Source organism: Streptomyces sp. NPDC050856 (assembly GCF_040653855.1).
Classification (GTDB): Bacteria; Actinomycetota; Actinomycetes; order Streptomycetales; family Streptomycetaceae; genus Streptomyces.
Genome location: NZ_JBFAGV010000037.1, coordinates 1 through 56791 on the forward strand (window position 1 = coordinate 1; position 56791 = coordinate 56791).

General features: G+C 74.1%; 48 protein-coding genes and 1 tRNA gene (1 of these 49 cut by a window edge). 26 read left to right on the top strand and 23 right to left on the bottom strand.

Going from position 1 to position 56791, the window contains the following annotated elements; all coding sequences use genetic code 11:
- The 5 genes from AB0H53_RS25585 to AB0H53_RS25605 form a co-directional block, all read right to left on the bottom strand.
- Window positions 1-203, bottom strand: a 203-nt coding sequence (locus tag AB0H53_RS25585) for a hypothetical protein (protein ID WP_362117795.1), incomplete at its 3' end; no start/stop codon positions are given.
- 219 nt (window positions 204-422) lie between these two features.
- Window positions 423-851, bottom strand: a complete 429-nt coding sequence (gene panD / locus AB0H53_RS25590; protein ID WP_362117798.1) for an aspartate 1-decarboxylase — start codon at window positions 849-851, stop codon at window positions 423-425.
- Window positions 852-1111: 260 nt separating this feature from the next.
- The gene (locus tag AB0H53_RS25595; RefSeq protein ID WP_362117801.1) at window positions 1112-1780 is read right to left on the bottom strand and encodes a class I SAM-dependent methyltransferase; all 669 of its coding nucleotides are present in this window, start codon (window positions 1778-1780) and stop codon (window positions 1112-1114) included.
- A gap of 142 nt (window positions 1781-1922) precedes the next feature.
- Window positions 1923-2579, bottom strand: a complete 657-nt coding sequence (locus tag AB0H53_RS25600; protein ID WP_362117804.1) for a hypothetical protein — start codon at window positions 2577-2579, stop codon at window positions 1923-1925.
- Between the two features lie 403 nt (window positions 2580-2982).
- The gene (locus tag AB0H53_RS25605; RefSeq protein ID WP_362117807.1) at window positions 2983-3975 is read right to left on the bottom strand and encodes a magnesium and cobalt transport protein CorA; all 993 of its coding nucleotides are present in this window, start codon (window positions 3973-3975) and stop codon (window positions 2983-2985) included.
- Between the two features lie 901 nt (window positions 3976-4876).
- Here AB0H53_RS25605 and AB0H53_RS25610 point away from each other — a divergent pair.
- The 8 genes from AB0H53_RS25610 (at window position 4877) to AB0H53_RS25645 (ending at window position 13052) form a co-directional block, all read left to right on the top strand.
- Window positions 4877-5419: a MarR family transcriptional regulator gene (locus tag AB0H53_RS25610; RefSeq protein WP_362117932.1), complete on the top strand. Its 543-nt coding sequence runs from the start codon at window positions 4877-4879 to the stop codon at window positions 5417-5419.
- A gap of 710 nt (window positions 5420-6129) precedes the next feature.
- The gene (locus AB0H53_RS25615) at window positions 6130-7008 is read left to right on the top strand and encodes an STAS domain-containing protein (RefSeq protein ID WP_362117809.1); all 879 of its coding nucleotides are present in this window, start codon (window positions 6130-6132) and stop codon (window positions 7006-7008) included.
- Window positions 7005-7439, top strand: coding sequence for an STAS domain-containing protein (locus AB0H53_RS25620; RefSeq protein WP_362117812.1), 435 nt, complete (start codon window positions 7005-7007; stop codon window positions 7437-7439). The genes AB0H53_RS25615 and AB0H53_RS25620 overlap by 4 nt, the downstream gene beginning before the upstream one ends.
- Complete coding sequence (locus tag AB0H53_RS25625) at window positions 7423-7941, top strand: ATP-binding protein (RefSeq protein WP_362117815.1); 519 nt, start codon at window positions 7423-7425, stop codon at window positions 7939-7941. The genes AB0H53_RS25620 and AB0H53_RS25625 overlap by 17 nt, the downstream gene beginning before the upstream one ends.
- A gap of 392 nt (window positions 7942-8333) precedes the next feature.
- Window positions 8334-9647 carry a SpoIIE family protein phosphatase gene (locus AB0H53_RS25630; RefSeq protein WP_362117818.1) on the top strand — a complete coding sequence of 438 codons (1314 nt, stop codon included), beginning with the start codon at window positions 8334-8336 and terminating at the stop codon, window positions 9645-9647.
- 226 nt (window positions 9648-9873) lie between these two features.
- A complete protein-coding gene (locus AB0H53_RS25635; protein ID WP_362117821.1) occupies window positions 9874-10845 on the top strand; it encodes an ABC transporter ATP-binding protein in 972 nt (323 codons plus the stop codon).
- Complete coding sequence (locus AB0H53_RS25640) at window positions 10842-11693, top strand: ABC transporter permease (protein WP_362117824.1); 852 nt, start codon at window positions 10842-10844, stop codon at window positions 11691-11693. The genes AB0H53_RS25635 and AB0H53_RS25640 overlap by 4 nt, the downstream gene beginning before the upstream one ends.
- Window positions 11694-12173: 480 nt before the next feature.
- A complete protein-coding gene (locus AB0H53_RS25645) occupies window positions 12174-13052 on the top strand; it encodes a serine hydrolase (protein ID WP_362117827.1) in 879 nt (292 codons plus the stop codon).
- A 77-nt stretch (window positions 13053-13129) separates the two neighbouring features.
- On the opposite strand, the gene AB0H53_RS25650 is transcribed toward AB0H53_RS25645, so the two are convergent.
- Together AB0H53_RS25650 and AB0H53_RS25655 are read right to left on the bottom strand one after the other, a co-directional pair.
- Window positions 13130-14164 (bottom strand): hypothetical protein, encoded by a 1035-nt coding sequence (locus AB0H53_RS25650; protein WP_362117830.1) that lies wholly within the window; start codon window positions 14162-14164, stop codon window positions 13130-13132.
- Window positions 14161-15456 (bottom strand): FAD-dependent monooxygenase, encoded by a 1296-nt coding sequence (locus AB0H53_RS25655; protein ID WP_362117832.1) that lies wholly within the window; start codon window positions 15454-15456, stop codon window positions 14161-14163. The genes AB0H53_RS25650 and AB0H53_RS25655 overlap by 4 nt, the downstream gene beginning before the upstream one ends.
- Window positions 15457-15646: 190 nt before the next feature.
- Between AB0H53_RS25655 and AB0H53_RS25660 the strand changes: the two genes are divergently transcribed.
- Complete coding sequence (locus AB0H53_RS25660; RefSeq protein WP_362117835.1) at window positions 15647-16390, top strand: hypothetical protein; 744 nt, start codon at window positions 15647-15649, stop codon at window positions 16388-16390.
- Here the strand turns inward: AB0H53_RS25660 and AB0H53_RS25665 are convergent.
- Window positions 16336-17088 carry an ATP-binding protein gene (locus AB0H53_RS25665; protein ID WP_362117837.1) on the bottom strand — a complete coding sequence of 251 codons (753 nt, stop codon included), beginning with the start codon at window positions 17086-17088 and terminating at the stop codon, window positions 16336-16338. The genes AB0H53_RS25660 and AB0H53_RS25665 overlap by 55 nt on opposite strands.
- 241 nt (window positions 17089-17329) lie before the next feature.
- Here AB0H53_RS25665 and nadE point away from each other — a divergent pair, with 241 nt between their 5' ends.
- The 3 genes from nadE (at window position 17330) to AB0H53_RS25680 (ending at window position 20006) form a co-directional block, all read left to right on the top strand.
- Window positions 17330-18157 (top strand): ammonia-dependent NAD(+) synthetase, encoded by an 828-nt coding sequence (gene nadE, locus AB0H53_RS25670; protein ID WP_362117840.1) that lies wholly within the window; start codon window positions 17330-17332, stop codon window positions 18155-18157.
- Window positions 18158-18289: 132 nt separating this feature from the next.
- Window positions 18290-19369 (top strand): YihY/virulence factor BrkB family protein, encoded by a 1080-nt coding sequence (locus AB0H53_RS25675; protein WP_362117843.1) that lies wholly within the window; start codon window positions 18290-18292, stop codon window positions 19367-19369.
- Window positions 19370-19577: 208 nt separating this feature from the next.
- Complete coding sequence (locus AB0H53_RS25680; protein WP_362117846.1) at window positions 19578-20006, top strand: DUF3618 domain-containing protein; 429 nt, start codon at window positions 19578-19580, stop codon at window positions 20004-20006.
- Between the two features lie 169 nt (window positions 20007-20175).
- Here AB0H53_RS25680 and AB0H53_RS25685 read toward each other — a convergent pair whose 3' ends face one another.
- The gene (locus tag AB0H53_RS25685) at window positions 20176-20559 is read right to left on the bottom strand and encodes an STAS domain-containing protein (RefSeq protein WP_362117849.1); all 384 of its coding nucleotides are present in this window, start codon (window positions 20557-20559) and stop codon (window positions 20176-20178) included.
- Between the two features lie 320 nt (window positions 20560-20879).
- Here AB0H53_RS25685 and AB0H53_RS25690 point away from each other — a divergent pair, with 320 nt between their 5' ends.
- Window positions 20880-21191, top strand: coding sequence for a hypothetical protein (locus tag AB0H53_RS25690; RefSeq protein ID WP_362117852.1), 312 nt, complete (start codon window positions 20880-20882; stop codon window positions 21189-21191).
- Window positions 21192-21323: 132 nt separating this feature from the next.
- Here the strand turns inward: AB0H53_RS25690 and AB0H53_RS25695 are convergent, their stop codons facing one another.
- Entirely contained in the window at window positions 21324-21767 is a 444-nt protein-coding gene (locus AB0H53_RS25695; protein WP_362117855.1) for an ATP-binding protein, read from the bottom strand.
- Between the two features lie 266 nt (window positions 21768-22033).
- Between AB0H53_RS25695 and AB0H53_RS25700 the strand changes: the two genes are divergently transcribed.
- Window positions 22034-22426, top strand: coding sequence for an ATP-binding protein (locus AB0H53_RS25700; RefSeq protein ID WP_362117858.1), 393 nt, complete (start codon window positions 22034-22036; stop codon window positions 22424-22426).
- A gap of 106 nt (window positions 22427-22532) precedes the next feature.
- Here the strand turns inward: AB0H53_RS25700 and AB0H53_RS25705 are convergent, their stop codons facing one another.
- A complete protein-coding gene (locus tag AB0H53_RS25705) occupies window positions 22533-24887 on the bottom strand; it encodes an Orn/Lys/Arg decarboxylase N-terminal domain-containing protein (protein WP_362117935.1) in 2355 nt (784 codons plus the stop codon).
- 176 nt (window positions 24888-25063) lie between these two features.
- On the bottom strand, window positions 25064-25609 hold the full coding sequence (locus AB0H53_RS25710) for a DoxX family membrane protein (protein ID WP_362117861.1): 546 nt from the start codon (window positions 25607-25609) through the stop codon (window positions 25064-25066).
- 185 nt (window positions 25610-25794) lie between these two features.
- Here AB0H53_RS25710 and AB0H53_RS25715 point away from each other — a divergent pair, with 185 nt between their 5' ends.
- Window positions 25795-26217, top strand: a complete 423-nt coding sequence (locus tag AB0H53_RS25715) for a DUF350 domain-containing protein (protein ID WP_362117864.1) — start codon at window positions 25795-25797, stop codon at window positions 26215-26217.
- Between the two features lie 57 nt (window positions 26218-26274).
- Here the strand turns inward: AB0H53_RS25715 and AB0H53_RS25720 are convergent, their stop codons facing one another.
- Together AB0H53_RS25720 and AB0H53_RS25725 are read right to left on the bottom strand one after the other, a co-directional pair.
- Window positions 26275-26745, bottom strand: a complete 471-nt coding sequence (locus tag AB0H53_RS25720) for a hypothetical protein (RefSeq protein WP_362117867.1) — start codon at window positions 26743-26745, stop codon at window positions 26275-26277.
- Window positions 26742-28175 (bottom strand): WGR domain-containing protein, encoded by a 1434-nt coding sequence (locus AB0H53_RS25725; RefSeq protein ID WP_362117870.1) that lies wholly within the window; start codon window positions 28173-28175, stop codon window positions 26742-26744. Before AB0H53_RS25725 ends, AB0H53_RS25720 begins: the two co-directional genes overlap by 4 nt.
- 219 nt (window positions 28176-28394) lie before the next feature.
- Here AB0H53_RS25725 and AB0H53_RS25730 point away from each other — a divergent pair, with 219 nt between their 5' ends.
- The 4 genes from AB0H53_RS25730 (at window position 28395) to AB0H53_RS25745 (ending at window position 36152) form a co-directional block, all read left to right on the top strand.
- The gene (locus AB0H53_RS25730) at window positions 28395-29090 is read left to right on the top strand and encodes a type 1 glutamine amidotransferase domain-containing protein (RefSeq protein WP_362117873.1); all 696 of its coding nucleotides are present in this window, start codon (window positions 28395-28397) and stop codon (window positions 29088-29090) included.
- Window positions 29091-29650: 560 nt separating this feature from the next.
- Window positions 29651-29980 carry an acyl carrier protein gene (locus AB0H53_RS25735; RefSeq protein ID WP_362117876.1) on the top strand — a complete coding sequence of 110 codons (330 nt, stop codon included), beginning with the start codon at window positions 29651-29653 and terminating at the stop codon, window positions 29978-29980.
- The gene (locus AB0H53_RS25740; protein WP_362117879.1) at window positions 29977-31590 is read left to right on the top strand and encodes an amino acid adenylation domain-containing protein; all 1614 of its coding nucleotides are present in this window, start codon (window positions 29977-29979) and stop codon (window positions 31588-31590) included. The genes AB0H53_RS25735 and AB0H53_RS25740 overlap by 4 nt, the downstream gene beginning before the upstream one ends.
- Entirely contained in the window at window positions 31587-36152 is a 4566-nt protein-coding gene (locus AB0H53_RS25745; RefSeq protein ID WP_362117882.1) for an amino acid adenylation domain-containing protein, read from the top strand. The genes AB0H53_RS25740 and AB0H53_RS25745 overlap by 4 nt, the downstream gene beginning before the upstream one ends.
- 18 nt (window positions 36153-36170) lie before the next feature.
- Here the strand turns inward: AB0H53_RS25745 and tgmB are convergent, their stop codons facing one another.
- The 4 genes from tgmB to AB0H53_RS25765 form a co-directional block, all read right to left on the bottom strand.
- Entirely contained in the window at window positions 36171-37091 is a 921-nt protein-coding gene (gene tgmB, locus AB0H53_RS25750) for an ATP-grasp ribosomal peptide maturase (protein ID WP_362117885.1), read from the bottom strand.
- 17 nt (window positions 37092-37108) lie between these two features.
- On the bottom strand, window positions 37109-37300 hold the full coding sequence (gene tgmA, locus AB0H53_RS25755; protein ID WP_362117888.1) for a putative ATP-grasp-modified RiPP: 192 nt from the start codon (window positions 37298-37300) through the stop codon (window positions 37109-37111).
- A 71-nt stretch (window positions 37301-37371) separates the two neighbouring features.
- Window positions 37372-39354: a protein-arginine deiminase domain-containing protein gene (locus AB0H53_RS25760; RefSeq protein WP_362117891.1), complete on the bottom strand. Its 1983-nt coding sequence runs from the start codon at window positions 39352-39354 to the stop codon at window positions 37372-37374.
- Window positions 39355-39734: 380 nt separating this feature from the next.
- Entirely contained in the window at window positions 39735-41636 is a 1902-nt protein-coding gene (locus AB0H53_RS25765; RefSeq protein ID WP_362117894.1) for a transglycosylase domain-containing protein, read from the bottom strand.
- Window positions 41637-41979: 343 nt separating this feature from the next.
- Between AB0H53_RS25765 and AB0H53_RS25770 the strand changes: the two genes are divergently transcribed.
- Window positions 41980-44061, top strand: a complete 2082-nt coding sequence (locus AB0H53_RS25770; RefSeq protein WP_362117897.1) for a SpoIIE family protein phosphatase — start codon at window positions 41980-41982, stop codon at window positions 44059-44061.
- Between the two features lie 15 nt (window positions 44062-44076).
- Here AB0H53_RS25770 and AB0H53_RS25775 read toward each other — a convergent pair whose 3' ends face one another.
- Together AB0H53_RS25775 and AB0H53_RS25780 are read right to left on the bottom strand one after the other, a co-directional pair.
- Window positions 44077-45678, bottom strand: a complete 1602-nt coding sequence (locus AB0H53_RS25775) for an RICIN domain-containing protein (protein WP_362117900.1) — start codon at window positions 45676-45678, stop codon at window positions 44077-44079.
- 491 nt (window positions 45679-46169) lie between these two features.
- Window positions 46170-46805 carry a hypothetical protein gene (locus AB0H53_RS25780; RefSeq protein ID WP_362117903.1) on the bottom strand — a complete coding sequence of 212 codons (636 nt, stop codon included), beginning with the start codon at window positions 46803-46805 and terminating at the stop codon, window positions 46170-46172.
- A gap of 219 nt (window positions 46806-47024) precedes the next feature.
- On the opposite strand from AB0H53_RS25780, the gene AB0H53_RS25785 reads away from it, so the two are divergent.
- The gene (locus AB0H53_RS25785; RefSeq protein WP_362117906.1) at window positions 47025-47951 is read left to right on the top strand and encodes a CHRD domain-containing protein; all 927 of its coding nucleotides are present in this window, start codon (window positions 47025-47027) and stop codon (window positions 47949-47951) included.
- 342 nt (window positions 47952-48293) lie between these two features.
- On the opposite strand, the gene AB0H53_RS25790 is transcribed toward AB0H53_RS25785, so the two are convergent.
- Window positions 48294-48367, bottom strand: a tRNA-Pro gene (locus AB0H53_RS25790).
- A 136-nt stretch (window positions 48368-48503) separates the two neighbouring features.
- Between AB0H53_RS25790 and AB0H53_RS25795 the strand changes: the two genes are divergently transcribed.
- Complete coding sequence (locus AB0H53_RS25795; RefSeq protein WP_362117908.1) at window positions 48504-48974, top strand: DUF309 domain-containing protein; 471 nt, start codon at window positions 48504-48506, stop codon at window positions 48972-48974.
- Window positions 48975-49141: 167 nt separating this feature from the next.
- Here AB0H53_RS25795 and AB0H53_RS25800 read toward each other — a convergent pair whose 3' ends face one another.
- Window positions 49142-49795, bottom strand: coding sequence for a TetR/AcrR family transcriptional regulator (locus tag AB0H53_RS25800; RefSeq protein ID WP_362117911.1), 654 nt, complete (start codon window positions 49793-49795; stop codon window positions 49142-49144).
- 164 nt (window positions 49796-49959) lie between these two features.
- Between AB0H53_RS25800 and AB0H53_RS25805 the strand changes: the two genes are divergently transcribed.
- Together AB0H53_RS25805 and AB0H53_RS25810 are read left to right on the top strand one after the other, a co-directional pair.
- Entirely contained in the window at window positions 49960-50793 is an 834-nt protein-coding gene (locus AB0H53_RS25805; RefSeq protein WP_362117914.1) for a phosphatase PAP2 family protein, read from the top strand.
- Window positions 50790-51788, top strand: a complete 999-nt coding sequence (locus tag AB0H53_RS25810; RefSeq protein ID WP_362117917.1) for a DMT family transporter — start codon at window positions 50790-50792, stop codon at window positions 51786-51788. The genes AB0H53_RS25805 and AB0H53_RS25810 overlap by 4 nt, the downstream gene beginning before the upstream one ends.
- A gap of 437 nt (window positions 51789-52225) precedes the next feature.
- Here the strand turns inward: AB0H53_RS25810 and AB0H53_RS25815 are convergent, their stop codons facing one another.
- Window positions 52226-52582: a bifunctional 3-phenylpropionate/cinnamic acid dioxygenase ferredoxin subunit gene (locus AB0H53_RS25815; RefSeq protein WP_362117920.1), complete on the bottom strand. Its 357-nt coding sequence runs from the start codon at window positions 52580-52582 to the stop codon at window positions 52226-52228.
- 664 nt (window positions 52583-53246) lie between these two features.
- On the opposite strand from AB0H53_RS25815, the gene AB0H53_RS25820 reads away from it, so the two are divergent.
- The gene (locus tag AB0H53_RS25820) at window positions 53247-55736 is read left to right on the top strand and encodes an FAD-dependent oxidoreductase (RefSeq protein WP_362117923.1); all 2490 of its coding nucleotides are present in this window, start codon (window positions 53247-53249) and stop codon (window positions 55734-55736) included.
- A gap of 12 nt (window positions 55737-55748) precedes the next feature.
- Window positions 55749-56791, top strand: partial view of an N-methyl-L-tryptophan oxidase gene (solA, locus tag AB0H53_RS25825; protein ID WP_362117926.1) — the 5' portion only. Its footprint extends 121 nt past the window's final position; 1043 of the gene's 1164 nt are visible here — the first part of the coding sequence; it begins with the start codon at window positions 55749-55751; its stop codon lies off the right edge, out of view.

The following is a 56791-nucleotide window of genomic DNA, read 5'->3' on the forward strand; positions in this document are numbered from 1 at the left end:
TGGACCTCCAGCTCGGCGCGGGCATCGACGGCGTGGAGGCCACCCGGCGCATCGCCGCACCCGATGTGCGCGGGGCCGGGCGCGGGACCCGGCTCCGGGCCGGGCGGGCCGGGCTGCGGCCCCGGCGTCGGCGGCACCGGGTCCGGCGGACCGGGCGGCGGTGTCGGCGCGGGCGGTACGGGGTCCGGGTACGGACTGGTCACGACTCCCCCTCAGCAGGTCGGTCGTACGTGTCGGGCTTCTCCCGCTGCGCGTTCCCACCCGTGGCGGGATCACTCATCCCGTGGCGGGATCACTCATGCGGCGGCCCGGCGGTGCGACGAGCACCGCCTCGACCGTTTGGCGACGCCAGGACCGGGCCGCCCGGCGAGCGGCCCGGTCAGCGGGGTGGCCCGGACGGTCGGCGGGGCGCGGCGGGACGGTCAGCCACGCGTCGCCGCGACGGCGTGCGGGCCACGCCGGGTGTCACTGCCAGGCACCGGCTCCGACGCGTCCGAGCCCAGCTCCACGATCTTGTTCGCCGCGTCGACATGGACGACGCGAGGCACCAGCGCACGCGCCTCGGCGTCCTCCACCTGGGCGTAGCTGATGAGGATCACCAGGTCGCCGGGGTGCACGAGGTGCGCGGCCGCGCCGTTGACACCGATCACACCCGAACCGCGCTCACCTTCGATGACGTACGTCTCGAGCCGGGCACCGTTGTCGATGTCGACGATGTGCACCAGCTCACCGGGCAGCAGGTCGGCGGCCTCCATGAGGTCGGCGTCGACGGTGACCGATCCCACGTAGTGCAGGTCGGCATGAGTGACGGTGGCGCGGTGGATCTTGGATTTGAACATGGTACGCATCATCGAGGTACTCCTGGACATAGGCTCCCTGCCTGCGTTTTTGCAGGTCAAGTGCTGTTTCCCTACCCTACAACGAGTCGCATCTTCGGGCAGTATTCCCCAGGTTTCGGCTCCTACCACCACCCGCGGCCCTGCGGAAGCCGGGCCACCGACTGGCCCAGGGCAACCGACACAGGACGTTCCACCTCTCCAGCATCCGGCCCCGGGGCCGCCGGCGCTCGCCCGGGAGCCCCCGCAGAGGCTGCACGGGGCGGAAACGGGAGCTACTCCGGGATGCGGGCCGTGGCCATGAGGGTGCCTACGTCGTCGGGGTCGGGAGCGGCCAGTACGTGGACGTCGATATCGGTGAAGCCCTGGCGCTTGAGGAGGTCGGCCCACCACTGCGGACTGTAGGACCAGCGCAGAACGGTCAGCTTCCGGCCGGCCAAGCCGTTCCCGTACATCGGCTGCGGTCCGTAGTAGCCCTCGATCGGCTCCGCCTGGGAGAAGGCGAAGATCCCGCCGGGGCGGAGCCTCTTGGCGATGAGCGGCACCAGCTCGTCGGGATCGGTGAACCACACCGCCCCCCAGATGGAGAACACCGCGTCGTAGGCAGTCTCCGTCTGCCCCAGGTAGTCGCAGGCTTCGGCTTGGACGAACGTCAGCCCGGGTGTGCCCTGCCACCATCCACGGGCCCGTGCGACTTGGGCGGCGGAGAAGTCCAGCGCTGTGACGTTCACGCCCTGGCGGGCGAGGTGGACCGCTTCCTTGCCCTCCGCGCAGCCCAGTTCCAGCGCCGTGTCCGGGCGGCCCAGGACCTCCACGCCGGGGCCGTGGCCGTCGTACTGAGTCCAGCCGAACACGTCGGCCGCGGGGGCCGGCTGCTCGCCGTCTCCGCGGTGCGGTTTGTAGGTGTCCCAGTATTCGGGCAGGTTGGTTGAGGCTCGGGGCATGCATCCTCCCGGGGTGTCCGCTGTGGGCTCGTCACCGTACCCATGCGCCCGGTGCGCCACGGCAGGATCCCGCCTGTTCATACCGTCGTCTCATGCGCCGGCCCCGGGCGGCGCCGAAGCGCCGCCCGGGGCCGGGGGTGGGTCAGTGGCAGTTCTCGCCGGGACGGCAGGGGCCGCACTTGGCGTAGTCCCGCTCCCACAGCTTCCAGTCCACCTCGAAGCCGTTGTCGGCGATGATCTGGGCTGTCCGTTCCACCGAGCCGTCGTACTTGAACTCGATCTCGGGGATGTGTTCGAGGAACTTGCCGTCGAAGTGCTCGGCGCACCACTCGCGGTAGTTCCTGGTGTCCAGGATGAAGGTGTGGACCGCGATGTCGACCAGCCGGCCACAGCACATCTCCAGGCCCTGGCCCCACTTGTCGATGGCGGTGACCAGGTAGGTGATGGCCGCGCCGAAGAGCCGGGTGGCCATCACCTCATCGAAGGGGTGGTCGCGCATCAGGAGCTGAATCTCCCGGTCCCTGACCTCGGGCTTGACGTAGTCCCGCGGGTGGGCCGCGTTGGCCATGCTGCGGCCGCGCCGCTCCCTGTTCTGCAGCAGCTTGACCTCCAGGCCGTCCAGCGCGGTACGGGCGGCGGTGGCATCGTCCTTGGACACCTCCACGCCGCGGCGGCGCGGTCCGACGATGACGGCGTTGAGGTGGGCCCTGGCGGAGACGGGGGCGTAGTCGCGGGGCGTGGGGTCGGTGCGGCGGGGCCGCTGGCCCTCGCGCAGCATCCAGGTGACGAAGGTGACCAAGGCCCTGCGGCTGCCCTCCAGCTCCGGCAGGCGGGCCGCGGCCCTGAACCTCTACCACACCTGTCAGGACCCCGTGTGGGTGTCGTCGGTGCTCTCGGGAGTGATGAGCTGTTGGATCGCGTCGGCCAGGTCCTCGGCCTGGGCCAGGCGCTGTGCGGTGTCGACGCCGTGCCGCGCTGCCCCATGTTCGGTCAGCTGTCCGGCTCCGGACTCGCAGACGCCTGGCGGTCGCCCACCCAGCGGCTGCCGAGATCCGTCACTCGCAGCGGATGTGTACACGCTGGGTGCGGTCCCGGATCCCCGTCCGGCCAGGGCCACCCTGCCGATGTCGGCACGACGGCCGCGGGCGACCCCCCGCCGGTGACCGGTTCCCTGGGACCTGCCCGGGTGTCCGCGGACCGGATCACAGCCAGCCGTTGCGGCGAAAGGCGCGGTACAGCAGAGCGGCAGCGGTCGCCATGAGGCCCATCGCCATGGCGTATCCGTACTTCCAGCCCAGCTCGGGCATGTGCTGGAAGTTCATTCCGTAGACACCGGCGACCATGGTGGGGACCGCGAAGATGGCCGCCCATGCCGAGATGCGGCGCATGTCGTCGTTCTGCCAGGTGCCCACCCGGGCCAGGTGGGCGTCGAGTACCGAGTTCAGCAGCTCGTCGAGGGACCGCACCTCGGTGTCCGTGCGATGCAGGTGGTCGGACACGTCACGGAAGTACGGCAGGGCGCCCTCGGGCCACTCGGCATGCGGCCCGGTGAATTCCTGCAGCACCGGGACCAGGGGCTGCACCGCGTCGCGGAACTCCAGCACCTCCCGCTTGAGGGAGTACACCTTCTCGGTGTGGTCGTCGTGCGAGGCCGAGAAGACCCGGCGTTCCAGATCGGTCAGGTCGGCGCGCACCTGGGCGGCCGCCGCACCGTAGGCGTCCACCACCACGTCGAGGACGGCGTGCAGGACGGCGACCGGGCCGAACCGGAGCGTCGCCGGGTCGGCCCGCAGCCGGCGGGCAGCCTCCACGGTCGGGTCGTGGGCACCGTGCCGGACGGTCAGGGCGATGCGGGGACCGAGGAAGACCATGCACTCGCCCGTCTCCACGTCGCAGCCCTCCTCCAGATACCACAGCGTCTTGAGCGCGACGGCCAGCACGTCCCCGTACCGCTCGCGTTTCGGCCGCTGGTGGGCCTGGACGGCATCCTCCATCGCCAGCGGATGCAGGCCCACGTACCGGCCGACCTCCTGCAGCGTCTCCTCTACGGGGTCATCCAGGTGCACCCAGGCGAACTCGCCGTCCGCGAGTTCCGCCAGCTGCTTCAGCACCGGCCGGCAAGCGCCGTCCGTGGGGTCGCAGTCCACCTGCTCGGGCTCGACGGTCGTATCCGTCCGGTAGATCACACACCTCATCCCCTACGCATGCGCCGTCCGCGCGCTTCCACACATCCCCCGGGTGCCGGGCGCGGCCGGGTGGCGCCGCGGGCCGTGGGCGCGGCCCGGTGACGAGCCGGTCCCCTCCGGCGCGGCCGGCCCCGGTTCCGCCCGGTGGCCGTCCCCGCGCCAGGGCGAGCCCGACCGGTGACCGGACCCGGTGGGAAGCGGCACCCGGTGGGAAGCCGCGTCGGCCCGGACGGGTGGACGGGTGGCCGGCCCGGTACCGCGAACCGAGATCCACTTCGGTAGGACGCCGCGCGTGAGGTGACCTGCTTCCGCTCAGCGAACGCCCTTGCCCGGACGGAGCGACCCCGCGGATCGGCGCCGCGCACACCGAAGCGGTCCGGGACCGGCGGTTTCCGCCGGGCCTCGCCCCAGCACCCCGGGTGCTTCCCGCCCGCCTCCGGTGACGCGGTGGGGCCCGGTCTCCACACGCTCGCCGTGGGCCGGGCTCGGGCATGCCGGCCGGCGGCGCTGTCACACGTGCGTGACCAGCGGCAGCCGTTGCCCGGTTCCGGTGACGACACCGCCCCACCGAGCGCCGTTGCCGTCCGCGCCCGACACCCGGGTGCGGCTCCCGCCCTCGCGTGAAGCACCTCGCAGACGGGCGCCGAGTGCCGTGGCCGGAAGCTCCGGGGTGCACCGGGACGTTCGACGGCGCAGGGGCGCGTGGAACGGTTGCAGTATGGTCATCGCGTAGTTCGCCATGAGCAAGCAGGTCGACCGCGAGATCGCCGCGAAAGCCACGGTGATCGTCTCTCGTCGCGATTCCGGAAGAGTGCGGCTCTGCTCCGCCCTGTGCGCGCTCGCCCCTGGACTCCGCCCACCGCGGTATCGCCTTTTCGGGAAGAAAGAAGCAAAGGAGGAGACGGACTCCATGCCGCAGCGTCTGACCGGCCTGCCGAGTGTCCCTGCGGAAGGCTCATGTACCGAAGACTCCCCCGGTACCGGCCAGGATGGTGCCGCGCGGGCGGTCCGGGAGGTGACTGATCTGCTCGAGGTGCTCTGGAGTGACAGCCGGGACAAGGTGCCGACGGCTCCTGTCTCCTCGTCGCAACTGAAGGCTCTGTACGTTCTGGACCACCACGAGGGCATCAACCTGAGGTCGCTGGGCGAAGTACTCGGATCCGCCCCTTCCTCCGTCAGCCGGATGTGCGACCGACTCCAGGCCCTGGGGTTCATCGAGCGTTCGCCCAGTTCAGCCAGCCGCCGCGAGCTGGAGCTGCGCCTGACGAACCGAGGTGCGAAGTACCTTGCCGGCTTGCGGGCCCGGCGCGAGGCGGTGCTGTGGGAAGTCGTCTCCGCCATGACGCCCTCCGCCAGGAGGGCTCTCGTACAGGGTCTGAGCGGCTTCCGACGCGCCGCCGACCGGCTCGCCCCCGGCGCCGGGGAAGCGGACGGAGCCACGGAGACCGCGTGACCGGTATCGGCAGCGCGGGACGGTTCCTCGGCGTTCACCTGCATCCACGTGCGTCCACGTGCGTCCACGTGCGTTCCGATGCGTTCCGATGGGGCCGGGTACCTCCGCTCGGCCGAGTCGCGCGACCGCGACCGGGCGGCGGTGACCGCGCCGCCGGAGGGCGGGAAATCCACATCACGGCCCTGTGCGGGATCCACCCCCCGTGACGATATGACAAAAGTGTTGTGCACGTCGGGTGCACATGTCGGGCACGTTCTTCCGGTGCGGGAAGTGGGGATTCTTCGGCGGCCGTCCGCTGCCCCGGCTCTTCTCATCGGCGCACCGGCGGCTGCCGGCCGCCGACGGCCGCGCCGGCTCACGCCGGGGCGATGTCCCGTGCCCGGCCGAGCCGGCCGAGGGACAGTCACAACCCCTCTTGTGGCGTGCCGGGGGCGCGTATCGTCGAACGGGCAGGTGGACACGTGGAGTGCGGCCCGGTTCCCGCCGGCTGCCGGCCTCACGGCCAGGTCGACGCGCGGGGCTCGGCCGCCGTGGCGCTGGGGCGGATCACCGGGGTTCGGCTTCGCCGCGTCGCCGGTGCCCGTGCCCCGTCGCGTGACCGGGTGCCCTCCCCCGGGTGCCTCGCGGGGGTGGCCGTACCGGCCACGCCCTCCCGGAGGTTCTTTTCCTTCCGCTAACGTTTGTCGTACGACAACTGTTGTGGAGGATGGATGGACACGTCCGAGGCCGAGGCCCGGCAGCGGCTGAGCACCGCGCTGCGCGAGCACCCGGAGGACGTCGCGGACCGCTGGGTGCGGTTGCAGCGGGAACAGGCGCCCTGGGGCTCGGAGATGGCGGAGGCCGAGCTGCGCGAGGAGGCCGATGCCCTGGTCGACCAGCTCAGTTCCGCGCTGCGGAGCGACATGGCGGCCGAGCGGATCGTCACCGCCCACGCGGGTCTGCGCCAGTCGGTCGTCGAGCTCTCGTTGCGCCGGGCCCGGGGCGGCGCCGCCCCCACGGCCATCGCCCTGGCGGTACTGGCGCTGAAGGAAGCCCTGCTGGAGACGGTGCAGCGGGAAACCCACGATGCCGCCTCCCTGTACTCAGCGGCTCTGCTGATCAATCGGGTGCTGGACGCCGCCGGCGCGTTGTCCTTCGAGACGTACGTGGAGGGGCGCGAGGAGATCATCCGGCGCCAGAGCCGACAGCTGCTGGAGGTGTCGACCCCGGTGGTGCGGCTCTGGGACCGGGTGCTCGCCGTCCCCCTGGTCGGAACGCTCGACACCTCCCGTACCCAGGTCGTGATGGAGAACCTGCTCGGTGCCATCGGAGCCGACGAGGCCCAGGTCGTGATCATCGACATCACCGGTGTGCCCACCGTGGACGCCGCCGTGGCCCACCACCTGATGCAGACGGTCGACGCCGTCCGGCTGATGGGAGCGGACTGCTTCATCAGCGGTATCCGCCCCTCCATCGCCCGGACCATCGCCCAGTTGGGCATCGACCTGTCCGCCATCGTGACCCGAGCCACCCTCTCCGACGCCCTGGAAGCCGCCATCGCGCTGATCGCCGCCCCCGCTCACCGGACCGTTTCACCGGCCGGCCGATGACCGGGCCGGCCGGCAGCGGGGTACCGATCCTGCGCCTGGGCGATGTCCTGCTCACCGGGCTGCTCGACGAGCTCGGCGACAAGGCCGCCACGGTCTTCACCGAAGAGCTCACCGACCGGGTCCTCGCCGACCGGGCCCGGGGCGTGATCATCGACATCTCCCGGCTCGAATTCGTCGACTCCTTCGTCGCCCGTGTCCTGCTGGAGCTGGGCACGGCCGCCCGGCTCCTGGGCACCCGCGTCATCGTGGCCGGCATGCGCCCCGCCGTCGCCATCACCCTGGTGGAACTCGGCCTCGGGCTCCCCGGTGTGGAGACCGCCCTCAACGCCGAGCAGGGCATGGCCGCCCTCGGCTGGCAGCAGGGCCCGCGTGACCGAACCCCACGCGACCGGGCGGCCGGGCAGGAGGCCGCACATGCGCCCCATCGATGACCCCGCCCCCGCACTCGCCACCACGGAAGAACCCGGCCGGCGACCCGCGTCCGGCGGACACACCGCCCCCGGACAGGCGGGCACCCCGGCCGACGGCGTGTCACGGACCACTCATCCGGTCAACAGCGAGGAAGACCTCCTCGCCGCACGCCACGCCGTACGGGCCGCCACCCTGGAGACCGGTCTCGGCCTGGTCGACCAGACCCGCGTCGTCACCGCCGCCAGCGAGCTCGTCCGCAACGCCTACATCCACGGCGGTGGGGGCACCCTCACCCTCGAACTGATCCAGCAGGCCGACAGGCGAGGACTCCGGCTGACCGTCACCGACCACGGACCGGGCATCAACGATCTCGACGCCGCCTTCACCGACGGGTACACCACCGGTGCCGGCCTCGGCCACGGGCTGGGCGGCGCCCGGCGCCTCATGGACGAATTCCACGTCGATACCGCCGAGGGGCAAGGGACGACCATCATCGCGACACGCTGGAAGCGGCAGGTATGACGGCCTCCGATCACGCGACGTACCGTGGCGTCGGCGACCTCCGGTCCGTCCCCCGCTCGGTCCACGGCGTACACCGTGGGCACACCGCCCGGCCGGGCACCTGCGGCCACGGCGCCGACACTTCCCGCGCCCACTGCCCCGGCCCGCACAAGGCCACCGCGTGCACCCCGTGTACCAGGTGCACCGACCGCACCGCCCGCACCGCCCGCACCGCCCGCACCGCCCGCACCGGGCACAGTCGCCGGCGACCAGCCGACGGCATCGGCCACCGCTCCGACCGCCGCCCGACCGCGCCTGTCCCGCCCGCTCGTGACCGCCCGTCCGGCCCGTACCCACCCGCGACACGGCGACGGCGCCACCACACCCGCCCCCGGCTCCCCGCGGGGGTCGGCGTGACCCACGACACCTTCCGCACCCCGCACGCGCTGCGCCGCACGGTGCGCCGTATCGCGCTCGCCCACCGCCTGCCGGCCGAACTGCGGGCACGCCTCGTGCTCTCCCTCAGCGACGTGTGCGCGACCGCCCTCAGCGGCGGACGCCTGGTCACCCTCACCTCCTCCCACGAGACGCGCCGGGCCGGTCCCGGCCTCCTGACGATCAGCCTGCGCTTCCTGCCCTCGGGCCACTTCACCGACCAGGCCGCGCTGCGCCGGTTGCCGCTGCCCTGCGAAACCGGTGCGGACGGCGACCTCGTGTGGCGCCTGGCCACACCGCCGGGGCCTGCGTCGCCCGACCCGGCCGCTCCGGCCGCTCCCGCGCCGCCCGCCGCCGGACCCGGGGCCACGGCCGGGGACCCCCGCCCCCTGTCCCCCGCCATGCGTCACGGCGAGGACATGCCGCTCGCCGAGGAGGAACTCCGTGCGGCGCTGCGGCGCGCCGACTTCCTCGCCGGCGAGCTCCGCCGGCTGGAACACGAGCTGGCCGAGACCAACAGCGGCGTCATGGCGCTGTACGTGCAGTTGGAGGAACGCGACCAGGCGCTGCGCCAGGCCCACGGTCAGATGCTGCGTGCCCTGGAAGACGCCCTGCGTCCCCGGCCGCTCCACGTCGACGGCCTGGAACTGGCCGTCCACTACGCGCCCGCCAGCGACGACGCTCCCACCGGCGGAGATCTGTACGACTGGTTCGTCCTCCCCGACGGCACCGTGCACATCACCCTCGTGGACGCCCTCGGCCACGGTGTCACCAGCACCCGTACCGCCCTGACGGTCACTCACGCGGTGCGCACCCTCGCCCTGGAGGGCCACCCGCTGGACAGCATCGTGGCCCGTACCGACACCATCCTCAGGCCCTTCGACCACCACGTCATGGCCACCCTGCTGCTGGCCCGCCTCAACCCCACGACCGGCCACCTCGCCGTGGCCAACGGCAGCCACCCCCCGGCCCTCGTGGTGCGCGACGACCACACGGCCGGCTACCTCGAGGCGCGCGGCCGGGGCGTCGGCTTCCCCTCCCCGGGCAGTGACGGCGTCGTGACCACCACCCTGCGTCCCGGCGATCTGATGCTGCTCTACACCGACGGCCTCACCGAGAGCCGCCGGGACCCCCTGGAGGGGGAGGCACGGCTGATCGAAGCGACCCGCCGCCACCACCCGCACCCCACCGCGATCATCCCCAGCGCCATCGCCTCGGACATGCTCACCGGCAGCCTCCACCAGGACGACACGCTCGCCGTCGCGGCCCGCCTGCTGCCGCCACGCGACTGAGCCACCAGGGCGTCTCCCCCGCCTCCGGCGTCCGCGCCCCCACTGGTGGACCGCGTGCGACTCCGGAACCGTTCGGTAATGTGTTCGCCGGGGAGGGCCCGTGCGCCGTGCTGACGGGGCGGTGACGGCGGCCACGGCCAGTGACACGTCCGACGACCACGGACGCCGACACGGCCCTGGGCCCCGGTCCCCAAGGACACACCACACGACTGACGGGGGAACATTCATGACGACCGCTCACACCCTGTCCGGGGTCGGGAGCAGCCCACCGCCGCACAGCGACACGGTCATCGACGTACGCGATCTGAGGATGCGCTACCGGGACCAGGACGTACTGCGCGGGGTGGGCTTCACCGCCCGGAGGGGTGAAGTCGTCGTCCTGCTCGGCCCGAACGGCGCCGGCAAGACGACCACGATCGAGGTCCTGGAAGGTTTCCGGATGCGCTCGGCCGGTGAGGTGACCGTCCTCGGGGCCGATCCGGCTCGCGGGGACGAGCGGTGGCGCGCGCGCCTGGGCATCGTGTTGCAGTCCTGGCGGGACCACGGCAAGTGGCGGGTGCGGGAACTGCTGGCCCATCTCGGCTCGTACTACGCGCCGTACTCCACCGCCCTCGTCCAGCGGCCGTGGGACGTCGACGAGCTCATCGCCGCCGTGGGGCTGACCGAGCAGGCGCACAAGCGGGTGGGAACGCTGTCGGGCGGGCAGCGCAGGCGCTTCGACGTGGCCGTCGGCATCGTGGGCCGGCCCGAGCTGCTGTTCCTGGACGAGCCGACGGCCGGTCTGGACCCGGAGGCCAGGAGCGAGTTCCACGGCCTGGTACGGGGGCTCGCGGACGAGAACACCACCGTTCTGCTGACGACGCACGACCTCGCCGAGGCGGAGAAGCTCGCCGACCGGATCCTCATCCTGGCCGGTGGCCGGATCGTGGCCGACGGGGCGGCCGAGGAGCTGTCCCGGCAGGCGTCGGCCGAGGCCACCGTGCGCTGGACGCGCGACGGGCGGCCGTTCGAGGAGAAGACGGCCGAGCCCACCCGGTTCGTCCGCCGGCTGTTCGAGGAGCACGGTGAGGCCATCGACGGGCTGGAGGTGCGCCGGGCGAGCCTGGAGGACACCTACCTGACGATGGTGCGGGAGCTGGAAACGGGGAGCGTCCCCGGGGAGCGGGCGGCGAACGTCTTCGGGGAGGGATCGCGATGAGTCCGGTGTGGTACGCGGCGGGAGTCGGGCTGCGGCGGGGCTGGACGGAACTCCGGCAGACCTTCACCTCCGGCCAGGACGTGTTCGGGTACGTGCTCTGGACGGTCCTGCTCATGGTGCCGCTGTTCCTGGCCGGGGACGATCCGCTGACGGGGGCGGGGATCTCGGCCGGCGCGTTCATGCTGCCGAGCATGGTGGGGATGACGCTGGCGTTCACCGGGGTGATGACCACCGCGCAGTTGCTCGCGACCGAGCGCGAGGACGGCACGCTGCTGCGTGCCAAGGCGGTGCCCCACGGCATGGTCGGCCACCTGGTCGGCAAAGTCGTCATGGTGTCGGGCACGGCACTCGTCTCCATGGCGCTTCCCTTCGTCGCCGGGGTGTTCCTGGTCGACGGCGTCGCCCGGCAGGGCGGCGGAGCGTTGCTGACACTGGTGTGGGTGGTGCCCCTGGGTCTCCTGGCCACCCTGCCGATGGGTGCCGTCATCGGCTCGCTCGTCACCAGCCCGCGCACCGTCGGGTTGCTGATGCTCCCGGTGATGGGGCTCGTCGTGATCTCCGGGATCTACTTCCCCCTGTCGAAGCTGCCCGAGTGGGTGCAGATCGTCGGGCAGGTCTTCCCGGTGTACTGGCTGGGCCTCGGTCTGCGGGCCGCGTTGCTGCCGGCCGAGGCGGTCGCCGCCGAGATCGGCGAATCCTGGCGGTACCTGGAGACCGCGGGCGTCCTGGGCGCCTGGGCGCTCGCCGGGCTGCTCCTGGCCCCGTCCGTGCTGCGCAGGATGGCCCGCCGCGAGTCGGGGGCCGCGATGGCGGAACGGCACCGGAAGGCGATGCAGCGGGTCGTCTGACGCCGGGCCGGGGCCACCCCCGGTCCGGGGCCCCCGCCGGACCGCCAGGGCCACCCGGTTCTCCCCGGGTGGCCCTCGGACGCGGCGAGACGTCACGACGGGTCGGGGGCCGGTGGACTGCCGGGGCCGCGTCGCGCCGCCCCCCTCCAGCACCGCCACACCGCGCGACGCGGCCCGGTGGAACAGCGGGTCGGGGACTCGGGCGCATCCGTTGGTGGAGGTGTTCGTTGGACCAGCCGTGAGCGAAGCAGCCGGGTACGCCGCCCTTCCCGCCAGCCCTTGCCGCCCTGTTGCCGCGGCGACGGCCGGCGGTCGGGAGCCCGAGTCCCGGAACGCCCCCCACGGGGTGCTCACAGCGGGGTGGACCCGTGCCGGCGCCGGTCGGCACGCGCCGTCGGCCACGACCGTGACGACTGGAAAAGACCCTTCCCGAGCAGCGATGCCGCAGCCGCACACATTGGACTGGTGATGTTGAACGCCATGAAGAACATGAGCCTCCTGACCGCGGTCTGGGCCACCACGGGTGCCCTGCTCACGGGCGGGGCGTTCGTCTCTCCGGCCCGGGCCGCGACCGCGCAGGCGCCGACGATCGTCGCCAAGGGCGGCTTCGTGATGAATGACGGCACAGGGGCGGCCCTGTACGCCAAGGCCGCTGACACCCGCCGTCCCACCGGGTCCACCGCCAAGATCATGACGGCGCATGTGGTCCTCACGCGGAAGAACCTCGATCTGGACGCCAAGGTCACCGTCCAGAAGGCGTACAGCGACTACATCGTCTCCAGGACCGCCTCCTCCGCGCGGCTGATCGTGGGCGACAAGGTGACCGTGCGCCAGTTGCTGTACGGGGTGATGCTCCCGTCCGGCTGCGACGCGGCCTTCGCGCTGGCCGACACCTATGGCACCGGCTCCACCCGGCAGGAGCGGGTCAAGTCGTTCATCGGCAGGATGAACGCCACCGCCACCCGCCTCGGCCTGAAGAACACGCACTTCGACTCGTTCGACGGCATCGGCAACGGCAGGAACTTCTCCACGCCGCGCGACCTGACCAGGCTCGCGAGCCAGGCCATGAAGAATCCCACGTTCCGCGCCATCGTGAAGACCAGGTCGACAACCCAGAGGGTCACGATGAAGAACGGCGGCCACCGCGACATGTCGTGGACCAACACCAACAAGTTGCTCGGCACCTACCAGGGCGCCATCGGGGTCAAGACGGGTTCGGGTCCCGAGGCGATGTACTGCCTGGTGTTCGCCGCCACCCGGGGCGGCAGGACGCTGATCGGCACGGTGCTGGCCTCCTCCTCGGAGGCGAACCGCAACGCGGACGCGGCGAAGCTGCTGAACCACGGGTTCAAGAGGTAACCGCCGCCTCACTGCCGTTGCAGCGGGCGGCCCCGGCGTCGGCGGACCCCCGCGGTCGTAAGCCGGGTCCGCTCCGATCAGCGTGCCACGCCCCCGCCGGTGGTGGGGGCGGCCCCGTTCCAGGGGAACGCCCCGGTGCTGCCCGGGGCGGCGCGTGGTCCCGGCCCGGCGGGCGTGGTGAAACCCGTCAGGGTGATGGTGAAGTCGTCGTGGCGCGGGCGGTGGGCCACGCAGTAGCGGGTGGGGTACGGGCCCGGTGTCCGCCACGCCGGGGGCTGGGCGACCGGGGCGCAGACGCGGCGCGGGGAGCCGGTGCGCCGGGCCAGCAGGAAGTCCCGGGTGAGCATCGGCTCCAGGAAGATGATCCGCCCCTGGTGGGCTCCGTAGATGAGGGTGTGGCCGGACAGCGGGCCGACGTCCGGGGGCCTGCTGTCCAGGTGCATGCCCATGGCGCCTTCCGCGGTCTCCGGAGTGCTGGCGGGGTAGCCCCGCGGCAGGTGGGCCGCGGGCACGGGCGCCGAGGCGGCCGGCAGTTGCCGGCAGTCGATCAGCAGGGCGCAGCTGCCGAGCCGGATGCCCTCGCGGACCCGGCGGGGGGCCAGGTAGAAGTGCGCGTCGAAGTGGGGGACGTCATAGCGTCCGTGCGGGCTGTGCCCCTGGGGGTTCCAGTTGAACAGCACCCACTGGAAGGGCAGGCGGGTGTCGGCCGGACCGGCGGGCGGGAGAGCGAGTTCGAGGCCGTGCCCGCCCACGCACTCGCGCCAGGGGTGGCGTCGGCCGTCGCCGTTCGAGTCGTGGCAGTGCTCGCCGTCGGTCGGGGTGGTGGGGAGGCCGGTGACGGCACCGCGCGTGAGCACGACTCCCAGGGTGCGGGGCGCCGTGCCGGTGTACTCGGTGTACGTCAGCACCCGCCCACGGCCGAGTACGCTCGCCGTCCCGTGCCTCACGCACAGGCCGCCGGGGCGACCGGCCGGGCACCCCGTCGCGGGCAGGTACCGTGCCGCGGCGCCCCGGGGGGCGGCGGGCACGGACGCGACGGGCAGCAGAGCGGCGAGCACCAGCGTGGCCGGCAGGGCCAGGGCGGTCAGGCCGCGGGGGCGGAGCAGTCTCATCGGGAGGCCGTTCGTGCCGGCGCGTTCCAGGAGGAGCGCGCGTTGAGTCCTGCGGCGTCGGTGCCGGTGACCCGGCGGGTGCAGGAGCTGATGTCGGCCAGCTTGTCCTCCGGCAGGACCCGCCGGATGTCGCTGAACCCGTGCGGAGCGAGGATCTCCACCTGACGGAGCAGCGCGTCCGGTTCCAGCCGCCGGTGGGCGGCCAGCAGCCGGCCGGTCTCGGGCCTGCGGATGCCGTCGAACCGCGACAGCGCCTCGTCGAGCGGGTGGAGGGCCAGCTGGTGGGCGAGGACCCGGGCGTCGACCACCGCCTGGGAGGCTCCGTTGGAGCCCGTCGGGTACATGGGGTGCGCGGCGTCCCCCAGGAGGACGACCCGGCCGTCCACCCAGGTCGGCCGGGGATCACGGTCGATCATCGGGTAGCACAGGACACGCGGCGCGGCGCGGACGAGCCGGTGGAGGTCGAGGCAGGGGTTGTGCCAGCCCGCCAGGTGGTCGAGGACGGTCTCGGGGCGGGCGGCCGCGTCCCAGTCGCCGGACGGCTCCACGGGGCGGGGGTCATGGGCCTCGACCACCCAGTTGAGCGCGCACATGCCGGACGCGTCCGGTGGTGTGACCGGGTACACGACGGCCTTCACCCGGGAGTTGCAGCCGATGATGAGCATGGTGCGTCCGTCGAGGAAAGCCGGCTGCCGGCTGACCCCCCGCCACATGTGGATGCCGTTGGCGAGCGGAGGCCCTTCACCCGGGAACATGGTGGCGCGGACCGCCGAGTTGACGCCGTCGGCGCCGACGAGCAGGTCGCACACCAGGGAGCCCGCGTCGCCGGTCCCGTGGGCCAGCACCTCGGTCCGGCCGCCCCGGCGCCGCTGTTCGTAGTGGTGCAGCCGCCAGCCGGTGACCAGTGACCGGCGGCCCAGACGCCGGCACACCTCGCGCAGCAGTATCGACTGCAGACGCCCCCGGTGCACCGAGTACTGCGGCCAGTGGTAGCCGGCGGCCCGGCCGCGGGGTTCGGACCAGATCACCCCGCCGAAGCGGTGGTGGTACTCCAGGCGGCGGGTGGCCACCGCCTCGGCCGCCAGTGCCGGGCCCAGTCCCAGCTCGGTCAGTTCCCGCACCGCCGACGGCTGGAGGTTGATGCCCGCGCCCACCGGTCTCAGCCGGGGACACGACTCGACGACCGTGACGTCGGTGAACCCGGCGGCTTCCAGACTCAGCGCGGTCGACAGACCGCCGATACCCGCACCGACCACCACGATTTTCGGGGCATCACGGCGCTCTACCGACATGCCGCCACCTCCAGTGCAAAATCCCCGCCCTCAAAAATGCGGCATCGGGAGGAACGCCACAACCGCACGGCGAACGATCTGCTGTTCCCGCGGTACAGAACCGGAGCGTTCACCCGTTCGGCGTACGCCCGGATGCCTCCCAACGGGTGAGGCGCCTTTAATGGGGAGTCGGCCAGAGAAAGGCGGCGTCATGAAACACGTGGTATTCGACGCGTGCGACCTGCAGCGCCTGAGGCATGCCGTTGACTACGCGCACCACGCGTCCCGGGTTCCTCTCGGCAGCCTCCTGCCACCATGGATACCCGGGGATCTCAAGCGTGCGATCATCTCGGATTTCGCTGTTTCGCATTGCGCGACGCTGCTTTTCCCGCAGTCCCAAGAAGGCGCTCTGGAGTATTTTCGAAGAAAGGGCTGGCAAGCCTCGGAGCCCATTCCGAGTGTCCTGGTGAAACGTCGGCTCATCGAGCGTTACGGACTTCCCGAAGAGGTCCGCATTTCGGTGACGCGCGTGCGCCCGGCTCCTGCCTGCTCATCGGAGGTGGAAATATTCCTCTTCGCGAAGGACTGCCCGGAGTACCGGAGGGAGATAGGCGCGGAAGAGCGCACACACGGATTCGAGAACCATGTGGGTCTCTTCACCGACCGCCCGGACGGCACCGCCCTCGGCCTGCTCGTGGACCGTCTGGAGACCCTGGGCCACATGGTCTTCGAGGGGTCGGCGCACAACCCCCACGAGAACACCACCATGTTCTACTTCGCCCCCGGGGCGGCCGTCGCGGGGGCCCGCCGGCGCTTCCCGCGCTGGGAACTGCAGTGCTCGGGCGACCTCACAGCCATCGCGCGGACACGTCCGGTGGACGCCAGAGCGCTCGACGAGAGTTACACCGCCATGAAGAACAGCGCCGGCCACCGGGTGCTGACCGTTCCCGGCTGATCACCGGCCGACGCGGTGCATGCACCGGCCGGCGCGGTGAACGTGCCCGCCGGCGCGGTGGACGTGCTGGGCCGAGCGCCCGGGTCGCCCCGGTCCTGGGGGGTGTATCGCCGAGTCCCGGGTCCGCGCCGGCCGTGCGGCGGGCGTCCATGCCCCCAGCCCGCCGCGCCCTCGGCCCGGGCAGGCCGGGGCCGACCGGAGGCCGACCGGGTGGGTCGGGGCTCAGAACCGGCCGGGCGCGGACCCGGCGGCCGGCAGGGCGGGACGCGGGCGGTGATCCGTTTGCCGATCGGCTGGCGCTGCATGGTGAGCCCCTCGCACAGGGCGGTGACTATCTCCAGACCGTGCTGTCCCACCCGGCCCGGTTCGGCGGCGCGGGCGAGCGGGAGGGCCGGGCTGGTGTCCCAGACGGTGATCTCCAGATCGCTCCCGGCGAGTTCCAGGTGCAGTGCGCTGGGACCGGGGGCGTACTTGCAGGCGTTGGTGACCAGTTCACTGACGACGAGCTGGACGGTGCCGGTCACCGCCGGGCTGACCGGCAGGTCGCGCTCGCCGTACAGGCGGGTGACGAAGTCGGTGGCGAAGCGGCGCGCGTCCGGGATGGAGGCCGGCGCGCCGTCGAGAGCCATGCCCGCCCAGGAGACCGGGTCCGCCGGGACGGCTTGGCGCACGGGTCGTTCAGTGGTCGCGTCCGTCATGTTCCTCACCCTTGTCACCGCTGCGCCATCCGCGTCCCACGCGGCCCGTCCGCGCGTCTGCCCCCGTTCCGCCGGCGCACACCTGCACCCGACGGTTCCCGCGCCGGACGGTTGAGGCCGGGCGCGCTCCGGCGGTCGCCGCTCCGGCCGCGCCGTCACCGGTCCGCCCGGGGCCGTTCCGCCGGCCGTTCCTGGGTAGGGTGGCCGGACAGCAGACCGAGAAGTCGAACAGGGAGCAGATGTGAGCGAGCCGGCGTCCGTCGTCCAGCAGGAGATCGCCCGGGAACTCCAGGTCGTCGGGGTCTTCGAGGCCGCGCGGGAGATCGAACGCCGGGTGGCCTTCCTCGCCGAGCGGCTGATTTCCACCGGTCTGCGCTCCCTCGTGCTCGGCATCAGCGGCGGCGTCGACTCCACCACCACCGGCCGGCTGTGCCAGCTCGCCGTCGAGCGGGCCCGGGCCGAAGGGCACGACGCGCGGTTCCACGCGATGCGGCTGCCCTACGGGGTCCAGACCGACGAGCACGACGCCCAGCTCGCGCTCTCCTTCATCCGGGCCGACCAGGTGCTGACCGTCGACATCAAGCCCGCCAGCGACGCCGCGCTCCAGGCCTCGCTGGCCGCCGGGGTGAGCTTCCGCGACGCCCACCACCAGGACTTCGTGCTCGGCAACATCAAGGCGCGGCAGCGGATGATCGCCCAGTACGCGGTGGCCGGCGCGCACGACGGCCTCGTCGTCGGCACCGACCACGCCGCCGAGGCGGTCTCCGGCTTCTTCACCAAGTTCGGCGACGGCGCCGCCGACCTGGTCCCGCTGACCGGACTGACCAAGCGCCGGGTGCGTGCCGTCGCGGACGCGCTGGGCGCGCCCGCCGAGCTGGTGTGGAAGACCCCGACGGCCGACCTGGAGACGCTCGACCCGGGCAAGGCCGACGAGGACGCGCTCGGGGTCACCTACGACGACATCGACGACTTCCTGGAGGGCAAGCCGGTGGACGAGCGCGTCTTCGAGACGATCGTCAACCGCTACCGCCTCACCGACCACAAGCGCCGGCTGCCCATCGCCCCCTGAGGCGCGTCTCCCGGCGGCCGCCCCCGCCCGGCTCCGGCCCCGTGCGGGCGCCCGCCGGGCCGCCGGCCCGCCTCGCGGAGCCGGCCCGGTTTTCCATGTGCAGGAGGCGGCGTTTGCGGTTACTGGTAGGGCATGGCACCGATCTGGCGAAAGCACGACGACAGCAGGCAGCGGGACGACGACCGGCGCGGTCCGGGTGATCCGGCGGCGGACGGGACGTCCGGCGGCGGCCCGGGGCCGGATCCGCAGGTGGAACGCGACGCACCGGACCAGCCCACGCAGATGCGCAAGAAGTCGTGGTGGGCGGTGCTCAAGCGGACCGCGGGCGAGTTCAAGGACGACGAGCTGGCCGATCGGGCGGCGGCCCTGACGTACTACGGGGTCCTGGCGCTCTTCCCCGCGCTGCTGGTGCTGGTCTCCCTGCTGGGGATCGCCGGCGAGTCGGCCACCAAGAGCATTCTGGACAACCTCCAGAAGATGACCCCCGGCGCCGCGCGCGATGTGATCGCCGGGGCGGTGGAGCAGCTTCAGGGCAACGGCGGCACCGGCTCCGTCCTGGCGGTGGTGGGTCTGCTGGGCGCCGTCTGGTCCGCCTCGGGCTATGTCGCGGCGTTCATCCGCACCTCCAACGCCGTCTACGACATGCCGGAGGGCCGTCCGGTGTGGAAGGTCATGCCGCTGCGGCTGGTGCTCACGGTGGTGCTGATGGTGCTGGCCTGTGTCAGTGCGCTGATCGTGGTCTTCACCGGCGGCCTGGCCCGGCAGCTCGGCACGGCGCTGGGGATCGGGGACGCCGCGCTGACGGCGTGGTCCATCGCCAAGTGGCCGGTCCTGGTCATCCTCGTCACGATCATGATCGCGATCCTGTACTGGGCGTCGCCCAACGCCAGGGGCCGCGGTTTCAAGTGGGTCACCCCCGGCAGTTTCCTGGCCCTGCTGATCTGGATGATCGCCTCCGCCGGTTTCGCGCTGTACGTGGCGAACTTCGGCTCCTACAACAAGACCTACGGCACCCTCGCCGGTGTGATCATTTTCCTCGTCTGGCTGTGGATCACGAATCTGGCCATCCTGCTCGGCCTGGAGTTCGACGCCGAGATGGCCCGGGAACGGGCGATCATCGGTGGTCACCCCGAGCACGAGGAGCCCTACGTCCAGCCGCGCGACACCCGTAAGTGGACGGAGGAGGACCGCCGCCGGATGGACACCGACTGACCCGGCCCCCACTTTGGTGGCCCGGGCGGGCGTGTTCCCGCTCCGATGAGGGGCAGCAGGTGCTCATGCGCCTGCTCGACGGCTCCGCCCGGACCGGGAGCGTGCCGGCCGTACCGCCCCGCGGGATCCGTCCCGGAACCGGCAGGGCGCCGAACCGGCCGTCGACAGTGCCGCGACGACATGGCCGTGATCCAGGAGAGGGACACCGATGAGCATCAACCCCCAGGACAACGACCCCGCACCCACCCCGGAGGAGCTGCGCGAGCAGATCGACGGCACCCGGGAGAAGCTGGGGCAGACGGTCGAGGAGCTAGCCGGCAAGGCCGACGTCAGGGCCCAGGCGCAGCAGCGGGCGGCGGAGGTCCTGAGCCAGGTGCAGGACAAGGCCGCCCAGGCGCTTCAGCTGGCGCAGGACAGGACTCCGGAGTCGATGCGGGTCAAGGCCGCCCACGCCATGGAGCAGCTGACCGGGACCGCCCACACCCTGGGCGAGAAGGTCCAGGACAGGACGCCCGAACCGGTGCGCGAGAAGGCGTACCGGGCGGTCGACACCGTGCGCGGCAACGGTGGTCTGCTGGTGGCGGGCGCGGTGGCGCTCGCCGTCGTCCTCTTCGCCCGGCGCGGCCGGAACCGCTGACGGGCCTCCCCTGTCCGGCCGTACCGGCGGCCGCACCGCTGAGTACCGTCAGCGGTGCGGCCGCCGGACGCGGCCACCGGAGAGGTCCGGAGCTCCGGCCCGGCGCCCGGAGGCGAGGGCCGTGCCCGTACCGGCCGGCCTCGGCGGGGCCCCGGCCGCCGGCCGGCGTCTACGCCGGTTCGGTCTCGCTGCTGACGGCGCGTCGGCCCAGCAGCAGCCGGGCCTCTTCGACGGTGGTGGCGAGGGTGAAGATCTCCTGGGCGCCGACGAGGGTCAGCAGGGACTGGAGCCGTTCGGACGCGGCGGCCAGCGTCAGCGCTCCACCGGTGTCCTGGACCGCCTGGCGGGCCAGCAGCAAGGCGTTGAACCCGCGTGAGTCACAGAACTCCACCCCCGCGCAGTCCAGCACCACCCGGCGGTGACCCGCTCGGATCAGCTCGTCGACCGCTTCCGCCAGCACCGCCTCGCCGTCCATGTCCAGCTCACCCGCCAGCGCCAGCACCGCGTCACGTTCCACCACCGCCGGTGTGATCACCAGTCTCTCCACCGGCATACCGCTCTCCCTCGCTCGACGCGGACCGACGGCAACCATACGCAGCCGTCGCCCGGATCATCCCCGGCGCGCACCACTTCATGTCTCGACGCCGAGTGACGCGCTCCCGTTCGCACGGCAGTGCCGCGACCGGGCCCGACCGCGGGGCGGGAAGCGCCACGTCGGCGCGGTGCGGCGGGGTGGACGCGCCATCGCGTGCGCCGGGGCGGCTACCGCTGGGCGAGTGAGCGCCCGGTGCCCGGGGTGTAGTGCGGGAGGGCGCGGCTAGGCATACAAGTATGACGACACACTCGACACACACCGCTGAGGACAGGGTCGGCGTGCGATCCTTCGCCGAGGCCGAGGAGGCGTTCCGGCGCCTGGAGGCCGAGGCCGCCGGCCCCGACCAGCAGACGCAGTTCTCCCGCGGGGCGCTGGCCGGGTACCTGTGGGCACTCGGTCGTGGCGGGCCGGCGCCCATCACGGCCCAGCCCCTGGACGAGGCGCCCACGCTCAGTCATCTGAGCGCGGAAGTGGACGCCGCGACCGCGCAGATGGAGGATTCCACCCAGCGCACCGTCCCCCGCGACTACATCCACGGGGTGCGGGACGCGTTGGCCTGGGTCTGCGGACACAGCGACCAGCATCCCTGACCGGCCTCGTCGGCCACGGTCCGCCGGGCGCGCCCCGCCCATGACGGAACTGCCGCCCGCCCCGCCCGGCCGGGGCCCGCGCGGAAGGGCGGTTTCGGCGGCAGCGGCCACAGGCCCGGCGCCGGCGGCCCGTCAGCCCTCCGCCGGCTCGGCCCCTCGCTCACCCGCCGGTCCGAGCGACGGGGTGAAGCACGCGGTGATCGTCTTGCCGTCCGACTGGGTGTGGGTGTGCCAGTCGTCGGCGAGAGCGTCGATGAGAGCCAGTCCACGTCCGCCGGGCGATGTGGTGTCGGGGGTACGGGGCGCGGGCAGGCCCGCGCCCGAGTCGTGCACGCTGACGTGCAGGCACCGGCTGTCCCAGGTCAGGATCAGCTGCGCGTCGCTGTGGGCGTGCACATGGGCGTTGGTGATCAGCTCCGACACGGTCAGCAGTACGTCGTCCACGGTATCGGGGGTCTCCCGGGTCCAGCCGAGGGCCTCCAGGTGCTCACGAGCCCAGCGCCGGCCCTCTCGTACACCGCCGGACACGGGGAAGGACCGGGCCCAGCCCATGGCCTTCATGGACATGTCGGTCATCGCACGTCTCCTTCTTCCGGGAGAAATACCGTCTACCCGCCCACGCGGGAATCACCGGGCGGGACACCGAACCCGGAGCCGATCGTGTCGACCGGCGTGGCCTCACACCACCGGGCGCGGCCTCGTACGACCATCGGACGGCCCCGTTTTCGAAGCCCGAGGGCCGGCTGCCTCGTATGCGGGCTTTTGCCGGGCAGGCGTATCACTGACACCACACCCGGCCCGCCGGCCGCCCGATCGCAAGAGGGGGACCATCGTCGATGACCGTGCGACACCGTATTGACCTGGCCGACACCACCGATGCTCCCGCCCGGGCCCGCAGGACCGCGGCCGACTTCCTGGCCGAGGCCGGGCGCGTCCGCGGGCAGCCGGGAAGTCCGGCGGCGGTGGACGCGGTGCTGCTGGTGGCCAGTGAACTGGTCACCAACGCCGTCCGCCACGCCCCCGGCCCGTGCACGCTCTGTCTGGCCCTCCACGTCGAGGGCGTGCTGATCGAGGTCAGCGACACCAGCCCCACACCGCCGAGGCCGCGCCCGCCGGACATCAGCGGAGTCGGCGGCGGATGGGGGTGGACACTGATCGACCGCTTGGCCGACGAGGTACGCGTCCTGCCCGGGCCCGGCGGCGGGAAGACCGTGCGCATCCGTCTGCCCTGGTGACCGACCTCCTGCCGGGGCCACTCCAGCGCGTTGCCCCGCGGCCGCTCCTCGGTCCGGCGGAGTCGCGTGCGGGTCCACCGCGTCCCCACCGCCGGTCAGGTCGCGGTCAGGTGGCGGTCACGCGGTCCCGGCGGACGCACTCGATCAGGTAGTCGCCGTTGTCGGGATCCGTGGTGACTCCGTGCGCCTCGCTGTGGAAGCCGGGGAATGCCCGGTCGAACGCCTCCAGGGCACGCAGGTAGCGCAGCAGGGGGCCTTGCGGCTCGCCCAGGGACTCACCGGGCATGAGTACGGGGATCCCCGGCGGCGTGACGGTCACCATGGCGGCGGCGACGCGCCCCGCGGCCTCGGCCAGGCGGACCCGTTCCGTGCCGCCCCGGACGAGCCGCTGGTAGCAGTGCCGCGGGGCGAAGACCGGCTCGGGGAGCTGCTGGAAGGCGGCGTCCAGGGCGCTGATCAGTTCCGCGCCGGTGAGGTGGTCGTGCATCTCCTGACAGAGACCGCGCAGGGTGGCCCCGGAGTAGCGCTGGGGATGGCGCTCGACGAGGCCCGGCAGGACCTGGTCGAGCGGGGCGTCCGCGTCGAACAGCGACTTGAAGTCCATCAGGGCGTCCAGCAGGGTCCCCCACTTGCCCTTGGTGATGCCCATGGAGAAGAGGATCAGCGTGGTGTAGCTGTCGGTCTTCTCCACGACGATGTCGCGGGTCGCCAGGTAGGAGGTGAGGACGCGCGCGGGGATGCCCCAGTCGCCGGTGCCGCCATCCGCGCTCACGCCCGGGCAGGTGAGGGTCACCTTGACGGGGTCGAGCATGCAGTAGCCCTCGGCCAGTGAGGCGAAGCCGTGCCACTGGGCGCCGGGTTCGAGGTGCCAGCAGGCCGGGTCCTCACCGAGCAGGGCGGCCGGCGCGTCGGCGAAGGGGATGCGGTCGCCGGTGGCCGGGTCGGTCACCGTGTCGGGCTGCCAGACGCCGAAGAACCACTCCGGACGGTCACCCGCCTGCGCGATACGGCGCCCGGTGTGCACGACGGCCTGGCGGAAGCGGATCGCCTCGGTCACCGCCTCCTCGATGAGCCAGCGTCCCTGCGGGCCGTCCATCATCCCGGTGGCCACGTCGAGGGAGGCGATCGCCGGGTAGAGCGGCGAGGTGGTCCCGTGCATCATGAACGCCTCGTTGAACCGGTCGTGTTCCACGGGCGCGCGCGGCGCGGACCTCACGTGCACCATGGCGGACTGGGAGAGCGCGGCCAGCAGCTTGTGCGTGGACTGGGTGGAGAAGACCGTCGGCCGGCTCTCCTCGTCCAGGTGCTCCGGGCCGACCGCCATGCCGTACCGCCGGGCGTAGAGCGGGTGGAAGCGCGCGTAGGCGAACCACGCCTCGTCGAAGTGCAGCCGGGGGCTGCTGGGCGCCAGCGCGCGGGCCACCTCGACGGTGTCGTAGGACAGCCCGTCGTACGTGGAGTTGGTGACCACGGCGTACTGCGCCCGGTGCGACACCGCCCCCGCGCTCAGCGGGTTGCCGGCGATCCGCCCGGCCACCGTCTCCGCGGAGATCTCCTGGGGCGGCAACGGGCCGGCCAGTCCGTAGCCGTTGCGGGTCGGTACGAGGTAGACGGGGCGGGCGCCCGAGATGACGAGCCCGTGGAGGACCGACTTGTGGCAGTTGCGGTCCACCAGGGCGATCTCGTCTGCGGTGACGCAGTAGTGGCCGACCATGCGGTCGGCCGTGGAATTGCCGTGCAGGACGAAGTAGGTGCGGTCGGCGCCGAAGACCCGGGCGGCGTTGCGTTCGGCCTCCCCGATGGGGCCGGTGTGCTCGAAGAGGGAGCCGAGCTCCTCCACCGAGATGGACAGGTCGCTGCGGAAGAGGCGCTCGCCGTAGTAGGCGAAGAAGGCGCGGCCCACGGGCGACTTGAGGAAGGCGACACCACCGGAGTGCGCCGGGGTGTGCCAGGAGTACTCGTGGGCGTCGTCGAAGCGCCGCAGCGCCGCGAAGAAGGGGGGCAGGATGTCTCTGCGGTAGGCGCGCGCGGCGCCGGCGACCCGGCCGGCGATGAACGCGGGTGTGTCCTCCCACGGCCAGATGTAACCCACCACGGTCTCCGAGACCCACAACGGCAGCCGCGTCAGGTCCTGGTCGTCCTCGTCGGCCATGACGAGGAAGGTCGGCAGCTTCAGGAAGCGGTGCCCGATCCGGCGCAGAACCGCCGCCCCGCTGCCGTCGCCGGCCGCCTCCCGCGTTCCGCCCGGGCCGTGGCCGTCCGGGAGGTCCCAGGCCACTACCGCGGCGGACAGCCCGGCCTCGGTCTGGAGCGCCGCCCGTGCCTCGCGCACGGTTCTCGCCCAGCGCACGTCGAGGCCATGGGCCTCCAGCTCCTTCCCGACGCGGTGGAGCTGTTCGGTCCCCCCGGCGTCTCCCAGGGCGTCCTCCCGCACCGCGAAGAGGACCGTACCGGTGTCCATGACGTCCCCAATCTCCAGACACATGCCCTCGCGCATGCCGTTACCTCGGAGTATGGGAAACATGATCCGCTCATAGGCCTTTCCGGGCCGGAACCACTCTCAAGGGGACGGACAGGCGGCCACCCGAGCGACCGCGCCGGTGGAACAGGCGCGGGGGCGCGGGCGGGAGCGGCGGTTCAGGCTGCGGTGCCTTCGGTGTCGGCGCCGGCGCTCGCCGTCGCCTGCGCCCTGGCGCGCCTGCCGACCACGGCGGCCGCGGCGAGGCCCGCACCGACGAAGGCCGCCGCCAGGGTCCAGGGCTGGTCGAACCGGTGGCCGGTGGCGTGGTCGAGCGAGAGCCGGCCGGAGCCGGTGAGGCCGATGGCCGCCGCCGTGAACCCGAGGAACGCCGGGTACTCGAAGCCGCCCGACTGGTTGAAGAAGCCGGCCGGGGCGTGCACCGAGACGGCTCCGGCCATGGCCCCGGCCGCGGCGGCCCCGGCGGCGGGGGTGGCCAGCCCCAGCGCGAGCAGCGCGCCGCCGCCCGCCTCGCCCAGCCCGGCGGCCATGGCGCTCGGCCTGCCGGGCCGGAAGCCCATTGCCTCCATGGCCTTGGCCGTGGCGTCGAGGCCGCCGCCGCCGAACCAGCCGAACAGTTTCTGCGTCCCGTGCGCGGCCAGTACCGCTCCGGTGCCGACCCGCAGCACGAGCAGGCCCAGGTCACGTCGGTCGAGGTAGGTCATGGCGGTCTCCTGTGGCGTCGGGGCTGCGGCCTTCGCAGTCCACTCTGGGCGCGGCAGGGCCCGGGGCCGCGCTGTTGCTCGGCCATCCGGGTCACGACGGCCCGCCATGAGCCGTGCGCTAGATTTTGCCTCTGTTTGACCGCGATCACCCACGACCACCTCTCTGATACGGAGCCGGCACCTCAATGAGCGACATCGTCAACGGACTCGGCCGGGCAACCGCCTACGGCGCCCTCGGTGTGGTCCTGCTGATCCTCGGCATAGTCCTGGTCGACGTACTGACGCCGGGCAAGCTGGGCCGGCAGATCTGGGAACAGCGCAACCGCAACGCCGCCGTGCTGCTCAGCTCGGCTCTGCTGGGCATCGGCGGGATCGTGTTCACCTCCATCTGGACGACGTACGAGGACTTCGGCAAGGGCCTGGTGTCGACGGCGGCGTTCGGGGTGCTGGGGCTGGTGATGATGGCCGTGGCGTTCCTGGTGGTGGACCTGATCACGCCGGGCAAGCTGGGCGCGACGCTCGTCGAGACCGAGCCGCACCCGGCGGTGTGGGTGACGGCCTCCTGCAACATCGCGGTGTCGGCCGTCGTGGCCGCGTCCATCGCCTGACCGGACGCCGTCGGAACCTCCGCGTGAAACCGCCCGCCGCCCCGTGATCCGCCGCGTTCACCGGGGGGCGGGCAGGGGCTCCACCTCCAGGAAGCGCCGTTTGCGCGGGCCGCGGTACAGCAGCGCCTCCCAGCCCAGCCGGTCCAGTTCCCGGGCACAGGCCGACAGGGCGCCCTCCTCCTCCTGGGCGGCCCCCGAGCCGGGCGGGCCGAGCCACTCCACCCGGACCGTCCCGGGCCGTTCGCCCGGCGCCACCCGGTAGCCGGTCGCGACCCGGTGGCCCGCGGCGTCCAGCGCGGAGGGCGGGAACCCGGCGGCCTCCAGGGCCAGCGCCACCGCCCGGACCGGCCTGTTGCGCTCCCAGACGGCCGGCACGGCACGGGGGTCGCCGCCCGCGGTGACGGTCAGCCGCCGTATCTGCAACAGCCCTTCGAACGCCACCCCCACCTCGGCGGCGCGGCGCTCGGCCGCACCGGCCGGGGACGCGGGGCCGTCCCCGGTGGCCGCCTCGAACCGGTCCGCCGTCACAGCAGCCGCCTGATGTCGCCCCTGACGCGGTAGAAGCCGCCCGCCGCGGGATGCAGCGCGTCGACGACGTACCGCGCGCCCGGCTCCCGTATCGCCCTGGGGAACTGCACGTTCCACGCCGGGTCGTAGCCCTCGGACACCACATGGACGCGCACCCGGCCGTTGTCCCGTACGCACTCCACGACCACCGCCCCGCTGGGCGCCGCCGTCACCGACGTCACGGAGGCCGCCGCCGTGGCCGGGGCGTACGTGGGGAGGGCGGCGGCCAGCTTGACGTCCCTGGCCACCGGCACCGTGCCCCGCTGGGCGGCGGTGACGGCCGCCTCGCTCGCGTCCACGCACACCAGGGAGCCCTCCGTGGTGACCAGGTACAGCCGCTCGTCGCGGTACTGCATCGACAGGGCCGAACCGCCGCCGGTACCGAGCTTCCACAGCCGGGTCCCGTCCCGGTCGAAGCAGTACACCGACGAGGCGGCGTCGCCCGCGAAGACGTACCGCCCGCCGGGCGAGGTGGCGCACGAGTACACCGCGCTGTCACAGGCGTACGTGGCCTCCACGGCACCGTCCGTCTTCGACAGCCGCTGGACGGCCCGGTGCGCGGTGCCCGCGTAGACCGCGTCGTCCTCCTGCCAGCCGAACAGCACTCCGCCCCGGGTGGAGGTGTGCCACAACTCCTGGCCGCCGTCCGGCGCGTAGGCCGTCACGCCCCGGTGGTGCCCGTGGTAGACGCCGCGGTCGTCGGCGCGGACCATCCAGGCGTGTTCCCCCCGGCCACCGCGCTGCCACTGGTGCTCGTCCTCATGGTCGATCACGGTCAGCCGCCCGGCCCGGTCCGCCACGTTCAGCACGCCCTCGTGGATGTCCAGCCAGAAGATGTCCACGTCCGCCGCGATGTCGTACGCGGCGAACGGCAGCTTGGAGGACAGGTCGTACACCCGGCCGTCGTCGCACCCGGCGTAGATCCAGAAGTCGTCGGCGACCAGGCACTTGACGCCGTCCGGGAGGCTGAAGCGGGCGAGCACCTCCCCGGAGTGGTCGAGCGTGTAGACGTCGCCCGCCTGGTTGCCCACCCAGCAGCGCTCGTCGTCGACGTGGATGCCGAAGGCGGCGGAGCCGGTGCGGAAGCGCCACAGCACCGGCGCCACCGCCCGGGCGGTGGACGGCGCGGAGGAGACCTGGCGCCGGGTGACCGCCCGGGCGGCGCGCCGGCCCGGCACGGCGGGCTCGTACCCCTTGCGCACCTTCTCGCCGATCTTCCGCGCCGCCGCGGCGCGCGCCTTCTCCGCGGTGGGGAAGGACGACGTCTGGGTCTGCCCGGCGGCGCCGATCCGCCCGTAGCGCACCGAGACCACCTCGTCCCGGACCGTCACCTCGTAGAACTTGTGCGCTCCGCCGCCGTCCTGTGACAGCTCCAGATACGTCGTCGACATGGCAGACCCCTCCCCGGCCCGGACCGCGCGGCCTGTTCCGCGCGTCCCACTGCTCGAACATTAGGGGGACCCACTGACAACGGCCCCGCGTCCGGCGGCCGATGGCTCGACCCATCGGATTTTCCATGGCTGGCCACGACCCTGCCTATTGGCTACCTATGGCCGGATCGTCCTACCGTCGAGATCACGAACACCATCCACACATCGGAGACAGGCGACATGGCAAAGATCCTTTTCGTGATGAGCGGCGCCGACCACTGGACGCTGGCGGACGGCACGAAGCACCCCACCGGCTTCTGGGCCGAGGAGGCGGTGGCGCCGTACCGGGCGTTCACCGGGGCGGGCCACGAGGTCGTGGTGGCCACGCCCGGCGGCGCCGTCCCGGCCGTCGACAGCGCCAGCCTGGCCGCCGAGGCCAACGGCGGCCAGGAGGGGGCCGACGCGGTGGCCGAGGCCCTCGCCGCCATGCCCGAGCTGCGGCGGCCCCTCCGGCTGGCGGACGTGGACCTCGCGGACTACGCCGCCGTCTTCTACCCCGGCGGTCACGGACCGATGGAGGACCTGGCCGTCGACGCCACCTCCGGCCGGCTGCTGACCCGGGCGCTGGAGTCCGGCAAGCCGCTGGGCGTGGTCTGCCACGCCCCGGCGGCGCTGCTGGCCGCGCGGGCCGCTGACGGGTCCTCCCCGTTCGCCGGCTACCGGCTGACCGGTTTCACCAACGCCGAGGAGGCCCAGGCGGGGTTCGCCGACAAGGCGAAGTGGCTGCTCCAGGACCGGCTCGTGGAGCTCGGGGCCGACTTCCAGGAGGCCGAGCCCTGGGCGCCGCACGTCGTGGTCGACCGGAACCTGGTCACCGGCCAGAACCCGGCCTCCTCCGCCCCGCTCGCGGCCGAACTACTCAAGGCGCTCGGCTGACGGACCGGGCCGGAGACGCCCGCCGGACCGGAGACACCCGCCGGCCCAGCGCCGGACCGCCCCCCGGGGCCGGGCGGCCCGGCGGGAGTCCGGCGCCCGATGCTCGGTGCCGTGCCGTGCCGGCGCCCGGTGCCGGTGCCCGGTGCCGGGCTGAACCTGTGCCCGAGGCCATGCCGGTACCCGGCGCGCGCAGGCGTCGCGGGGCCGGCCCGGCGGGGCGCCCCCCGGCCCGGGAGGGACCAGGCCGTGCCGCCGGTGGTGGCGGTACGCGGACGGCCGTGCGGTGCCCGGGCCTCGCGTGCCGAGCCCGGCGGCCCGGCAGCGGCGCGGGGACGGCCCCTTCCGCGCGCCCCGGGCTCGCCGGACCGGCGGGCGGGACCCGGCCGCGCGCCGCTCCCCGCGGCCTCCCGCCCGGCCTCCCGCCCGGCCTCGGCCACGGGAGCAACGCCCCCGCGCCCGAGGGAATCTGACGGACATACGGCAGGATGGGCGGGAATTCGCCGTACGCCCTGGACTCACCGGGCGGCGGAGCGAGCCGGGCAGACAGGAAGGACGTCCAGGTGACAGCGCCGCACAGGAACAGCCGGAGCGCCGCGTCCGTCGAGGGGGCCGTACTGTCGGCCGTGGCCGAAGTGATGGGTTCCGGCCCGCACCAGCCGTCGGACAACTTCTACGACTTCGGCGGCACGTCCCTGGACGCGATACGCATATGTCTGCGCGTCGGCCGGGAGGTGGGCGTGGACATCGCTCCCGAGACGCTGCTCGACAGTGAGGACTTCGCCGAGTTCGTCGCCGCGGTCACCGGGGCCGTGGCCGAAGCGGTGCCGGTGCCGGGCAACGGCCCTTCGACGGACGTCACGGACGGCGGGCGCCCCGAGGACGTCCGGTGACCGTCCGTCCGGAGCTCATCCACGCCGCCGTGGCCCGGCAGGCCGCCCGCACCCCCGACGCCGTCGCGCTCGTCCAGGGCGGTGAGCGGGTGAGCTACGCCGAGCTCGACGCGGCGGCCGACGTCTGGGCGGCTGAGCTGCGGGACCTGGGCGCGGGCCCCGGCGGCTTCGTGCCGGTGGTGCTGCCGCGGTCGACGGCCCTGGTGGCGGTCCTTCTCGCCGTGCTGAGGACCGGGGCGGCGTACGCCGCGCTGGATCCCCGGTGGCCCGTCGGGCGGCTGCGCGCGGTGACCCGACTGCTCGCCCCCCGGGTGGCCGTGGGCGCGGGGGCCCGGAACTGCTGGACCGGCCCGGTGTGGTCGCCGCCCGCCGACGGCGTCCGGGGCGCGGCCCGGCTGGCGGCGGGCCGGCGCCCGGTGCCGCACGGCACGGAGCTCCGGCCGGGGGCCGTGGACGGGGCGAGCCCCGCCGCCGTCTTCTTCACCTCCGGGACCACCGGCCGTCCCAAGGCCGTGGTGTCCGGGCACCGCGCCACCACCGGCCTGTTCGGGGCGGGCGCCGGGCCCCTCTCCCCCGGCTGTGTGATGCCGCAGGCGGCCCCGGTGTCGTGGGACGGGTTCACGCTGGAGAGCTGGGGACCGCTGCTGGCCGGCGGCACCAGCGTCCTGATCGACGGCGGCTACCTGCTGCCAGCCACCCTGCGCGGTCTGGTCGCGCGGGAGGGCGTCGACACGGTGTGGCTGACCGCGTCGCTGTTCCACCTGTTCGTCGAGGAGGACCCCGGCTGCTTCGAGGGGCTGCGCCATGTGCTGACGGGCGGTGAGCGGCTCTCGGTGCCCCGCGTGCGGGCGTTCCTCGACCGGCACCCCCGCATCGCCCTGACCAATGGCTACGGGCCGGTCGAGGCCTGCGTGTTCACCACCGCCCGCCGGGTCCGGCCGGCGGACTGCGACGCCGCCGCCGGCATCCCCGTCGGCGCCCCGGTGCCCGGGCGCCGGGTCCATGTGCTGGCGGCGGACGGACGCCCGGTCCCGCCCGGCGGCACGGGGGAGATCTGTGTGTCCGGGGACGGACTGGCCCTGGGTTACCTGGGTGACGAGGAGCTGACAGCCCGCGCGTTCCCGACGGTCGGCGTCGGCGGCGTGCCCACCCGGGTGTACCGGACCGGTGACCTCGGGTTCCAGGACGCCGACGGGGTCCTGCACTTCGCGGGGCGCGCCGACCGGCAGGTGAAGGTCCGGGGGCACCGGGTCGAGCCCGAGGAGGTGGAGGCGGTGGCCCGTGCCGTGCCCGGGGTGACCGACTGCGCGGTACTGCCCCTCCCCGGGCCCGACGGGGCCTTCGAGCGGCTGGCGCTCCTCTACACCGGCAGGGGCGGCCCGGAACCCGGGCCCCGGGCGGTGCGCCGGGCCCTGGCCGCCGCGCTGCCCCGCCACTTGCTGCCGGACCTGATACGCAGGCGGGACGCGCTGCCGCTCACCGCCAGCGGGAAGCTGGACCGGGCGGCGCTGGTCCGCGCTCTGTGCCCGGACACCGGTGACCGCACCGACCACCGCACCGGCGTCGGTACCGGCACCGGCACCACCACCGGCGCGGAGGACGAGGCGTGACGACGTACGACATGACCGACCGCCCCGGTGCGTCCGCCGGCCCGCGCGGGTCCGTCACCGCGGCCGATGTCCACCCCATGTCGTTCGAGCAGGAGTCGATCTGGCTGAACGACCAGTTCCAGGCCGGGTCCGGACGCTATGTGGAGTCCTGGGTCCACCGGCTGCGCGGCGCGGTCGACGTGTCAGCCGTGGAGGCGGCGCTGACGGCGGTCGTCGCCCGCCACGAGCCCCTGCGCACCGCCCTGGTCCTGGACGGGGGCCGTACCGTGCAGCGGGTCCACCCGGCCGGCCCGGTGCCGCTCAGCATCCGGGAGGTCGGTTCCGGCGGGGTGGCGGAGGCCGTCAGGGACGCCGTGTCGGGGCCGCTGCCGGTCGACCGGCCGCCGCTGCTGCGGGCCACCCTCCTGCGGGTCGGTGAGCGGGACGCCGTGCTCGCCCTCGCCCTGCACCACGCGGCCATCGACGGCTGGAGCCTGCGGCTGCTCGACGGGGAGTTCAGCGAGCTGTACCGGGCCGCCGCGGCGGGTCGGCCACCCCGGCTGCCGGCTCCTCCCGTGCCCTTCGGCGCGTACGCACGCGCCCAGCGCGCCACGGCGGGCGGGCGCGGCACCGCCCTGGAGTACTGGCGGCGGACGATGGACGGCGCCCCCGCCGAGTCCACCTTCCCGCTGGACCGTCCCCGCCCGGCGGTCCCGGACCACCGGGGCGGACTGGTCGAGTTCGCCATCGGCCCGGACCTCGGCCAGGCGGTGCGCGCCACCTGCCGGGAGCTGCGCACCACGCCGTTCGTGCTGCTCACCGCCGCCATGACGGCGTTGGTCGCCCGGCTCGGCGGCCAGGACGACCTGGTGCTGGGGACACCGGTCAGCCGGCGCGACCGGCTGGAACTGGAACCGCTCATCGCCTGCCTGACCGATGTGATGCCGCTGCGCCAGCGGGTCCGGCCGGGGCAGACGTTCCGGGAGCTCGTCCGGGTCACCACGGCCACGGTGCGCGGTGCCACGGCCCACCGTGACGTCCCGCACAGCCTGCTGGTCCGGGAGCTGGCCGGAGAGCGCTCCCCCGCCCGGTTCCCGCTCTTCCAGGTGGTGTTCACGGTGGACGACGCCGACGCGCCGGGGCTGTCCCTGCCGGGCGTCACCGCCGAGCGGCTGTACGGCCACAACGGCACGGCGAAGTTCGACGTGTTCCTGGAGCTGGTGCCCCGCGACGGCGGTTACCTGGGGCTGCTGGAGTACGCCACCGGTCTCTTCGACGCCTCGACCGCACGGCGCCTGACCGAACGGTTCACCACCCTGCTCGCCGACGCCACCGCCGACCCCGGCAAGGCCGTGGACGACCTGGCCGTCATGGCCGGGGACGAGCTGCGGCTGGTGACCGGTACGGCGGTCCGGGGCGCCGGCCCCGGCAGGGCCGCGGCCGCCGGTGGTCCCGGCTCCCCCGGTGCCGGGACCGGCGGCGTGGCCCGGGAGCCGGCCCATGAACGGGTGCTCCGGGCGGCCCGGTTGTGGCCGGACGCCGTCGCGGTGGTCGACGGTGACCGGCGGATGACCTACGCGGAGCTGTCGGCCGCCGCCGACGGGCTGGCGCGCCGGCTGGTCCGGCACGGGCTGGCCCGGGCCCGGATCGGTGTGCGGATGGAGCGGTCCGCCGACGCGCTCGTCGCCGTCCTCGCCGTACTGCGCGCCGGCGGCGCCTGTGTGCCGCTGGATCCGTCCCTGCCGGCGGGGCGCACGGCGCTCCTGGTGCGCGACAGCGCGGTGGCGGCGGTGCTGTCCCGGCGGGCCGCCTCGGGTACGCCGGAGGGGGTGCCGGTGCTGTTCGTGGACCGCCCGGACGACACGGCTCCGGGGCGGGAGGCTGAGTTGCCGTCCGTCGGGCCGGAGGACCTCGCCTACGTCGTCCACACCTCGGGTTCCACCGGGCGTCCCAAGGGTGTGGCCATGCCGCACCGCTCACTCGCGGCGCTCCTGGACTGGCAGTGCGCGGCCTCGGACGCGGACACCGGGTGGCGCACCCTCCAGTTCGCTCCGCTGGGCTTCGACGTGGCGTTCCAGGAGATGTTCGCCACCTGGGCGCGCGGCGGGACGCTGGTGGTGGCCGACGACGGCCTGCGCCGGGACCCCGACCGGCTGTTGGACCTGGTGGAACGGCACTCGGTGGGCCGGATCCTGCTGCCCTATGTGGCGCTGCAGCAGCTCGCGGAGTACGCGGTGGCGACCGGGCGCGGCGCGGCGAGCCTGCGCGAGGTGATCACCGCCGGGGAGCAGCTGTACGTGACGCCGGCGATCAGGGAGTTCTTCACCAGCCGTTGCCCCGGGGCGCGGCTGGAGAACCAGTACGGACCGTCGGAGACCCATGTGGTCACCACCCACCGGCTCACCGGGCCGCCCGCCGAGTGGCCGGACCGGCCGCCCGTGGGGCGGCCGGTGCCCGGCAGCCGGGTGTACGTCCTCGACGACCGGCTCCGGCCGCGCCCGATCGGCGCCGTGGGCGAGATCTGCGTCGGCGGGGACTCGGTGGCCCTCGGCTACCTCTCCGGCGGCGAGGAGGAGGCGCGGCGTTTCGTACCCGCCCCCCGGGGCCTGGGGCCCGGTGGGCTCTACCGCACCGGGGACCTGGGGCGGTTCCTGCCGGACGGCACGATCGAGTTCCTGGGGCGCGGCGACGACCAGGTCAAGATCCGCGGCTACCGGGTCGAGCCCGGCGAGGTGGAGGCCGCGCTGAAGGCGGTGCCCGGGGTGACCGACGCGGTCGTCCTGGTGGACGGCGCGAGGGCGGAGGAGAGGCGGCTCGTCGGCTGCTACACCACGGCCGGAGCGGGGGCGCCCGCCCCCGAGCGGGTGCGCGAGGCGCTGCGGGAACGGCTGCCGCACTACCTGGTGCCCGCGGTCCTCACCCCCATACCCGGTCTGCCGCTCACCGCCAGCGGCAAGACGGACCGGGCGGCGGTCCGCCGGCGCCATGTGGCCGCCCGGCCCGCGGCCCGGTCCACGCAGCCGCCACCGGTCCGGCCTCAAGGCACGGGCTCCGGCCCGGCCCGTGACTCCGGCCCGGTCCACGGCGCCCTGGCCGCGCTCTGGGCGGATGTCCTGCGCGCGGGGCACACCGGCCGCACCGACCCCATGGGTCCCGCCGACCCCGCTGGTCCCGTCGGCTCCGGCCCGGTCGGCCCGCTCGACGCCGTCGACCCCGACGAAACGTTCTTCTCGCTCGGCGGCGACTCACTCCTCGCCGTCCGGCTGTCGCTCCGGATACGCGCCGAACTGGGGCTGGACGTCCGCCCCGCCGACGTGTTCGAGGCGCCCACGCTGCGGGCCCTCACCGCCCTCGCCGGCCGCCGCGCCGGCGCCGGCGCCGGCGTCCGGGCGGACACCACGGCGCCGGACCACGGCCCGGGGCCACGGGCCGTGCTCGATCCCGCCGTCCGGCCCGCGGCGGGCATCACCCGGACCGTCACCGGCCCGCGTCACCTCCTGCTGACGGGCGCCACCGGGTTCCTCGGCGCGTTCCTCCTCCACGAGCTGCTGGCACGTACCGGTGCCACGGTGCACTGCCTGGTACGCGCGGACGACGCCGCCCGGGCCGGCAAGCGGCTGCGGTCCGCCCTGGAGGGGTACGGGCTGTGGCGCGACGAGCACTCCGACCGGATCCGGGCGGTGGTGGGCGATCTGGCCCGGCCGGCGCTGGGGCTGGGCCAGCGGGAGTTCGACCGGCTGGCCCGTACCGCCGACGCGGTGTTCCACGTGGGCGCCGCCGTCAACCTCACCCACGGGTACGACCGGTTGCGCGCGGCCAACGTCGAGGGCACCGCCGAGGTCCTGCGGCTGGCCGCCGCGCACCGCACCGTACCGGTGCACCATGTCTCCACGGTCGGCGTCTTCCCGTCGCCCGGCGCCCCCGGCCCGACACCGCCGAGGGTCCTGCCCGGTGATCCGCTCGGTGACGGCTCGCTGCTGCGGGGCGGTTACGCGCGGACCAAGTGGACGGCCGAGGTACTGGTGGCGCAGGCCAGGGAACGCGGCCTGCCCGTGACGGTGTACCGGCCCACCCGGATCAGCGGCAGCGCCGCGACCGGGGTCTGCCAGAGGTCGGACTTCCTGTGGCTGCTGGTCAAGGGCTGTCTCCAGGCGGGAGCGGCGCCCGCCGACTACGTGGCGGACTTCGACCTCGTACCGGTGGACTGGGTGGCGGCGGCGATCGGCGCCCTGGCCGCGGACCCGGCCGCGGCCGGGGGGACGTTCCATCTCTCCAGCGAGCGGCACCTGCTGTTCACCGAGGTCGTGGCCCGGCTGCGCGCGCTGGGCTACCGTCTGGCCGACGTGCCCCTGGAGGAGTGGCACCGGCGGGTGGAACACCGGCCGGACAACGCGGCCTTCCCGCTCCTGGGCCTCCTGCCGGCCACCGGGCGCGAGAACGCGCTGTCACCGCTGTTCGACTCCGGCACCACCCGGCACGCGCTGCGCCGAAGCGGCGCGGCCTGCCCGGAGATCGACGACGCGCTCTTCGCCCGGTACGTCCGCTCCTTCGTACGGGAGGGGTTCTGGCCACCGGCGCCCTGAGCCCGCCCCGTCCGCCCCTCACAGGGCGAGCCAGGAGGCGACCGCGGCGGCGAGGGGCTGGCCGGTGTCCAGCTCGACGAAGCCGAACTGGCCGCCCTGGTTGCACTCCAGGAACCACCACACGCCCTCGGTGTCCTCGGCGAAGTCGAAGGCGGCGTAGGCCAGTCGGGACCTTTTCATGTACGCGTGCACGGCCCCGGTGATGCGGTCGGGTACGCCGGTCGCCTGCCAGGTGTGGCCGTCCTCGGCGTACCGCCCGTCGACCTGACCCGGCTCGGTGAGCTTGCGAGCGGCGAACAGCCGGCTGCCCACGCAGGTCAGCCGGACGTCCGCCCGTTTGGGGACGTACCGCTGCAACAGCGTGGGCGCGGCCGCGACACCGGCGAAGTCGGCTCCCGGCCCGACCCTGGTGGTGGGCAGCGTGACCGGCGGGTCACCGGCCGGCGGCCCCGACGCGGACTTGACCACGATGTCCCGGTACTGCTCCGCGAACTGGCGGGCCACGCGCGGGAAGGTGGTGATGACGGTGGGCGGCACGGCGAAGCCGCTGTGGTGGGCGCAGCGCAACTGCCACGGTTTGCACCGGGCCTGGGCCGCGCTGGTCGGGTGGTTCATCCAGCGCGCCGTGGTGGAGTACAGCATTCCGTACAGCGCCTGGTGGGTTTCGGCGGTGAGCCACGGCGACGCGCCGGGGGCGTGCGCCGCGGGTTCGCCGGGTCTGCGCACCCAGATGGAGCGCAGGCTGCTCATGCTGAGCAGCCTGCCCTCCACCGCGAGGTGGCCGCCGAAGTCACCGTGCACGTACTCGGCGGACATGGCCGCCTCACCCGGCAGGTCGGCGGGGTCCAGGCGTACCAGCGGGACTCCCCGTTCGTGCAGGACGGCCACCACCATGTCGGCGGTCACGTCCTCGCGGCTGGTGAGGATCAGCACGGTCATCGGCGTACCGGTGCCGGTCAGTCATCGAAGTGCGTCGCGGAACCGGCCTTGGACGTGGTGGTGCCGGCCTCCAGGAGCAGGGCCCGGTCCCAGACGGCGGGGCGCCCGTCGGGCAGCACGTTGAGCTGGAGGGTGGCGTCGTACCGGTAGGTGATCGTCGTGGTGGGACGCTCGGCGGGCACGGCGTAGTCGAGTACGAACGGTCGCATGGTCTCGTCTCCTTCAAGGACGTACGACTGTCTGCGCGTACGTAACAGTACGCAGCCGGCCGGCGGGGGACTCATCGCCTGCCCGGCGCATCCCACCAGGGGCGGGAGGTGTCGCGAAGGGTGTTGGTACCGCAGTGCACTTCGCCCATCCCCACGTGGTAGGTGTAGTAGTCGTCGATGTAGGAGACGCTCAGGCCGGCCTTACGGTAGGCGCCCGAGACCGCTTCGGTGAAAACGTCCTTGCCGCCGATGACCGGGCCCCACTGGCGGGGCGCCAGGTAGCGGTCGGGGCCGAGCAGCAGGCCGTTGACGGCGCCGGGGATGTAGGCGCTGGTGGCCGGGACCGCGGTGGCGGACCGGCCGGCGGGCGCGGACGGGCTCCCGCCGGCGGACGGGGACGCGGCACGGTCCGCCGGCGGCGCCAGCCGGCGCTGCTGCCCGTGCTCGCGCACCCCCTCCGGCACGCGGACCGGGGCGCCCAGCCGCCGCAGCAGCGGCAGGCGCACTTCGCCGTTCCGCGCCTCGGTGCCGCGCGTGTAGAGGGCGGGAACGCGGACGATCTCGGCGTCGGTGATCCCGGTCTCGCGCTTGAGGAGGTCCAGGTTGGCCCGGATGCGCCGCGCGGCCAGCGCGTTGTCGGCGCGCAGGGCCGGTGAGGCGAGCGCTTGGCCGACGGTCTCCTTGGGCGCGGGCCAGTCGGGGAGGCTCCGCACGGAGAACATCCTCGTCGCGCCGTGGCCCGCCGCCACGGCGTCACGCAGCAGCTTCACTCCGGCGTCCGGGTCGGCGACGGCGAGGCGCCAGCCGCGCGGGGTGCGGGCGGGCAGGAACTGGACGAACTCGTCCACGTGACCCACGTGCAGCCAGGAGGTGTCCAGGAGCAGCGGGTCCTGCAAGGCCTGGGAGGCGAGCAGGGTGCGCATCGCCCGGTCGGGCCTGGCGCCGGTGTCCTTGCGCTCGCCCATGATGACGCGCCCGGCGGGGAAGGAGCGGCCGCCGTGGGCGTACGGCGGGACGGTCTCCAGGTTGCCCATGGAGTTCAGCGACCAGTCGTCGGGGTTGCGGTCGCCGTCGACCTGCACCACGCCCACGTCCCGGCCGCGCATCCGCTCGAAGAGCTCACGCCCGGCCTCCCGGTCCGGCTGGGCGGAGCGGATCATCACGCGCAGGGTGTGCGGCGTGCCGCCGGGGCCCGTCATGCTCAGGTAGCCGGGCTCCACGAAGTCCTGCGCCCATATGTCTCCGTACTTGGTGAACTTCACCGACGGGGCGGCGATGCCGGCCCGCCGGGCCTGGGCGTCCAGGGCCTGGACGAACCTCCGCTGCTCCCGGGCGTAGGGGTCGTCGCCCTGGACCTGGGTGACCAGCAGCCGCTGCGCGCGTTGGAGGTGGTGGTGGGTCAGCAGCGGGGCGGCGCGCAGGGTCACCTCGTCGCTGGTGACGCGCCCGCGGGAGGTGATGGTGAACCGTACGACGACGGTGCCGTCCCACACGGCGCGGTCACGGATGACGTCGGTGCCCTCGACGCCGAGTTCCACCCCTGCGGCCAGCTCGGACGCGGTCAGCGAGGTGGCGGGCGTGAGCCGGGTCCAGCCGGCCGGGCGTTTGACGAAGAGCCGGGCGTGCCGGGCGCCGGTGCCGGTGATGCGTGCCGTGCCGGTGGTGCGGATGGTGTCGGAGGCCGCGCGGGTGGCCGCCGGCAGCGGGACGGTACGCAGCCGGGCCAGGTCCTCGGCGTCCCGCCGGCCGTTGACCTCGGTGTCCGACGCGTCGTGGCAGGCGGCGAGGGCGGGATCCGGGAGCGGCGCGCCGTCCGGTGCCGTGGTCCGGCAACGCCCGGCGTCGTCGTCGATGTTGGGCAGGAACACCGCGCCCCGGGCGGTCGTCCACCGGTCCTCGCCGGCCTCGTCGGAGGTTCCGGAGACGTCCACGGTGCCGTCGCGGTCCACATCGGCCCGCAGGTCGGCGCGGGCGGGTGGCGGTGTGGCGGAAACGGAGGCGGCGGCCGGGGCGGCGGGCACCAGGGGGAGGAGCAGCGCCCCCGCCGTCGTCATCACCAAGGCGGTACATCCGGAGATCCTCAAAGGCACCGTACTGCTCCCCTTCGCGTCGTGTTCGAGCCGTGGTCGGTGGTCCGTGAGACAAGAGGGCGGTGGCGCCCGGGTGGTTGCCCGCGTGCCGGAAGTCGGCCACGGCCCTGGCAGCCGGAGCCCCCGCTGCCCGCGCCGCCGGCCCGTCGCGCACCGCCGGCTGCCCGCGCGACCGCGGCGCGGCCCACACGAAGACATCGGCTGCGATGTCCGACCGTGATCAGCCGGGGGGTCCGGGCCCTCCCGGACGACGGTCGTGCTGTCCGCCCGTCTCACCGCCGGCCGTTGCCGTGCCCCGCGGCCGCCCTCCCCCTCCCGGCCCCGGCTCGGGGAGGGCGGCGTTCTCACGTCCGGCCCGGCGCGGACAGCGCGGAGGTCATGTACGACGACCACACCCGCAACGGCAGGAAGTCGGCCCGGGCCCGGCCGGCGCCGCCGACTCCGGTGATGGGCAGCAGCGCGGCTTCGCCGGGCTTGTCGCGGAAGACGGTGACGGCGGTCGACAACTGGTCGGTGTAGCCGACGAACCAGGCCGCGGAGAGCTGGTCGTCGCCGCCGGTGCGGCCCGCCGCGATGGGGTCCAGGGCCCGGATGGTGGCCGGGTCGACGGCGTCCACGGCCACGTCCCGCATGGCCCGCGCGACCTCCTCGGCCACCTCGGGCTCCAGTACGCGCCGGCTCGGGGGCCGGTCCAGTCCTTCCAGCGGTGTGCCCTGGTGGGTGACGGCGGTGACGGAGTACGGGTCGTTGCGCCGGCCGTCGTTGGCGAAGGTGGCGTAGGCGTCGGCCATCCGGATCGCGCTGGGCGTGGAGGTGCCGGCCGGGAAGGCCGGATCGAGCGGCGCCATGCTCCGTGGCAGCAGCCCGGCCGCCACGGCGAGGTCCCGTACCTTGTCCAGGCCGACGTCCTCACCCAGTCTGCGGGAGACGCCGCTGCCACCCCGGAGCATCGCCCGGCGCAGGGCCGACCGGTCGCCGGCACCGTCCGGGGCGGTGTCCCCCAGGTCGCCGTCCCGGAGCGCCGCGGCCAGGACGAACGGCTTGAAGGCGGAGCCCACCGGCACTCCGGCCGTGTCGGCGTTGTTGGTGAAGTGCTCGGTGGCGTCCCGTCCTCCGTACAGCGCCAGCACCGCCCCGTCGTCCGGACGGACGGAGGCGGCGCCGAACTGGACGTGCCGGTCGTCCACCCGGCGGGCCGGGTCAAGCGTGCGCGTGGCGACGGACTCCACACTGCGCCGCAGTTGCTCCACCCGGTCCTTGTCGAAGGTGGTGCGGATGCGGTACCCGCCGCGGCCCAGTTCCTCGGCGGTCAGACCGGTGCGGTTGGTGATGTCCTTGTTCGCCACGTCCACCAGGTAGCCGGTCTGACCGGACAGGCTGGTGGACACCGACCGGGGGCGCGGTTCCGGGAAGACGGTGTACCGGGCGCGTTCCCGGGCCGTCAGCCGGCCCAGCTCCACCTGCCGGTCGAGGATGTGGCGCCACCGCGCCTCGGCCCGGCGGTGGTTGGCCGGGCTCTGGGAGGGGTCGTACTGCTCGCCGCCCTTGAGCAGCGCGGCCAGCAGGGCGCTCTGGCCCGGGTCGAGGTTCCTGGCGTCGGTGCCGTAGTAGGACACGGCGGCGGCCTGCACTCCGTAGGCGTCGCGGCCGAACCAACTGGTGTTGAGGTAACCCTGGAGGATCTCCTGCTTGGACAGGGTCCGGGAGAGTTTCACCGCCAGGAACAGCTCGCGCACCTTGCGGTCCAGCGTCTGGTCCTGGGTCAGATAGGTGTTCTTGACGTACTGCTGGGTGATCGTGGAGCCGCCCTGCACCTCCCTGCCCCGCGCCATGTTCACCACCGCCCGGCCCAGCCCCCGTACGGAGAACCCGGGGTCGCTGTAGAAGGTGGCGTTCTCGGCGGCGATGACGGCGTTCTGGAGGGAGGCGGGGATGTCGGAGAGCGGGACGTTCTGCCGGTTGACCGGGCCCACGCTGACCATCTGGGTCCCGTCGGCCCAGTAGTAGACGTTGGCCTCCGCCCGGGCGGTCGCGTTCGCGTCGGGCAGGTCGACCGTGGCGTAGACGTAGCCGAGGAGGGCGGTGAGCGCGCCCCCGCACAGCAGTGACAGGCCGATCACCTGCCGCCAGGAGGGGACGTACCGCAGCGGGCCCCGGCGGCCCCGGCGCGGGTAGTCGACGCGCCACCGCTGGAGGCGCCCGGGAAGCCGCTCGCCCGGCACCTCGTGCCCCTGTCGACGGATCACCGATTCCGCCCCCTTCTGTCGCCGGTCCTGCCGTCTCCCACTACGGGCGCCGGCGGCCGTACGTTCAGGCGGGGCGCCGCGCCCGGCGGGGACGGTTCCCCGCCCGGGGCCGGGGGCCGCCGGCCCCGGGCGGGGAACCGCCGGGGCACCCGGTCCCCGGACCGGTGGGAGCGCCGCGGCGGTCCGTGCAGATCTTTGCCGCCCGAGGGGTGTACCTGGGGTGGCCGGTGGCTGATGATGCTTCCCACACGGGCGGGCGGGCCGCGCCGCGTACTTCTCGCTCCCGGCATCCGGGGGCCGGGGAAGTGCCGACGCGCGGCACGGAGGAAAGAGGTGATCGGTCATGGGCGTGACGAACGCGGTCAAGGCCGGTGCCGGTCCCTCCGTACGGATCGAGGCCGCCGGGGCGGCACCCGGCGGGCTCCTCGACGCCCTGGGTGTGGCGGCGGTGGTACTCGACCGGGAGGGCCGGATCGCCCTGTGGAGCCCGCAGGCCGAGGAGCTGCTGGGCTACAGCGCGCGGGAGGCGCTGGGCCGGCAGGCCGCGCGGCTGCTGGTGTCCGAGCAGCACGTCGAGCTGGTGCTGCGGCTCTTCGACGAGGTGATGGGCAGCGGCGAGGCCTGGGCCGGGGTCTTCCCGGTGCGCCACAAGAACGGTGGCGCCCGGCTGCTGGAGTTCCGCAACATGCGGCTGGAGGACGACCGGGGTCATCAGTACGCGCTGGGCCTGGCCGCCGAGGAGTCGGTCGTGCGGCAGGTGGAGCGGGACCTGGCGCTGTCGGTACGGCTGGTCGACCAGTCCCCGATCGGGCTGGCGGTGATGGACACCGAGCTGCGCTACATCGCCGTCAACCCCGCGCTGGAGCGCCTGAACGGCCTGCCGGCCGCCGAGCACCTGGGCCGGTTCGTGGGCGAGGTACTGACCTTCCTGGACGTCGGCGCTGTCGAGGCGGCGATGCGGCGGGTCCTGGCGACGGGTGAGCCGCTGCTCGACCAGTACACCGTGGGACGGCTGCCGGCCGACCCGGGCAGCGAGCGGGCCTGGTCGGTGTCGACCTACCGGCTGGAGGACCGCGGCGGTCAGGTGCTGGGCCTGGCGACGTCGGTGGTCGACGTCACCGACCGGCACCGCGCCGCGGCGGAGGCCGAACGGGCACGGCACCGGCTCACGGTGATCGCGGACGCCTCCGCGCGCATCGGCACCACGCTGGACCTGGAGCAGACGGCACACGAGCTGGCGGTCGTGGCGGTGCCCGAGCTCGCCGACTTCGCCGCGGTCGACGTGCTGGACGCCGCGCTGGAGGGCCGGAACGACCAGCGGTCCGGTGGTGCGGCCGTCTTCCGCGCCCTCGCCGTGGCGACCGCCTACCCCACCTTCGCCACCGAGGCCGCCGACCCCCCGGGCGACCTCGTCCGCTACGACGCCGACCGTCTGATCGCCCAGTGCGTGCGCACCGGCCGGCCCGTGGTGGTGCCCCGGGTCCAGGAGCGGCACCTGGCCCGTATCGCCCGCGACAGCCGGGCGGCCGGCCTGCTGGCCCGGGCGGGGGCCCACTCGTACATGGCGGTGCCGCTGATCGCCCGCGGGGAGGTGCTGGGCGCGGTCGATCTCATCCGGGCCCGCAACCCGTTACCGTTCCAGCCCGACGATGTCGCCCTGGCATGTGAACTGGCCTCGCGCGCCGCCGTGTGCATCGACAACGCACGCTGGTACCAGCGGCAGCGCACCACCGCGCTCGCGCTCCAGCGCAGCCTGCTCCCCCAGGCGCCGCCCCGGGTGCGCGGCCTGGACATCGCCTGCCGCTACCAGCCGGCCGGCACGGTCAGCGAGATAGGCGGCGACTGGTACGACGTCCTCCCGCTGGCCAGCGGAAACACCGCCCTGGTGGTGGGTGACGTCATGGGCAGCGGGATCAACGCGGCCGCCGCCATGGGGCGGTTGCGCACCGCCACCCAGACGCTCGCCGGCCTCGACCTCGCACCCGACCAGGTGCTGCGCCACCTGGACCGGATCACCACGGAGCTCGACCCCTACATCGCCACCTGTGTCTACGCCGTGCACGAGCCGGACGCCTCCCGTTGCCACCTCGCCGTCGCCGGCCACCTGCCGCCCGTCCTGGTACGCGCCGGGCTGCCGCCCGAGCTGCTCGACCTGCCCGCCGGGGCGCCACTGGGGGTGGGCGGTGTGCCCTTCCGCACCACGACCGTCGACATGCGGCCCGGCGACCGGCTCCTGCTCTACACCGACGGTCTGGTCGAGACCCGTGAGGACGACATCGACACCCGGCTCGCCGAGTTGCTGTCCCTCCTCGGCGACGCGGCCCACGAGGACATCGAAGCCACCTGCGAACGTCTGCTCACCACGCTGCGCCGCACCGGCGACCACGACGACGTCGCCCTGCTCGTCGCCCGGGCGCGCCCCTGACCGCTCCCCGGCTCCTCACCGGGCGTGCCGGACGGGGAACGGTGCGCTCTCCGCCCGCCAGCGCTGGGCGGGGTCGGGGGCGAGGGAATCGACCACCTTCAGGACCAGGACGGCGCCGGGTCCGGGGTCGGCCGGCGTGACCGCCAGGTGGCTCCGGAGGCGCGGGGTGAGCAGCCAGCCGGCCGACAACCGGTGGGCCGGCGCGGCCACTCGGCCCGGGCGCCCCGCGCAGCGGGCCAACTGCACCCGGAAGGAGGCGGGGTGGGCGGCCAGGCACAACTCGTCCGCCGCCTCGCTGTGCAGCGCGCCCCGAGTGTCGAAACGCCACAGCTGGGTGCCGGCCGCCGAGCAGGGGGCGGTCAGTGCCGGTGCGCCCACCGCGGCGGGGCCCCGGACGGCCAGGCAGCGGCCGGTCGCCGCGTTGCGGAAGCGGACGAGGTCGCCCGCCGGCCGGTCCGGCTGGGCGGGGCGGCCGGGCGCGGACGTGACGGAAGGGGAGGGCGCCGGGGCGGACGGCGACACGGCGGAGGGCGGCGCGGCCGGGGACGGGGGCGGCGGGGCGGTGGGCACGGCGGGCGTGGCGGCCCGGCGGTCGTCGGGCCCGGTGGACACGGCGTGCAGCAGCGCCGCTCCGAGCAGTCCCATGACAACGATGCCAACGACGAGGGGCAACCGCCGGCGCGCAATGAGGCGCCGGCCGGGAGGGAGCGGCGGTACGCGTCCTCCTGGCCCGTCGGTGGCTCCCGGCGATCCCTCCGCCGCCGCTGAGGGGACGGGAGCGGCGTCGCGGCGGCCACGACGGGCTCCCCCGGCCCGGCGGGAGGCGACGTAGGAAGCCGCCCCGTACCCCAGGACCGCTTCGGCCAGGAGCAGCGGCAGCCGGCCGGGTGAGTGGTCGAGCTGCTCGGCGGCGCTCCGGCAGTGGGCGCACGCGTCAAGGTGCCGGCGCAGATCGGGCAGGACCGGCATGCCCGGCCGCCGGGTGGCCGCCTCGATGAGACCGCTGTAGCCACGGCAGGCGTCGTCCACGGCCAGGTCGAGATGCATCTGCCGACAGGCGGCGCGCAGCCGGCCTCGGTCGGCACGCAGTTCCGCCTCCGCCGCGTCGGCGGGGAGCCCGGCCAGGCCGGCGGCGACAGCGATGCCCTCCGCCTCCACCTCGGCGTGCCACAGCAGCACCTGGGCCCTGGCGGGCAGCCATTCGAAGGCCCGCAGCAGCAGCTCCCGGTCCCTCCGCGCGGCACCCCGCACGGTGCCGCGCCGGAGGTCGGGCGCGGGGCGCAGGGCCGGACGGAGGGTGAAGCCCCGTTCGTCGCGGCTCCACTCGTCCGCGATCCGCCCGACCGTCGCCAGCAGCCGGGGGCGCCACGGGTGACCCGCGCCGGAGCCGTGCACGGGGTCGCCGAACCGCCGCAGGAAGGCGGCCCCCGCGAGCTTCCGGGCGGCGAGGGGCGAGACGGTGCAGAGCGAGGCGTAGTCGAGGACCGCTCGCCAATGGTGCCGCAGCAGTTCCTCGACGGGGAGATCACTGGGTTCACCCGTTATTCGAGGAATACGCTCCGAAGCAGCCGGTACGGCTCCACCGGAGGGAAAGTCCGGGCCCGACAGGCCTTTCACACCGCGCCCCCTTTTTTTGGTCTGGACTATTCATGTCCGGCCGGCCGCGATGAACACAGAAAAACAAGCGCGAATGATGGTAATTTTCCTCTGCGTACGCCGTTGAACTGCGGAGATCGCCGCCGGGTTGACGCATAGCGTGCCCCATCTCGCGGCGACAAACAATCGCACAGGAGATCTTCCCCAATGGTTCCCGCCCACCGCCGGGGTGCGGCCGAACAGACTCCGCCGCCGTGTGCCGCAGGTCGGACAATGGTCAAGGGGGATACGGCGGAGATACGGCGGGGAATTCCGGCGGGACCGGGGGCGGCCCTGGCTGCCCGGCCGTCCGCGCGGGTCCGGGCGGCCGCGTTCGCGGCGGACGGGGAGCCACGGCGTGAGGGGCGGCCGGGGCGCACCGCCCCTCTCTCCGGCCGCCCCCGGGCGTCGGGCCGCTTCAGGCTGTCGAGCCGCTTCCGGCTGTCGGGCCGCCTCAGTGCGTCGGTGCCGCCTCAGGGCGTCGAGGTCCTGATCAGTTTGCCGTCCGGCGCCACCGCGAACCACTCGCCGTCCACCCCCTGGCCGTTGACATCCCCGGGGGCAACATCACCGACGTAGTAGTACAGCGGCCACTCGCCGTACGTCGCCTGTATGACGCCGCCGGTCCGCTCCCTGCCCCGCAGCAGATCGGAATCGACCCCCTCCCCCGCGTCGACCGCGGCGGGCGCGGTCAGCGCGGGCCAGACCGCGACGCACTCCGCGCCGCACGCACTGGTGCGGTCCTTGTCCTTGGTGAAGGCGTACAGCGTCCGCCCCGACAGGTCGGTCAGCACCCGCCCCAGATCCGAGTCCGCCACCTGGACCCCGGCGCCGGATTCCGCACCGCCCGGCTCCCGCTCCGCCGTCCCGCCGCCGTCCCCGGCACCGCCGTCCGCCCCGTCCCGAGGCGGCGCGGGGCTCCGTTCCGCGTCGCCGCTCGGCCCGGGACGCGGGGCCGGTACCGCGGCCCCGGTGCTCGGCGCGGTCGCCACCGGAGCCGTGCGCGCGGCCTCCTGGCCCCCGGTGCCGCATCCGCCGAGCGGCAGTGCCAGCGCGGGCACCGCCACCATCGCGAGAAGGGCCGTCCGCGCACGCCGTGAGTTCCTCATCCTGTCTCTCCGTCCGTCGTCGCTGCCGCCGGCGCCGTCCGTCGCCGTCGCGCTCCGGAAAGGGGATACGTGTCATCACGGCGTACGACTCACCGTCCACCGACCGGTCGCGGACGGTGAAGATCCCTTTGAACAACGCGGGCGCCGGGTCCGTCAGTTGGGGTAACCGGCCGCCGTGGCGTGAACACGGCGGCCCCACCCGGCGGAAGGACACATGCGATGCGAAGGCGTACGTGGGGCCTGTGGGCCACGGGAGTCGTCCTCGGCCTCCTGGGCACCTCCCCCGCCGCGGCCGACGGCAGCCATGGCACCGGCCACGCCCGGACCGCCTCCGGCAAGGCGCGGGGCGGGAAGGTCTCGCTGGCGGCCATCGCCACCGGCGCCCAGGAGGTGCCCGATCCGCACGGTCCGGCGGTGGGCGACGACGACGGAAAGGCCGCGGTCGTCGTCAACGTACGGGGGAAGCGGATCACCTTCGCCCTGCGGTGGCAGGGCATCCTGGCGCCCACCCAGGCGCACATCCACCGGGGCCGGGCGGGTGAGAACGGTGATGTCGTGGTCCCGCTGTTCAGCACGCCGATGCCCGAGGGCGTCCACGCGGCGGCCGGCCACATCTCGGTGGAGGACGCCGAACTGGCCCGGCACATCCGCCGCGACCCGGGCGCCTTCTACGTCAACCTGCACAACGAGAAGTTCCCCGGCGGTGCGGTGCGCGGCCAGCTCGAACGTCTGCACAAACCGGCCAACCCGCTCGCCGTCGTGAAGGGCGGCAAGATCCTCGCTCTGGCCAGCGGCCTCCAGGAGGTGCCCAACGGCGACGACAAGCCGGAGGGCGACATCGACGGCGTCGGCATCGCCTTCCTCCACCCCAGGGGCCGTGACGTCGGCTACTCCCTGGTGTGGACGAACATCACCGCTCCCGTCGCCGCGCACGTCCACGAGGGCGGCTTCGGCAAGAACGGCGACGTGCGCATCCCCCTGCTGACCACGCCGGTGCCGGACACCGTCTTCGCGGTGTCCGGCACCGTCAGGCACCAGGACGCCCGGTTGCTGAAGCGCCTCGCCGCGCGCCCCGGCCACTTCTACGCCAACCTGCACACCGAGGAGTTCCCCGACGGGGCCGTCCGGGGCCAGTTGTTCGGCTGACCCCCGACCCCGGGCCGACCGCTCCCCGGCCGCCGCTCCGTCACCCGGCGCGGCGGCCGCCCGCGCCCGCGAGGGCGGCCCCGTCGACTCGCCTCCGGTGGGATGAGGCCGGAACAGGTGGGGCACCGCGACCTGGAACCGCGACGCGACGGCGTACACCGCGCTGCGCTTCCCCGGCCAGTACTCCGACCCTGGGTCCCAGCTCCACGACAACCGCCACCGCCACTGCGGTGCGGGCACCCCGGGGCCATGGGGAAGCCCCTGGTCTCCCGCTGGTCCCCAAAAGACCTCGAGGCCGTATCGGATCATTCCGATACGGCCTCTGACCTGCGTAAACGCAAGTCGGGACGACAGGATTTGAACCTGCGACCCCTTGACCCCCAGTCAAGTGCGCTACCAAGCTGCGCCACGTCCCGGTGCGCGCTGCCTCGGCTGTCGCCGGGATGAGCGCGCAAGAGAACATTACCTCACTCGCGGCCGGGGCCGGTCCGGGGCCCGCGGGATGGTGGACAGCGCTCGCCCGGTGCCCGCCGAGCGGGTGACAATCGGGGCGTGGACAGGACACGGAGGGACCGCGACGCGGAAGGACGGGCCCGCAACGCCCGCCCCCGGGACGGGCTGGGACGGCCGCTGCCGTACGGCCGGGCGGGGGTCGAGCGGCAGCCCGAGGGGGTGGAGCGGACACCGGAGGAGACCCTGCGTGAGGCGCAGCGGCTGCTGGACTCGGGGATGCCGTTCCACGCCCATGAGGTCTTCGAGGACGCCTGGAAGTCCGGTCCCGAGCGGGAACGCGAGCTCTGGCGGGGGCTGGCACAGCTGGCGGTGGGGCTGACGCACGCCGCCCGTGGCAATACGGCCGGCGGGGCGCGGCTGTTGCTGCGGGGCGCGGACCGGATCGGCGCCTACGGCACTCCGTACGGCATCGACGTCCCCGGTCTCGCCGCCTGGGCCCGGGAGCTGGCCGGCCGGCTGGACGGGGCCGTGGACCCGGCGGCCCGGGCGCCACGGCTGCGCCTGCCGTAGTCCGTCTCCCCCGCCCCGGGACGGGGGCGGCCCCTCCTGGGCACCGCCCGGGACCGTTCCGTCGCCCGGCGAGCCGGCGGGCCGGGCCGGCGGCCCCGTCCACCGCGGGGGTCGGAGCGCGGCCCCGCCCGTCACAGCCTGGGCGGGCCGCCGGCGCGTCGCGTGGCTCAGGCCGGCGGGTCGGCCGTCTCCCCCGGCGTCGTCGCCGTCGCGGTGGAGGCCGGGGCGGGGCGCAGGGCGGGCAGGAGCACCGCTTCCACCAAGGCCGGCAGCGCCTCGTCGGCGGCGAACCGGTCGTCGAAGAGCCGCTCGATCCGCAGGACACCCAGGAAGCAGGGGGCGACGAAGCCGATCGCCGGGTTGCCGGCCTCGATCTCGCCGCGCTCCACACCGCGCCGGAGCATCGCGTCGAGCGCGGCGACCTCGGGGCTGATGACGGTCTCGCGCAGCGCCTCCCGCAGGTCGGGGTGCTGGAGGTACGCCTGACCGACGGCTTCCATGAGCTCGGTGTCCCCGCCCCGGCGCCCGGCGACGGCCCGGGCGGCCGCGCGCAGGTCGCCGGCCAGTGACCCGGTGTCGATGTCGGTGAACAGCGGGCGCCGGCTGGTGCCGAGCGCGGCGGTGACCAGTTGCGCCTTGGTCTTCCACTGCCGGTAGAGGGTGGCCTTGCCGCACTTGGTGCGGGCCGCCACGCCCTCCATGGTCACGGCGTCGTAGCCGCCCTCCCTGAGCAGGTCGAGCACGGCCCGGTACAGCTCCAGCTCGCGCTCCGGCGTGATCTTGCTGCGGCGAGCGGCGGCGGTGGCGGCCTGCGTGGACATCGGCTTCTCCCCGTTCTGCCTGGCTGGGCGGTGTTGCGCACGTCCGAGAGTAGGCAGCGCTCAATCGAGACGCAAACGTATCGAGACGTTTGCGTCTCGATGAAATCGGATCTACGCTTCGTGGCGTTTGCTACCGATGTGCCGCACGAAGAAGAGGCCGAACAATGGCTGCCGGGATACGTCCTGCGGGACCGGAGACGACCGAGACGCCACGGCCACCCATGGTGCGAGAGTTGCTCCTGGTGACCGCGCTCTTCCTCGTCTACAAGTCCGGCAGGCGGTTCGCGAACGGGCACGAGACCCGCGCCTTCCACAACGCCGACCGCGTGTGGGACCTGGAGCGCGCCCTCCACCTGCCCGGCGAGGGCGCGGTCCAGGGCCTGCTGCTGCGGGACGGCGGTGTGGTGCACCTGGCCAACACGTACTACGCGTACGTGCACTTCCCGGCGACGGTCGCCTTCCTCGTGTGGCTGTACTGGCGCCGGCCCGCGCACTACCTCTGGTCCCGCCGGGTACTGGCCCTGCTCACCGCCGCCGCGCTGGTGCTGCACCTACTGGTACCGCTGGCCCCGCCGCGCATGCCCGCGGCCTTCGGACTGGTCGACACCGCGCGGGTCTACGGGCCCTCGGTGTACGGGGCGGTTCCGGAGACGGACACGGTGGCGAACCAGTTCGCCGCGATGCCGTCGCTGCACTTCGGCTGGGCCCTGATGGTCGCGATCGGGCTGATCGCCGCCACCCGCGCGCGGTGGCGGCCGCTGTGGCTGCTCCACCCGCTGGTCACCCTGCTCGTGGTGGTGGGCACGGCCAACCACTACTGGCTGGACGCGCTGGTGGCCACGGCCCTGCTGGCAGCGGCGCTCTTCTTCGTGCGGGCGCCGGGGGCCGCCGGGGCACGCGGGCCCCTGGCCCGCGCCGGGGAGCCGCCCGGCGCGCTCCCCTCCCTGCCGGCGCCCGAGCCGGCGGCTCCGGCCCTGACCGCCGAGGCGCTGCGATGAGGGGCACCCTGTTCGCCGTTCTGCTGTCGCTGGCGTCCGCCGCCGGGTACGCCCTGGCCGCCGTCGCCCAGTCGCGGCTGGCCGGGGCCGGCGCCCCGGGGGGTGGCGCGCTGCGGTCGCTGGCCACCCGGCCGCTGTGGTGGTGGGCGATAGGCATGAACGCCGCCGGTGCGCTCACCCATGTCGCGGCGCTGCACCACGGTCCGCTGACCCTGGTCCAGCCGCTCGGTGCCCTCACGCTGGTCGCCGCGCTGCCAGTGGGCGCCCACTGCAAGCGGCGGCGGGTGACCCGCCTGGAGTGGCGCGGCGCCCTGTGGACGCTGGGCGGACTGCTCGGCCTGGTGGCGGTGGTGGGCCCGGCGGCGCCGGGAGACGCGCTGTCCCTGGCCGAGGCGCTGTCGGTGGCGGCGGCGACCGCGCTGCTGATCGCCGTGCTGGTCCGGCGCGGTTCCGCCGCGGTACGCGGCCGGGACGGGCGCCCCGGGCTGGGTCACGCGACGGCGTCCGGGATCGCCTCGGGTGTCGCCTCCGCCCTCACCCAGACGGTCACCGCGTCCCTGGCGCGGGAGCTGCCCGGCGGCCCGATGAACTGGTGGCAGACGGCGCTGCTGGCCCTGCTGGTCTCGGCCTTCGCCACGGGCGGGCTGCTGCTGTCGCAGACCGCCTACCGGGGCGGGCTCGCCGCGCCGCTCGCGGTGGTCAACCTCGCCAACCCGGCGGCGGCGGCCGTGATCGGGTTGGCGCTGCTGGGCGAGTCCTTCCGCGCGGGCCCGGCCGGCTGGCTGGTCGCGCTCGCCTCGGCGGCGGTGGCCGCGCGCGGCGTGATGCTCCTGACCACGGGCGCCCCGGCGCCCGCCTCCGTCGCCGGGCCACGGCCGGCGGAGACGCCGGGGCTCGCGACCGGTTCCGTGCCCGGCCCCGGGCCCGCTGCCGAACCCGTGGTCCTGCCCGCGCCCCGCGGTCCGGACCCGGATCCCGACCCGCTCACGGCCTGAGCGGACGCGGGCCGGCCGTCCGGCCCGGCGCCCCGCGCCGGCCGGCCGCCCGGTGCCGGCCCGCCCGGCCCCCCTCGTCACCGCCCCGGCAGCGTCCACGCTCGGCCGCGTGGAGTGCTCCAGGTCCCGGCGGCCGTGACCGGGGTCAGCCCTCCCCGGGCCGCCGGTGCGCGGAGCCGGCCCAGGGCCCCGGCCGCCTCCGCAGCGGCCCGCCCGGCCGGTCGCGCCGGAGGCGGAACTCCTCGTACGTGCCGTCCTCGCGGTGGTGCCGGCGCCTCAACCGGGTGGACGGGGTCACCGATGCCGGCCGTGCGTCGACGCGCCAGTCCCGCTCGGAGGGGCCGCGCGGCCAGAGCCGGTCGCGGGCCCCGCGCACACGGTCCCCGGGCCCGGCCGGGTCGTGGTCCGGCGGCGTCCGGGACGGCGAGCGGCACGTGTCAGGGCTCCCGGCCGGGCACCGGGCGCGGTGCCGTCGCGGTGGGCACGGCCGGGGCGTCGGACGGCCGCACGTGGATGACGCCGTCGGCCACGACGACCTGGTGGGTGCGCACGGGGCGGCGGGCGGGCGGAGAGGTCGGCCGGCCGGTACGGAGGTCGAACGCGGCCGCGTGCAGCGGGCATTCCACCAGGCAGCCCTCGACCCACCCCTCGGAGAGCGGCGCGTCCTGGTGGGTGCAGGTGTCGTCGATGGCGTACAGCTCGCCGTCGGCGTTGAACACCGCGATGGGCGGCGTGCTGTCGAGGCGGACGGCCTCACCCGCCGGGAGGTCTTCCAAGCGGCAGACGGGAATCACAGGCCCCCCTGTGGGTCGGGGCTTGACGGGGCTGGTGGCTACGATGCGTCGCGTCGCGCCGTGCGCACGCTGAAGCGCTGTGCGCAACAGAGTCCGGTCGGGCGCCCGGCGCGTCAAGGGCTTCCCCGGGATGCGGCTTCCACCGGGACCCGACGTGGCGGGAGTTGAGCCCTGTCCCGTGGCCGGAGCGCGCGGACGGCCGGAGCCGCCAGCCGGCCGGGCGGGGGCCCGCGGGCGGACCGGCACCGGACGTCCACGGGCGCCACGGGAGCGGTCCGTTCCGTGGACCGCGCGGTGAGCGTGCCGGAGATCCTGGCCCGGCACGGCGAGGCCGGTGTCACCGACGCGTCGGCGGCGGGTGGGCACGGCCGGTGACGGTGTCTCGTACCGGGCGGTGCCCGGGACGGCCGGCCGGGCCGCCCCGGCCCGTGCGGCGCGTTCCCGGCACCCGCGGCGTTCCCCGGCACCGCGGCGTTCCCGGCACCCGCGCGTTTCGGGCACCCCGGCCCGGGGCCCCTTGACGGCCTCTCGCCGTCGTTCCCACCATGTTCCCCAACGCGCAACCCGTCGTGTCCCGCGCAACAGCGCCGGGAGTGCCGTCGTGGTTCCGGGCGCCCGTGTCGGCCCGCGCCCCGGCCGCCCCGCGGACCCTCAAGGAGGGGGCATGTCGCAATCGCCCGCACGCGCTCCCCGACCCACGCCCCGCCCCACGCCCCGTCCCGGTTCCCGCCCCCGTGTGGTGGTCATCGGCGCCGGTGTCGTCGGCTGCTCACTCGCCGACGAGCTGACCGAGCGCGGCTGGAGCGATGTCACCGTCCTCGACCAGGGGCCGCTGCCCGCCCCCGGCGGCTCCACGTCGCACGCCCCGGGACTCGTCTTCCGGACCAGTCCGTCCAGGACGCTCACCGGGTTCGCCGCCTACACCGTGGAGAAGTTCGGCACCCTGGAGGTCGACGGGGTGCCCTGCTTCCAGCCGGTCGGCGGGCTGGAGATCGCCACCACCGGGGAACGCTGGGCCGAGCTCCACCGCAGGGCCGGGTTCGCCGCCTCCTGGGGGATCCGCGGCGAACTGGTCCCGGCCGGGCGCTGCAAGGAGCTGTGGCCGCTGCTGGACGAGCGCAAGGTCCTCGGCGGGTTCCTCACCCCCGGTGACGGACTGGTCCGCGCGGTTCTCGCCTGCCGGGCGCAGGCGGCCCGGGCCGAGCGGCGCGGCGCGCGCTTCCTCGGCCGGCACACCGTGACCGGGATCGAGAGGGCGGACGGCCGGGTGACCGGGGTCGTCACCGACCGGGGGGCCTTCCCGGCCGACCACGTCGTGTCGGCGGCCGGCTTCTGGGGCCCGGTCGTGGGGCGGATGGCCGGGGTGGACGTCCCGCTGCTGCCGCTGGCGCACCAGTACGTGAGAACCCGGCCGCTGCCCGAACTGGCCGGCGCCCGCGCCGAGGCGTCCCGGCCCGTCCTGCGCTTCCAGGACCGGGACCTGTACTTCCGTGAGCACACCGACCGCATCGGCATCGGCAGTTACGCCCACCGGCCACTGCCGGTCGACCCGTTCGCGGTCCCCTCGTACGACGAGGTGTCCACTTCGCCCACCCGGATCCCCTCGGTGTTGCCCTTCACCGCAGAGGACTTCGCCCCGAGCTGGGAGGACAGCCGGTGGCTGCTGCCCGCGCTCGCGGGCAGCGGGATCGACGAGGGCTTCAACGGTGTCTTCTCCTTCACCCCGGACGGGCTGCCGGTCATCGGCGAATCGCGCGCCCTGCGCGGCTTCTGGCTGGCCGAAGCGGTCTGGGTCACCCACTCGGCCGGGGTCGCCAGGGCCGTCGCCGAGTGGATGGTGGAGGGGCGGCCCCGGGCGGACGTCCACGACTGCGACCTCGCCCGTTTCGAGGACGTCCAGCGCACCCCCGCCTACGTCGCGGACCGGGGCACCCAGCAGTTCATCGAGGTGTACGACATCGTCCACCCGCTCCAGCCCATGGAGCGGCCGCGTCCGCTGCGGGTGAGCCCGTTCCACTCCCGGCAGCGGGAACTGGGGGCCCGCTTCCTGGAGGGCGGCGGCTGGGAGCGGCCCCACTGGTACGAGGCGAACGCCCCGCTCGCCGAGGGCCTGGCCCTGCCGGAGCGGGACGGCTGGGCGGCCCGCCACTGGTCGCCGATCGCCGCGGCGGAGGCGCTGGCGACCCGCGAGCGGGTGACGATGTACGACATGACGCCGCTGCGCAGGCTGGAGGTCAGCGGCCCCGCCGCGTGGGCCTTCCTCCAGCGTGTGACGACCAACGACCTGGCCAGGGGGCCGGGCACCGTCACCTACACGCTGCTGCTGGACGAGTCGGGGGGCATCCGCTCGGATGTGACCGTGGCGCGGCTGGCGGACGACCGCTTCCAGATCGGGGCGAACAGCCCGGCCGACGAGGACTGGCTGCTGCGGCACGCGCCCGAGGACACCGACATCCGCGACATCACCTCCGGCACGTGCTGCGTCGCCGTCTGGGGGCCGCTCGCCCGCGACCTGGTCCAGCCGCTGACCCGGGACGACTTCTCGCACCGGGGCTTCGGCTACTTCCGCGCCAAACGCGCCCACCTCGGCCATGTGCCGGTGACCGCCATGCGGCTCAGTTACGCCGGCGAGCTCGGCTGGGAGCTGTACACCAGCGCCGACCTGGGGCTGCGCCTGTGGGACACGCTCTGGGAGGCCGGGCAGCGGCACGGTGTGGTCGCGGCCGGCCGGTCGGCGCTCAACAGCCTGCGGCTGGAGAAGGGCTACCGCGCCTGGGGGCACGACATGACCGACGAGCACACCCCGTACGAGGCGGGCCTCGGCTTCGCGGTCCGTATGGACAAGGGCGACTTCGTGGGCCGCGCCGCGCTGGAGAAGGCGGGCGAGCCGCGCCGCCGGCTCACCGCGCTGCTGCTGGACGACCCGGCGGACGTGGTGCTCGGCAAGGAGCCGGTGTACCTGGACGGGGCGCCGGCCGGGTACGTCACCAGTGCCTCCTACGGCTACACGCTGGGCCGCTGCGTCGCGTACGCCTGGCTGCCGCCGCTCCCCGCGGGTACCGCCGCGCACATCGAGTACTTCGGCCGGGCGCTGCCCGCGACCGTCGCCGAGGAGCCGCTGTTCGACCCCGGGATGAGCCGTATCCGCCGCTGAGGAGGGCCAGCCGTGTCACCCACCCATGATGTGATCGTGGTCGGGCTGGGCGGGATGGGCAGTGCCGCCGCCCACCACCTGTCCGAGCGCGGGGCCCGGGTACTGGGCCTGGAGAGGTTCGGCCCCGTCCACGACCGGGGTTCCAGCCACGGCGGTTCGCGCGTCACCCGCCAGTCCTACTTCGAGGACCCCGCCTACGTACCGCTGCTGCTGCGCGCCTACGAGCTGTACGAGCGGCTGGAACGGGACACCGGCGGGGACATCGCCACGCTGTGCGGCGGGCTGATGCTCGGCCGCCCCGAGTCCCGGACCGTCTCCGGATCGCGGCTCTCGGCCGAACGGTGGGGACTGCCGCACGAGATGCTGGACGCGAAGGAGGTCCGGCGCCGCTTCCCCACCCTGGCGCCGGCCGACGACGAGGTGGCGCTGTACGAGGCGCGGGCCGGACTGCTGCGGCCGGAGAACACGGTCGCCGCGCACCTCCGGTTGGCCGCCGGGGCGGGTGCGGACCTGCGCTTCGACGAGCCGGTGCTGCGCTGGGAGCCGTACCGCGACGGGGTCCGCGTGCACACCGCCCGCAGCAGCTACGGCGCGGGGCAGTTGGTGATCTGCCCGGGCGCGTGGGCGCCGCGGCTGCTCGCCGACCTGGGGGTGCCGTTCACCATCGAGCGGCAGGTCATGTACTGGTTCCAGCCGGTGGGCGGCGTCGGGCCGTTCCTGCCGGAACGCCATCCCGTCTACATCTGGGAGGACGCCGACGGCGTCCAGGTGTACGGCTTCCCGGCCATCGACGGTCCCGGCCTGGGCGCCAAGGTCGCCTTCTTCCGCAAGGGCACCGTCTGCACCCCGGAGACCATCGAGCGGGCGGTGCGCGACGACGAGGTGGCCGCCATGGCCGACCAGGCGGCACGGCTGATCCCGGCTCTCCCCGGCCGGTTCGTCAAGGCGGTCACCTGCATGTACTCCAATACCCGCGACGAGCACTTCGTGATCGCCCGCCACCCGGAGCACCCCGGGTCGGTCACCGTCGCGTGCGGATTCTCCGGGCACGGCTT

Bases quoted from the DNA above. Each gene is read 5' to 3' on its own strand.
- AB0H53_RS25660 (WP_362117835.1), top strand. From the start codon at position 15,647: ATGAAACACGTGGTATTCGACGCGTGCGACCTGCAGCGCCTGAGGCAT.
- AB0H53_RS25800 (WP_362117911.1), bottom strand. From the start codon at position 49,795: ATGTCCACGCAGGCCGCCACCGCCGCCGCTCGCCGCAGCAAGATCACG.
- AB0H53_RS25680 (WP_362117846.1), top strand. From the start codon at position 19,578: ATGAGCATCAACCCCCAGGACAACGACCCCGCACCCACCCCGGAGGAG.
- AB0H53_RS25785 (WP_362117906.1), top strand. From the start codon at position 47,025: ATGCGAAGGCGTACGTGGGGCCTGTGGGCCACGGGAGTCGTCCTCGGC.
- AB0H53_RS25820 (WP_362117923.1), top strand. From the start codon at position 53,247: ATGTCGCAATCGCCCGCACGCGCTCCCCGACCCACGCCCCGCCCCACG.
- tgmB (WP_362117885.1), bottom strand. From the start codon at position 37,091: ATGACCGTGCTGATCCTCACCAGCCGCGAGGACGTGACCGCCGACATG.
- AB0H53_RS25675 (WP_362117843.1), top strand. From the start codon at position 18,290: ATGGCACCGATCTGGCGAAAGCACGACGACAGCAGGCAGCGGGACGAC.
- AB0H53_RS25620 (WP_362117812.1), top strand. From the start codon at position 7,005: ATGACCGGGCCGGCCGGCAGCGGGGTACCGATCCTGCGCCTGGGCGAT.
- AB0H53_RS25595 (WP_362117801.1), bottom strand. From the start codon at position 1,780: ATGCCCCGAGCCTCAACCAACCTGCCCGAATACTGGGACACCTACAAA.
- AB0H53_RS25705 (WP_362117935.1), bottom strand. From the start codon at position 24,887: ATGGACACCGGTACGGTCCTCTTCGCGGTGCGGGAGGACGCCCTGGGA.
- AB0H53_RS25605 (WP_362117807.1), bottom strand. From the start codon at position 3,975: ATGAGGTGTGTGATCTACCGGACGGATACGACCGTCGAGCCCGAGCAG.
- AB0H53_RS25715 (WP_362117864.1), top strand. From the start codon at position 25,795: ATGAGCGACATCGTCAACGGACTCGGCCGGGCAACCGCCTACGGCGCC.
- AB0H53_RS25615 (WP_362117809.1), top strand. From the start codon at position 6,130: ATGGACACGTCCGAGGCCGAGGCCCGGCAGCGGCTGAGCACCGCGCTG.
- AB0H53_RS25625 (WP_362117815.1), top strand. From the start codon at position 7,423: ATGCGCCCCATCGATGACCCCGCCCCCGCACTCGCCACCACGGAAGAA.
- AB0H53_RS25640 (WP_362117824.1), top strand. From the start codon at position 10,842: ATGAGTCCGGTGTGGTACGCGGCGGGAGTCGGGCTGCGGCGGGGCTGG.
- AB0H53_RS25810 (WP_362117917.1), top strand. From the start codon at position 50,790: ATGAGGGGCACCCTGTTCGCCGTTCTGCTGTCGCTGGCGTCCGCCGCC.
- AB0H53_RS25695 (WP_362117855.1), bottom strand. From the start codon at position 21,767: ATGACCGACATGTCCATGAAGGCCATGGGCTGGGCCCGGTCCTTCCCC.
- AB0H53_RS25730 (WP_362117873.1), top strand. From the start codon at position 28,395: ATGGCAAAGATCCTTTTCGTGATGAGCGGCGCCGACCACTGGACGCTG.
- AB0H53_RS25610 (WP_362117932.1), top strand. From the start codon at position 4,877: ATGCCGCAGCGTCTGACCGGCCTGCCGAGTGTCCCTGCGGAAGGCTCA.
- AB0H53_RS25760 (WP_362117891.1), bottom strand. From the start codon at position 39,354: ATGACGACGGCGGGGGCGCTGCTCCTCCCCCTGGTGCCCGCCGCCCCG.
- panD (WP_362117798.1), bottom strand. From the start codon at position 851: ATGATGCGTACCATGTTCAAATCCAAGATCCACCGCGCCACCGTCACT.
- AB0H53_RS25665 (WP_362117837.1), bottom strand. From the start codon at position 17,088: ATGACGGACGCGACCACTGAACGACCCGTGCGCCAAGCCGTCCCGGCG.
- AB0H53_RS25780 (WP_362117903.1), bottom strand. From the start codon at position 46,805: ATGAGGAACTCACGGCGTGCGCGGACGGCCCTTCTCGCGATGGTGGCG.
- AB0H53_RS25805 (WP_362117914.1), top strand. From the start codon at position 49,960: ATGGCTGCCGGGATACGTCCTGCGGGACCGGAGACGACCGAGACGCCA.
- AB0H53_RS25655 (WP_362117832.1), bottom strand. From the start codon at position 15,456: ATGTCGGTAGAGCGCCGTGATGCCCCGAAAATCGTGGTGGTCGGTGCG.
- AB0H53_RS25645 (WP_362117827.1), top strand. From the start codon at position 12,174: ATGAAGAACATGAGCCTCCTGACCGCGGTCTGGGCCACCACGGGTGCC.
- AB0H53_RS25725 (WP_362117870.1), bottom strand. From the start codon at position 28,175: ATGTCGACGACGTATCTGGAGCTGTCACAGGACGGCGGCGGAGCGCAC.
- AB0H53_RS25685 (WP_362117849.1), bottom strand. From the start codon at position 20,559: ATGCCGGTGGAGAGACTGGTGATCACACCGGCGGTGGTGGAACGTGAC.
- AB0H53_RS25770 (WP_362117897.1), top strand. From the start codon at position 41,980: ATGGGCGTGACGAACGCGGTCAAGGCCGGTGCCGGTCCCTCCGTACGG.
- AB0H53_RS25650 (WP_362117830.1), bottom strand. From the start codon at position 14,164: ATGAGACTGCTCCGCCCCCGCGGCCTGACCGCCCTGGCCCTGCCGGCC.
- AB0H53_RS25635 (WP_362117821.1), top strand. From the start codon at position 9,874: ATGACGACCGCTCACACCCTGTCCGGGGTCGGGAGCAGCCCACCGCCG.
- tgmA (WP_362117888.1), bottom strand. From the start codon at position 37,300: ATGCGACCGTTCGTACTCGACTACGCCGTGCCCGCCGAGCGTCCCACC.
- AB0H53_RS25710 (WP_362117861.1), bottom strand. From the start codon at position 25,609: ATGACCTACCTCGACCGACGTGACCTGGGCCTGCTCGTGCTGCGGGTC.